Origin of the sequence: Nonomuraea sp. NPDC049750 (assembly GCF_040659625.1) — a bacterium.
Taxonomy (GTDB): domain Bacteria; phylum Actinomycetota; class Actinomycetes; order Streptosporangiales; family Streptosporangiaceae; genus Nonomuraea.
This window is the reverse complement of the sequence record NZ_JBFANB010000051.1, coordinates 1-55,189: the sequence shown is the minus strand read 5'-3', so window position 1 is coordinate 55,189 and position 55,189 is coordinate 1. Positions and strand designations below refer to the sequence as shown.

The 55,189-nt window shown below is 69.2% G+C and carries 53 protein-coding genes (1 of these 53 cut by a window edge); 22 read left to right on the top strand and 31 right to left on the bottom strand.

Features of this window, described 5'->3' with window-relative positions; genetic code table 11:
• Both AB0J16_RS56625 and AB0J16_RS56620 read left to right on the top strand, forming a co-directional pair.
• Window positions 1-10 carry the final stretch of a hypothetical protein gene (locus AB0J16_RS56625; RefSeq protein WP_358556789.1) on the top strand. Its footprint begins 533 nt before the window's first position, so only the last 10 of its 543 coding nucleotides appear in the window; its start codon lies off the left edge, out of view; the stop codon is at window positions 8-10.
• A gap of 818 nt (window positions 11-828) precedes the next feature.
• Complete coding sequence (locus AB0J16_RS56620; RefSeq protein WP_358556786.1) at window positions 829-1,035, top strand: hypothetical protein; 207 nt, start codon at window positions 829-831, stop codon at window positions 1,033-1,035.
• Between the two features lie 398 nt (window positions 1,036-1,433).
• Here AB0J16_RS56620 and AB0J16_RS56615 read toward each other — a convergent pair whose 3' ends face one another.
• On the bottom strand, window positions 1,434-2,045 hold the full coding sequence (locus tag AB0J16_RS56615) for a TetR family transcriptional regulator (RefSeq protein WP_358556783.1): 612 nt from the start codon (window positions 2,043-2,045) through the stop codon (window positions 1,434-1,436).
• 143 nt (window positions 2,046-2,188) lie between these two features.
• Between AB0J16_RS56615 and AB0J16_RS56610 the strand changes: the two genes are divergently transcribed.
• Genes AB0J16_RS56610 through AB0J16_RS56600 form a run of 3 tightly spaced genes read left to right on the top strand, consistent with a single transcriptional unit; the run spans window position 2,189 to window position 4,508 of the window.
• Window positions 2,189-2,923, top strand: a complete 735-nt coding sequence (locus tag AB0J16_RS56610) for an SDR family oxidoreductase (RefSeq protein ID WP_358556780.1) — start codon at window positions 2,189-2,191, stop codon at window positions 2,921-2,923.
• A 33-nt stretch (window positions 2,924-2,956) separates the two neighbouring features.
• Complete coding sequence (locus tag AB0J16_RS56605) at window positions 2,957-3,580, top strand: NAD(P)-binding domain-containing protein (RefSeq protein WP_358556777.1); 624 nt, start codon at window positions 2,957-2,959, stop codon at window positions 3,578-3,580.
• A gap of 37 nt (window positions 3,581-3,617) precedes the next feature.
• Window positions 3,618-4,508, top strand: a complete 891-nt coding sequence (locus tag AB0J16_RS56600; RefSeq protein WP_358556774.1) for a TIGR03619 family F420-dependent LLM class oxidoreductase — start codon at window positions 3,618-3,620, stop codon at window positions 4,506-4,508.
• 225 nt (window positions 4,509-4,733) lie between these two features.
• Here the strand turns inward: AB0J16_RS56600 and AB0J16_RS56595 are convergent, their stop codons facing one another.
• Both AB0J16_RS56595 and AB0J16_RS56590 read right to left on the bottom strand, forming a co-directional pair.
• Window positions 4,734-4,913, bottom strand: coding sequence for a pentapeptide repeat-containing protein (locus AB0J16_RS56595; protein ID WP_358556771.1), 180 nt, complete (start codon window positions 4,911-4,913; stop codon window positions 4,734-4,736).
• 126 nt (window positions 4,914-5,039) lie between these two features.
• Window positions 5,040-5,270, bottom strand: a complete 231-nt coding sequence (locus AB0J16_RS56590; protein WP_358556768.1) for a hypothetical protein — start codon at window positions 5,268-5,270, stop codon at window positions 5,040-5,042.
• 168 nt (window positions 5,271-5,438) lie between these two features.
• Between AB0J16_RS56590 and AB0J16_RS56585 the strand changes: the two genes are divergently transcribed.
• Window positions 5,439-6,272 carry a type II CAAX endopeptidase family protein gene (locus AB0J16_RS56585; RefSeq protein ID WP_358556765.1) on the top strand — a complete coding sequence of 278 codons (834 nt, stop codon included), beginning with the start codon at window positions 5,439-5,441 and terminating at the stop codon, window positions 6,270-6,272.
• 212 nt (window positions 6,273-6,484) lie between these two features.
• On the opposite strand, the gene AB0J16_RS56580 is transcribed toward AB0J16_RS56585, so the two are convergent.
• Both AB0J16_RS56580 and AB0J16_RS56575 read right to left on the bottom strand, forming a co-directional pair.
• Window positions 6,485-7,714 carry an NAD(P)/FAD-dependent oxidoreductase gene (locus AB0J16_RS56580; protein WP_358556762.1) on the bottom strand — a complete coding sequence of 410 codons (1,230 nt, stop codon included), beginning with the start codon at window positions 7,712-7,714 and terminating at the stop codon, window positions 6,485-6,487.
• A gap of 501 nt (window positions 7,715-8,215) precedes the next feature.
• The gene (locus AB0J16_RS56575) at window positions 8,216-9,886 is read right to left on the bottom strand and encodes a hypothetical protein (RefSeq protein ID WP_358556759.1); all 1,671 of its coding nucleotides are present in this window, start codon (window positions 9,884-9,886) and stop codon (window positions 8,216-8,218) included.
• A 343-nt stretch (window positions 9,887-10,229) separates the two neighbouring features.
• Between AB0J16_RS56575 and AB0J16_RS56570 the strand changes: the two genes are divergently transcribed.
• Window positions 10,230-10,382, top strand: a complete 153-nt coding sequence (locus AB0J16_RS56570; RefSeq protein ID WP_358556756.1) for a hypothetical protein — start codon at window positions 10,230-10,232, stop codon at window positions 10,380-10,382.
• 341 nt (window positions 10,383-10,723) lie between these two features.
• On the opposite strand, the gene AB0J16_RS56565 is transcribed toward AB0J16_RS56570, so the two are convergent.
• From AB0J16_RS56565 to AB0J16_RS56555, 3 genes are all read right to left on the bottom strand, one after another.
• Entirely contained in the window at window positions 10,724-11,854 is a 1,131-nt protein-coding gene (locus AB0J16_RS56565; protein WP_358556754.1) for a sodium:calcium antiporter, read from the bottom strand.
• A 44-nt stretch (window positions 11,855-11,898) separates the two neighbouring features.
• Window positions 11,899-12,177: a DUF4342 domain-containing protein gene (locus tag AB0J16_RS56560; RefSeq protein ID WP_358556751.1), complete on the bottom strand. Its 279-nt coding sequence runs from the start codon at window positions 12,175-12,177 to the stop codon at window positions 11,899-11,901.
• Between the two features lie 201 nt (window positions 12,178-12,378).
• On the bottom strand, window positions 12,379-14,970 hold the full coding sequence (locus AB0J16_RS56555) for a GNAT family N-acetyltransferase (protein WP_358556748.1): 2,592 nt from the start codon (window positions 14,968-14,970) through the stop codon (window positions 12,379-12,381).
• Between the two features lie 107 nt (window positions 14,971-15,077).
• Between AB0J16_RS56555 and AB0J16_RS56550 the strand changes: the two genes are divergently transcribed.
• Window positions 15,078-15,782, top strand: a complete 705-nt coding sequence (locus tag AB0J16_RS56550; RefSeq protein WP_358556745.1) for a universal stress protein — start codon at window positions 15,078-15,080, stop codon at window positions 15,780-15,782.
• Between the two features lie 104 nt (window positions 15,783-15,886).
• Here AB0J16_RS56550 and mca read toward each other — a convergent pair whose 3' ends face one another.
• Window positions 15,887-16,783 carry a mycothiol conjugate amidase Mca gene (gene mca / locus AB0J16_RS56545; RefSeq protein WP_358556743.1) on the bottom strand — a complete coding sequence of 299 codons (897 nt, stop codon included), beginning with the start codon at window positions 16,781-16,783 and terminating at the stop codon, window positions 15,887-15,889.
• Window positions 16,780-17,649 (bottom strand): alpha/beta hydrolase fold domain-containing protein, encoded by an 870-nt coding sequence (locus tag AB0J16_RS56540; protein WP_358556740.1) that lies wholly within the window; start codon window positions 17,647-17,649, stop codon window positions 16,780-16,782. Before AB0J16_RS56540 ends, mca begins: the two co-directional genes overlap by 4 nt.
• Before the next feature lie 101 nt (window positions 17,650-17,750).
• On the opposite strand from AB0J16_RS56540, the gene AB0J16_RS56535 reads away from it, so the two are divergent.
• Window positions 17,751-18,377 carry a TetR family transcriptional regulator gene (locus AB0J16_RS56535; protein ID WP_358556737.1) on the top strand — a complete coding sequence of 209 codons (627 nt, stop codon included), beginning with the start codon at window positions 17,751-17,753 and terminating at the stop codon, window positions 18,375-18,377.
• 29 nt (window positions 18,378-18,406) lie between these two features.
• On the opposite strand, the gene AB0J16_RS56530 is transcribed toward AB0J16_RS56535, so the two are convergent.
• Together AB0J16_RS56530 and AB0J16_RS56525 are read right to left on the bottom strand one after the other, a co-directional pair.
• Entirely contained in the window at window positions 18,407-19,381 is a 975-nt protein-coding gene (locus AB0J16_RS56530) for an NlpC/P60 family protein (protein WP_358556734.1), read from the bottom strand.
• Window positions 19,382-19,620: 239 nt separating this feature from the next.
• Complete coding sequence (locus AB0J16_RS56525; protein WP_358556732.1) at window positions 19,621-20,259, bottom strand: MFS transporter; 639 nt, start codon at window positions 20,257-20,259, stop codon at window positions 19,621-19,623.
• Between the two features lie 175 nt (window positions 20,260-20,434).
• Between AB0J16_RS56525 and AB0J16_RS56520 the strand changes: the two genes are divergently transcribed.
• The 3 genes from AB0J16_RS56520 (at window position 20,435) to AB0J16_RS56510 (ending at window position 22,379) form a co-directional block, all read left to right on the top strand.
• Window positions 20,435-20,875, top strand: coding sequence for a hypothetical protein (locus tag AB0J16_RS56520; protein WP_358556729.1), 441 nt, complete (start codon window positions 20,435-20,437; stop codon window positions 20,873-20,875).
• Between the two features lie 83 nt (window positions 20,876-20,958).
• Window positions 20,959-21,609, top strand: coding sequence for a DUF305 domain-containing protein (locus AB0J16_RS56515; protein ID WP_358556726.1), 651 nt, complete (start codon window positions 20,959-20,961; stop codon window positions 21,607-21,609).
• Window positions 21,610-21,791: 182 nt separating this feature from the next.
• Window positions 21,792-22,379 (top strand): DUF305 domain-containing protein, encoded by a 588-nt coding sequence (locus AB0J16_RS56510; protein WP_358556723.1) that lies wholly within the window; start codon window positions 21,792-21,794, stop codon window positions 22,377-22,379.
• A 106-nt stretch (window positions 22,380-22,485) separates the two neighbouring features.
• On the opposite strand, the gene AB0J16_RS56505 is transcribed toward AB0J16_RS56510, so the two are convergent.
• Window positions 22,486-23,067, bottom strand: a complete 582-nt coding sequence (locus AB0J16_RS56505; protein ID WP_358556720.1) for a TetR/AcrR family transcriptional regulator — start codon at window positions 23,065-23,067, stop codon at window positions 22,486-22,488.
• A 78-nt stretch (window positions 23,068-23,145) separates the two neighbouring features.
• Here AB0J16_RS56505 and AB0J16_RS56500 point away from each other — a divergent pair, with 78 nt between their 5' ends.
• On the top strand, window positions 23,146-24,540 hold the full coding sequence (locus AB0J16_RS56500; protein ID WP_358556717.1) for an MFS transporter: 1,395 nt from the start codon (window positions 23,146-23,148) through the stop codon (window positions 24,538-24,540).
• 160 nt (window positions 24,541-24,700) lie between these two features.
• On the opposite strand, the gene AB0J16_RS56495 is transcribed toward AB0J16_RS56500, so the two are convergent.
• The 3 genes from AB0J16_RS56495 to AB0J16_RS56485 are packed head-to-tail and all read right to left on the bottom strand — an operon-like array spanning window position 24,701 to window position 26,740.
• Window positions 24,701-25,651, bottom strand: coding sequence for a M56 family metallopeptidase (locus AB0J16_RS56495; protein ID WP_358556714.1), 951 nt, complete (start codon window positions 25,649-25,651; stop codon window positions 24,701-24,703).
• A complete protein-coding gene (locus AB0J16_RS56490; RefSeq protein ID WP_358556711.1) occupies window positions 25,648-26,022 on the bottom strand; it encodes a BlaI/MecI/CopY family transcriptional regulator in 375 nt (124 codons plus the stop codon). Before AB0J16_RS56490 ends, AB0J16_RS56495 begins: the two co-directional genes overlap by 4 nt.
• Window positions 26,023-26,065: 43 nt before the next feature.
• Window positions 26,066-26,740: a GNAT family N-acetyltransferase gene (locus tag AB0J16_RS56485; RefSeq protein ID WP_358556708.1), complete on the bottom strand. Its 675-nt coding sequence runs from the start codon at window positions 26,738-26,740 to the stop codon at window positions 26,066-26,068.
• 58 nt (window positions 26,741-26,798) lie between these two features.
• Between AB0J16_RS56485 and AB0J16_RS56480 the strand changes: the two genes are divergently transcribed.
• Both AB0J16_RS56480 and AB0J16_RS56475 read left to right on the top strand, forming a co-directional pair.
• A complete protein-coding gene (locus tag AB0J16_RS56480; protein ID WP_358556705.1) occupies window positions 26,799-27,221 on the top strand; it encodes a carboxymuconolactone decarboxylase family protein in 423 nt (140 codons plus the stop codon).
• Window positions 27,222-27,401: 180 nt separating this feature from the next.
• Complete coding sequence (locus AB0J16_RS56475) at window positions 27,402-30,119, top strand: LuxR C-terminal-related transcriptional regulator (protein ID WP_358556702.1); 2,718 nt, start codon at window positions 27,402-27,404, stop codon at window positions 30,117-30,119.
• Window positions 30,120-30,151: 32 nt separating this feature from the next.
• On the opposite strand, the gene AB0J16_RS56470 is transcribed toward AB0J16_RS56475, so the two are convergent.
• The 3 genes from AB0J16_RS56470 to AB0J16_RS56460 form a co-directional block, all read right to left on the bottom strand.
• Window positions 30,152-30,607, bottom strand: coding sequence for a nuclear transport factor 2 family protein (locus tag AB0J16_RS56470; RefSeq protein ID WP_358556699.1), 456 nt, complete (start codon window positions 30,605-30,607; stop codon window positions 30,152-30,154).
• 135 nt (window positions 30,608-30,742) lie between these two features.
• Window positions 30,743-31,627 carry a pyridoxamine 5'-phosphate oxidase family protein gene (locus AB0J16_RS56465; protein ID WP_358556696.1) on the bottom strand — a complete coding sequence of 295 codons (885 nt, stop codon included), beginning with the start codon at window positions 31,625-31,627 and terminating at the stop codon, window positions 30,743-30,745.
• A gap of 31 nt (window positions 31,628-31,658) precedes the next feature.
• Entirely contained in the window at window positions 31,659-32,111 is a 453-nt protein-coding gene (locus AB0J16_RS56460) for a VOC family protein (protein ID WP_358556693.1), read from the bottom strand.
• A 110-nt stretch (window positions 32,112-32,221) separates the two neighbouring features.
• Between AB0J16_RS56460 and AB0J16_RS56455 the strand changes: the two genes are divergently transcribed.
• The gene (locus AB0J16_RS56455) at window positions 32,222-32,824 is read left to right on the top strand and encodes a CGNR zinc finger domain-containing protein (RefSeq protein WP_358556690.1); all 603 of its coding nucleotides are present in this window, start codon (window positions 32,222-32,224) and stop codon (window positions 32,822-32,824) included.
• Between the two features lie 518 nt (window positions 32,825-33,342).
• Entirely contained in the window at window positions 33,343-34,119 is a 777-nt protein-coding gene (locus AB0J16_RS56450) for a hypothetical protein (protein WP_358556687.1), read from the top strand.
• A 67-nt stretch (window positions 34,120-34,186) separates the two neighbouring features.
• On the opposite strand, the gene AB0J16_RS56445 is transcribed toward AB0J16_RS56450, so the two are convergent.
• Window positions 34,187-35,113: a helix-turn-helix transcriptional regulator gene (locus AB0J16_RS56445; RefSeq protein WP_358556684.1), complete on the bottom strand. Its 927-nt coding sequence runs from the start codon at window positions 35,111-35,113 to the stop codon at window positions 34,187-34,189.
• Between the two features lie 239 nt (window positions 35,114-35,352).
• Here AB0J16_RS56445 and AB0J16_RS56440 point away from each other — a divergent pair, with 239 nt between their 5' ends.
• Window positions 35,353-35,586, top strand: coding sequence for a cation transporter (locus AB0J16_RS56440; protein WP_358556681.1), 234 nt, complete (start codon window positions 35,353-35,355; stop codon window positions 35,584-35,586).
• 293 nt (window positions 35,587-35,879) lie between these two features.
• Window positions 35,880-36,677: an alpha/beta fold hydrolase gene (locus tag AB0J16_RS56435; protein WP_358556678.1), complete on the top strand. Its 798-nt coding sequence runs from the start codon at window positions 35,880-35,882 to the stop codon at window positions 36,675-36,677.
• A gap of 61 nt (window positions 36,678-36,738) precedes the next feature.
• On the opposite strand, the gene AB0J16_RS56430 is transcribed toward AB0J16_RS56435, so the two are convergent.
• The 6 genes from AB0J16_RS56430 to AB0J16_RS56405 all read right to left on the bottom strand — a co-directional run bounded on the left by AB0J16_RS56430 (window position 36,739) and on the right by AB0J16_RS56405 (window position 44,882).
• Window positions 36,739-37,761, bottom strand: coding sequence for a zinc-dependent alcohol dehydrogenase family protein (locus AB0J16_RS56430; protein ID WP_358556675.1), 1,023 nt, complete (start codon window positions 37,759-37,761; stop codon window positions 36,739-36,741).
• 190 nt (window positions 37,762-37,951) lie between these two features.
• Window positions 37,952-39,394 carry a GH1 family beta-glucosidase gene (locus AB0J16_RS56425; protein ID WP_358556673.1) on the bottom strand — a complete coding sequence of 481 codons (1,443 nt, stop codon included), beginning with the start codon at window positions 39,392-39,394 and terminating at the stop codon, window positions 37,952-37,954.
• Between the two features lie 25 nt (window positions 39,395-39,419).
• A complete protein-coding gene (gene yicI / locus AB0J16_RS56420; RefSeq protein ID WP_358556670.1) occupies window positions 39,420-41,651 on the bottom strand; it encodes an alpha-xylosidase in 2,232 nt (743 codons plus the stop codon).
• A 7-nt stretch (window positions 41,652-41,658) separates the two neighbouring features.
• Complete coding sequence (locus AB0J16_RS56415) at window positions 41,659-42,552, bottom strand: carbohydrate ABC transporter permease (RefSeq protein ID WP_358556667.1); 894 nt, start codon at window positions 42,550-42,552, stop codon at window positions 41,659-41,661.
• Window positions 42,549-43,481, bottom strand: coding sequence for a sugar ABC transporter permease (locus tag AB0J16_RS56410; protein WP_358556660.1), 933 nt, complete (start codon window positions 43,479-43,481; stop codon window positions 42,549-42,551). Before AB0J16_RS56410 ends, AB0J16_RS56415 begins: the two co-directional genes overlap by 4 nt.
• Before the next feature lie 51 nt (window positions 43,482-43,532).
• Window positions 43,533-44,882, bottom strand: coding sequence for an extracellular solute-binding protein (locus AB0J16_RS56405; protein WP_358556657.1), 1,350 nt, complete (start codon window positions 44,880-44,882; stop codon window positions 43,533-43,535).
• Window positions 44,883-45,018: 136 nt separating this feature from the next.
• Between AB0J16_RS56405 and AB0J16_RS56400 the strand changes: the two genes are divergently transcribed.
• Window positions 45,019-46,662 carry a glycoside hydrolase family 43 protein gene (locus AB0J16_RS56400; RefSeq protein ID WP_358556654.1) on the top strand — a complete coding sequence of 548 codons (1,644 nt, stop codon included), beginning with the start codon at window positions 45,019-45,021 and terminating at the stop codon, window positions 46,660-46,662.
• Here AB0J16_RS56400 and AB0J16_RS56395 read toward each other — a convergent pair whose 3' ends face one another.
• Together AB0J16_RS56395 and AB0J16_RS56390 are read right to left on the bottom strand one after the other, a co-directional pair.
• Window positions 46,663-47,682: a LacI family DNA-binding transcriptional regulator gene (locus AB0J16_RS56395; protein WP_358556651.1), complete on the bottom strand. Its 1,020-nt coding sequence runs from the start codon at window positions 47,680-47,682 to the stop codon at window positions 46,663-46,665.
• A 238-nt stretch (window positions 47,683-47,920) separates the two neighbouring features.
• The gene (locus AB0J16_RS56390; RefSeq protein WP_358556648.1) at window positions 47,921-48,826 is read right to left on the bottom strand and encodes a helix-turn-helix transcriptional regulator; all 906 of its coding nucleotides are present in this window, start codon (window positions 48,824-48,826) and stop codon (window positions 47,921-47,923) included.
• Between the two features lie 287 nt (window positions 48,827-49,113).
• On the opposite strand from AB0J16_RS56390, the gene AB0J16_RS56385 reads away from it, so the two are divergent.
• Window positions 49,114-49,938 (top strand): SAM-dependent methyltransferase, encoded by an 825-nt coding sequence (locus tag AB0J16_RS56385; RefSeq protein ID WP_358556645.1) that lies wholly within the window; start codon window positions 49,114-49,116, stop codon window positions 49,936-49,938.
• 115 nt (window positions 49,939-50,053) lie between these two features.
• Window positions 50,054-51,301: an MFS transporter gene (locus AB0J16_RS56380; RefSeq protein ID WP_358556643.1), complete on the top strand. Its 1,248-nt coding sequence runs from the start codon at window positions 50,054-50,056 to the stop codon at window positions 51,299-51,301.
• A 4-nt stretch (window positions 51,302-51,305) separates the two neighbouring features.
• Here AB0J16_RS56380 and AB0J16_RS56375 read toward each other — a convergent pair whose 3' ends face one another.
• The 3 genes from AB0J16_RS56375 to AB0J16_RS56365 all read right to left on the bottom strand — a co-directional run bounded on the left by AB0J16_RS56375 (window position 51,306) and on the right by AB0J16_RS56365 (window position 55,187).
• Window positions 51,306-52,532 (bottom strand): MFS transporter, encoded by a 1,227-nt coding sequence (locus AB0J16_RS56375; protein ID WP_358556640.1) that lies wholly within the window; start codon window positions 52,530-52,532, stop codon window positions 51,306-51,308.
• A 79-nt stretch (window positions 52,533-52,611) separates the two neighbouring features.
• Complete coding sequence (locus tag AB0J16_RS56370; RefSeq protein WP_358556637.1) at window positions 52,612-53,772, bottom strand: YncE family protein; 1,161 nt, start codon at window positions 53,770-53,772, stop codon at window positions 52,612-52,614.
• A gap of 179 nt (window positions 53,773-53,951) precedes the next feature.
• Window positions 53,952-55,187: a transposase gene (locus tag AB0J16_RS56365; RefSeq protein ID WP_358556634.1), complete on the bottom strand. Its 1,236-nt coding sequence runs from the start codon at window positions 55,185-55,187 to the stop codon at window positions 53,952-53,954.
• Window positions 55,188-55,189 lie beyond the last annotated feature (2 nt).

Here is a 55,189-nt window from a genome sequence, read left to right as displayed (position 1 = left end):
CCGCCCGTGACGCCTCGACGGGAGAACCCACGCGTACAGCAGAAGTGTCCGGGGCCAGTGGGATGCGGACAGCACGCATGAGGTCGCCGCTGATCTGCGGGCTCTGGCCGGCGACCCCGGCGGCAGCCGGCAGATCACGTCCTCTGGGTGAGGTGGCTTCCCCGGCGGCCCTTCGCCCCCGCGCCCACCGGAACCGCTCAGTTCAGGGGCATTATCCGTGACTTTCAGCAGCGCCGCGAGCCGTCGATCGGCAACACCGACGCCGAACTGGAAGCCGGGCACTTCCGCATAGAACGCTATGACGCTAGCGGCAACCGTCTGGCCCCAGTCCCGGTGGAGAGGACCAGCCTCACCTTCCGCGGCGCGGTGACCAACGGCGACGAGGTCAATGTTGCTGCTCGACCTCGTCGACCGTGAGCGTGGTCGTCGGCCAGGCGGTCACGGGCCGACGAGCAGGATATGGGGTGGGGGCGTCACGAGATTAAGGCTTTGAGCTGCGGAAACGCTCGCTAACGTTCAATTCCGGCAGGATGGTCCCAGTACCCCGGCGTAGGCGAGCAGTCCGGCCAGCGGTCCGTACGTCCCGCCCGGAATGATGACGGCTTTCCGGTTCGATTCCTCTTCGCTCATCGCTGGAAGATATCGCCATTGGTCAGAGAACCGTCCTGATCAGGACAAGAACTTATCGGCATCTCCGGCATCAACCGGATGGTCAGACACCACCGCCGAGTCACTCTGAGTTACCGATCATCGAGGGTGAGCCAGAGCGCTCAAAAAGTGATCGGCTCACGGTGACGGAAGCTACCGCCCGCCAAGATCGCCCTCATTGTGCTCGCCGTGCTGCGCCATGACCAGCGCCTGGCCGACATGGCCGGCGGCAACAACGTCTCAGCCTCCACCATCCGCCGCTGGCTGCTGGAGGTCATCGACCTGCTCGCCGCACGCGCCCCACGCCTGGACCGCGCCCTGAAGAAGACCTTTCAGGTCCTCGAACTTGTACGGGGCGACGTTGGCCTTTTCGGTGAGCTCTTTTGAGCGCGTCGGTCTGGGCGTCGAGCGACTGACGGACGGTTGACGCGCGGGCGTACCTGATCCGGACGTGCCCTGCCGTCTCGGTCCTGGCGGCCAGAGACCGGGATAGTTCGGTCCAGGCTGATCCTGGCTTGCGGAGCCGCGGGACCGGGACACTGAGGACTTTCGCCAGCCTCGGCAGAGCGCTGAGGCTGTTCAGCACTACGGCAGCGTGCGGCCCCAGCAGCTGCCAGGCCGACCACGTCGGCGGGTCCTCGGGGGTCGCCGGTCTCCCCGGCGGCTTCTGCCGCGGCCTTCAGCAGGAGGGCGGCCAGTTCCGTGAAAGCCGGCAGGTGCCGGGCGGCTGGTGTCGCGTACCAGTAGGTGCAGCCGCGCGTCCAGCCCGGCCGCGGAGTGCCAGGTCAACTTGACACTTCCTCCCGTCGCCGGTCGTCGCTGGCTGTGGCGGGGATGGCGTTGTCGATGAGGATGGCGGCGATGGCGGCGGCGGCGGGGAAGGCGTCAGCGTTGAGGACCCGGGTGCGGGCCGCGGCGCCGTCGATGAGCAGCGCGAGTTGCTCGCCGAGCTGTTCAGGGTCGGCGGCGCCGGCTTCGCGGGCGGTGTCGGCGAGCCGCGCGGCGACGGCTTTCTTGTAGTCGCGTGCGTACTGGGATGCGGGGTGCTGGGGGTCGTGGAGTTCGACGGCGGCGGCGATGTAGGGGCACAGGGGGGTGGTGGGGGGGATGTCGAAGGCGGCGAGGAGCCGTTGGCGGGGTGTGAGGTCAGTGCGGTCGAACACGCCGGACAGAACGGAGGGGTCGAACCGGCGCAGGTACTCGGCGACGAGTTCGTCCTTGCTGGTGAAGTGTTGGTAGGCCGTGCGCTTGGACACCTCGGCCGCCGCGCAGAGCTGGTCCATGCCGGTGCGGTTGATGCCCTGCTCGCGGAACAGCTGCTGGGACGCGGTGAGGATGCGCTCGCGGGCGCCCCGGCCGCGGCGGCGGCCGGTGGGGCCCTTCTCCAACTCCGACATGGGTTCATGGTACCCCAGCCGGGTAACGACCGGTGTACATAGTTGCGCCCCGGCCGCCCGACCCGTACTGTAAGCAAACAGATCGGTGTACATAACGCCGTCGCCGAGGTGCACACGGCACCACCGACCCCCAGGGGGCGACCATGGGAAAGCTTGACGGCAAGGTAGCGGTCATCACGGGCGGCACCACCGGCATGGCGCTGGCCGGCGCGAAGCTGTTCGTCGACGAAGGAGCGCACGTCTTCATCACGGGCCGCCGCCAGGACGTCCCGGACGAGGCCGTGAAGCAGATCGGCCGCAACGTCACCGGTGTCCAGGGCGATGCCGCCGACCTGGACGACCTGGACCGCCTGTACGACACCGTCAAGCGGGAGAAGGGAAGCCTCGACGTGCTGTGGGCCAGCGCAGGCGGGGGCGAGCCCGCCCCGCTCGGCGAGATCACCGAGGCCCACTTCCACGCCGCGTTCTGCCTCAACGCCCGCGGCACCCTGTTCACCGTTCAGAAAGCCCTTCCGCTCTTCAACGACGGCGGCTCCATCCTCATGACCGGCTCCAACGCCTCCCTCGGCGCCTTCCCCGGCTGGAGCGTCTACGCCGGCAGCAAGGCCGTCCAGCAGGCCTGGGCCCGCGTCTGGCTCAACGAGCTCAAGGACCGCCGCATCCGCGTCAACGTCCTGACCCCCGGCCAGGTCGCCACCGCCAAGCAGGAAGAACTCTTCGACGAGGCCACCAAGCGCCAGTTCGAGTCCCTCATCCCCCGCGGCCAGATGGGCGGCCCTGACGAAATCGCCACGGCCGCCCTCTTCCTCGCCTCCGACGACTCCAGCTACGTCAACGGCATGGAGCTCGTCGCCGACGGCGGCACCACCGCCATCTGAACCGAACAACACACAACCAGGGCAGGACATCTCATGAGCAGCATCAGCATCATCGGCACCGGGAACATGGCCCGCACCATCGGCGCGCGGGCGGTAGCGGGCGGCAACACCGTCGAGGTCATGGGCCGCGATCAGTCCAAGGCCGCTGACCTGGCCAAGGCTCTCGGCGGCGGCGCCACGACGGGAGAATGGGGCACCGCCCCGGCCGGGGACATCGTCATCGTGGCCCTGTTGTACGACGGTGTCGTGCCGGTCGTCGCCCAGTACGGAGACGCTCTCGCGGGCAAGGTTGTCGTCGACATCAGCAATCCCTTTAATTCCACGTTCGACGGGCTGGCCCACCGCGAGGAGACCTCGATCGCGCAGGAAGTCGCCAAGGCGGCTCCGGCGAGCGCCAGCGTGGTCAAGGCGTTCAACACCATCTTCCGTCATGTCCTGGAGAAGGGTCGACCCGACGTCTTCATCGCCGGCGACAGCGCGCAGGCCAAGGCAAGCGTGGAGACCTTCATCCAGAGCCTCGGGCTGCGCCCGTTGGACGTCGGCGGCCTGAAAATGGCGCACTGGCTGGAAGGAGCAGGCGTGATCACCGTGGGCCTCGCCAACCACGGGGTGGGAAACCTGGACTTCGCCCTCAGCATCACCGAACTTCCCGTCTGAGCCGCTCCGGGAGGCGGATCACCGAAAGGACCCCCCAATGAAGCTTGGTTTCACACTTCCCATAATCGGGCCCGCTATCAGCAGCGCCGCCGGCCTGAGCGCGTTCTGCCGCGGGATCGAGGACCTTGGCTACGACACGCTGTGGGTCGGCGATCGCCTGGTCCAGCCGGTCGACATGCATAGCATCTATCCGGGCAAAGAGCAGCCGTACCCGCCGCAGATGAAGCGTTACCTCGACCCGGTGCTGCTGTGGACCGTCGCCGCGACGGCGACCAGCCGGGTGCGGCTGAATGCCAGCACGCTCAGCACCTTCTACTACGAGCCGCCGCACCTGGCCCGGATGCTGACCACGCTCGACGTGCTCAGCGACGGCCGTCTCGAGGTCGGCGTGGGACTCGGGTGGATGAAGGACGAGCACGATATCTCCCGCAGCGCGGACTGGCACCGGCGCGGGCGGATGCTCGATGACTTGCTGGCGTTCCTGCACGAGTGGTGGACGACCAACCCGGTGTCCTGGGACAGCGAGTTCTTCTCGCTGCCGCCAGTACACGCCGACCTGCGCCCGGTGCAAGCGGGCGGGCCGCCCATCTGGATCGGCGGCGCGAGCGAGGCCGCGATGCGCCGGGTCGGCCGCAGCGCCACCGGCTGGCTCGGGATCGAGTTTCTGCCGGACGAGGTCGCCGACCGATTGTGGTCGCTCGCGCGCCAGGCGGCGCAGGAGGCCGGCCGCGATCCCGACGCGCTGAAGAAGGCCATACGTATCAACCTCGAACCGGGCACGTCCGTTGATTCGCTGGCCGACAAGCTCAAGCGCTTGGCCGAATCCGGTGCGGACGAGGCGTTCGTGGACGCCTTCGCACTGTTCCCCAGCCTTGACCAGATGCTTGACTTCGCCAGCCAGGTGATCGCGCGCACCGGCCGGTTGTGACCACCCAAGAGCCGGACAACCTTCAAATAGGGACCATCCCGCGCGGGGATGATCCCAGCTGGTACACCGCAGTGCGGGCCGAGGCGGCTTGGCTAAGGAAAGATTCACCTTTCAGGATCCGTGGTTCCGGGTTCGAGCCCCGGGCGCCCTACAACCTCCACCTGCGGTTTTCCCGATTCTGTAGTCAAGTCGTCTCATCGTGAGTCACGGTGAGACACATGTGAGTCACACGCCGGGGCAGGCGTTGTTGACCTTGCGTGCGGTCTTGCGAGCCGCTTTGAGGACCAGCCGGGCGGTGGCCCGGGCGCTGTCGTGATACAGCTGCGCCCCGCTCAGGTTCGCACCCCGCAAGTCAGCATCCTTCAGCGCCGCCCCGCACCCGTGAGCCGCGCCTTCCAAGGGCATGTCGCTGATCAAGTCAGGCGTTGAGCGGGTCGTAGCTGTGGGTCGTGCATAGCAAACAGTTGTGCTGGCGCCAGCGGGATTCTGACACGCACGCAGTTCGTGAGCGATGAGGTCCGGGATCGGGTATCAGTGCTTGTGTTCCAGCGCCGCCAGCCGTTCGGCTACTTTGTCGCCGATGGTGATGAGCATCGCCGTTTCTGTCGCGGTGAGATGCTCGATGAGCACATCGCGGACGTCGGCCACGTGCTGCGGAGCCGCGATCTTGATCAGGTCGCTGCCCCGGGGAGTGATGGCGACTACCGCCCCCCGTTGGTCGGCGAGGCACCGCTCGCGGGACACCAGGCCGCGATTTTGCATCCGGCCCAGGTGCCCGCTGGCTGGAAGGGGTCGGGCCGCTGTTGATGGGCCTGGCCCGCAACGGCGCGGGGACCTTCGACGTCGCCCTCGGCGTCGACCTCCCCGGCTGAGCGCACCCTGCTAGTAGCCCGCGGCGCTCCCGCCGCGGATTCTCACGAAGGAGTCATCGTGCGTCTGATATGGCAGCTCTTGGCGGTTGTGGCGGTCTGGATCCTCGGCAATCTGGGCACCGCGGCGGTGAAGGACAACCCCTGGCTGGCGCTCGTCGCCGGCCTGCTGACGGCCGTCGTCGCGGTCCTGGTCTACGGCTGGGTGGTGCGGCGCACCGAGCACCGGGCCCCCGTCGAGGTGTCGCTGAAGGGAGCAGGCGCGGGGATCAGCTGGGGCACGCTGCTCGGCATCGCGCTGTTCGGGGCAGTCATCGCGAACATCGCCTTCTTAGGCGACTACACGATCAACGGCCTGGGCACGCCGGCGAGTGCCGTCGGCCTGCTCGGCATCATGGCGGGTGCCGCCGTGACCGAGGAGCTGGTCTTCCGCGGTGTCCTGTTCCGGAACGTCGAGCACTGGACCGGAACCTGGATCGCGCTCGTGCTGACCGGCTCGCTGTTCGGCCTGATCCACCTGCTCAACGCGGACGCCACCCTGTGGGGCGCCATCGCTATCGCCATCGAGGCAGGCGGGATGCTGACCGCCGCGTACATCGCCACCCGCAAGCTGTGGGTGCCGATCGGTCTGCACTTCGGCTGGAACATTGCCGCGAGCGCCATCTTCAGCACCAAGGTGTCCGGCAGCAACACCCCGCAGGGCCTGCTGGACGCGACGATGTCGGGTCCAGCGCTGGTCACGGGCGGCGACTTCGGACCGGAGGGCAGTGTGTACGCCGTGGTGTTCGGCGTGGTGGCCACCGTCGTGTTCATGTGGCTGGCACACCGGCGTGGTCACGTGGTCCCCGTCCGTCGCTCGGCCCGGGCGGACGTGGCCGCTAGGCTCGCCAGGTGATCGAATTCCGGCGGGTCCTGGACCGGTGACGGCAGATCGACGTCACGGTCCGGGAGTGCCGCTCGCGCACCGCCCACCAACGGGCAGGGTCTGGGCTATGCCCTGCGGCCACCGCACGATCTTCAGGAGTCCGCGCAACCCCCGATGATCAGCGATGGCCGTACCCGGCCCCCGCCGGGTCCGCGACAAGATCGCGAAACCGGACTGAGGTATCAGGAGTGATCGAACAGAGTGACTACGCTCTGCGGTGCTTCCGGGCCGAAGAAGATCTCCAGATTCTTCGCCGAGCGGCCGGCGGCGTCGCTACCACGTAGGAACAGCCGCTCTTCGTAGCCGGTGAGCGCGACCTCGATGTCGGGTTGCTCGACCAGCTTGCTCGCCAGGTCAGCGCCGTCGTACATGGCGAGGTTCGCACCCTCGCCGGCGAAGGGCGACATCAGATGCGCGGCGTCGCCGACGAGCGTCACGCCGGGCACCCTGTCCCACCTAAGCCCGACGGGCAGGGCATAGATGGCTCGGAGCCACGGTTCCGCGTCGCTCTGTGTCACGAAGGCGGTGAGCAGCGGCGACCAGCCATCGAACTCGTCGGCAAGTTGACGGAGGCCAGCGGACGGGTCGCCGAAGTCGATCGACCTCATCCACTCCTCGGGCTTGTTCAGCGCCACGTATCCGCGCACGTGCCCGTCGGCGTAGCGATGGGCGATGATGCCTTTGCCCGGCGCGACCGCCATCAGCGTGCCGCTGCCGATCGCGGCCACGCTCGTCCGACAGTCCTGGCCGCCCGAGGCGAGGGCGATCTCGATGAAGCAGGTTCCGCTGTAGAGAGGCTTGGCGGGGGTGAGCAGCGGACGCACCTTCGACCAGGCACCGTCCGCGCCGATGACGATGTCGGCGCGCGTGTCGGAACCTTCCGCGAAAGCGAGGTCGTAGCCACCCTCCACGCGGTGCCGGATCGAGGCGAGCTTGTGACCCCACCTGATCGTCCCGGGAGCCAGCGAGTCGATGAGCAGGCGCCTGAGTTCGCCACGATCCACCTCAGGGCGGGCAGAACCGGGGTCCGCAGGCATGTCGAACAGGATCGTGCCGTGGCAGTCGACCACACACTTGGCGTCCTCACCCGGGCGGACCAGAGTGAGGAACTCGTCGTAGAGACCGGCTGCGCGAAGCGCGACCTGTCCGGTCTCTACCTGAATGTCGAGCAGACCGCCCTGCGCGCGGGTCGTCGCCGAAGCCTCACCCTCGTAGATCGTCGTGGCGACGCCGTGAGCCTGAAGCACCCGGGCGAGCGTCAGCCCGCCCATGCCTGCTCCGACAATGGCGATGGTCTTCTGCATGCTGCGCTCCTCTGTTGCGCCGACACGCGCCGGCGATGTGCAGTGCCGGGAGCGGGCGGGATGCCCGGCATCGGCAAGGAGACGCTCACCGATCAGAACCATCTGCATCGATGTACGAGCGATATCCTGCGGAAGGACCCGCGGAACATCGTTTTTCGCGACCTGGTGACTATAGCTCGGCATCCGCCTCGCGGCAGTCGGAGCCGCTCCCGCTGCGACTCACCACGATGGGCGGCGGCGGCTTCCCTATGGTCGGCCTGATCGTCACCGGCACCTGACCTGCCACCACGAACCGGCGCTGCGAGCACGCCCTGCCGTCGGCGCCAGGCCAGAGCGACGATCAGCGTCAGCACGGGGGGTGAAGGATTCTGGGAAATGTTTGTGAGAACATCTGGGGAAAGGCCGAGGCCCCGCAACCCCGCGCACACCGAATCCGCCCCGGTGTCCGAGCCCCGGGAACTGACCATCCGACCGGAGCGCGCGCCCGGCGACTACTACGAAGTGCACGTCGTGGCAGGAAGACCCAGGCAAGCGGGCTGAGTTCCGTGGTTCGGCGTGCCCAACGACATGGGTGACGGCGATTCGGATCGCCGTCACCTCGCCGGAAGGTTACGCGGGGGGCTGGGAGACGACGACCACGTGGGTGGTCTTCGCCGGCTCGATTGTCGAGTTCCCCACCAGCTGGATGACGTACGTGTGCTTGCCGGCCGTCGTCGGCGTGTCAGCGAAGCTGAACGATCCGTCGGCAGCGGCAGTCATCTTGGCCAGGGCTTTCGAGGTAGTGCCATCGGGGTTGGAGACGTTGCGTACGACCGTGACAATGGTGAGCGGGAAGGTGATGCCGTCGGCGGCGAACGTTCCGTTGAATTCGAGTCGCTCGCCGACGACGCCGGTGGCCGGGCCGGTCACCGTGAGCACCGGCTGGTACAGGCCCACCTCGACGATGGCCGAGGCGCCGCTGCCCCTGAACCATGAGTTGCCCGGCCAGTACAACCGATATTCGTACGACCCCCACTTCGGTGCGGTATCGGTGAACTGGTACGTGCCGTCCGCCTCCGTGGTGACTTCCTGGAAGGGCCGGGAGGTGCCGTCGGGGAGCCAGCGGTACAGCTCAAGCGTCTGCACGCCGGGCAGCGCGCCGGTACTCAGCGTGAGCCGCCCGCTGAAGGTCAGCTGCTTGAGCGCGGTCGCCTCGGAGGGAGCCGTCATGGTCAGGGTGGAGGCGTGGTAAGGCGAATGCGGCAGCCGCCAGAGGTGCATCCGCCCGGTGTCAGGCTCCTTCAGCACCGCATAGGTGAGTACGCCGTAGAAGGCGATGCTGCCCGCCACCAGCGCCTTGCCCTGGTGGTCGGCTGAGTAGATCACCTCCGCCGTGGCCGGGTCGTACACCACGAGCTCCGCCGCGTCGCCTGCGGAGGAGTTCCAGCCGCCCACGACGTAGGCGCCGTTCGGGCTGGCCGCGACGGCGGTGGGGAGGCCGTGCTCGCTCAGCTCGCCGCTGTCGTAGGCGCGTGCCTTGGCGTTGGTCGTCGTGTCCCAGGCGTCGAACCGGTGGGTGTCGGCCAGCGCCGACAGCGCCGCTGACCCGTAGTCGGCGAGGGCGAGGTCCCGCAGGGACGTGTCAGCGCGGATCTCGCCGCGCGGGGTGGCCGGGGTGATGCTGACGTCATACACCCTGATCGAGGCGGGGTCGGCTCCCGGCTCTCCCGCCACCAGAGTGCTTCCGGCGACGGCGACCAGCGGAGGCTGCGTCGTGCCTGGCCCGACCGGGACGAGGGTGGGTGTCGGCCTCCACAGCTCGAGGGCGACGACGCCTCCTTCCCCCGCTTGGCCGCACCCATATCCGACCCACAGCCGCTCGTACGACTGGGCCAGCGTGGACGGGCACGGGTAGGCGGTGAGGTCGATCCGCTTGGTGATGGCGAGCGTTGCGATGTCGATCTCGATCACTTCATGCGAATCGCGCAGAGCCGCGTACACCTTCCTGCCGTTGTCCGCCACGGACAGGGCCACGGCACCGGACAGGCCGCTGATCGTGTCGATGAGCGCGCCGTCGCTTTTGGTGACCACGATCCGATCGTCGGCGGCGACGAAGATTTTGCCGCTCTGCGCCACCACGTCGCCGCCCCTGTCGGCGGCGACGCCGAGGTCGGTGACGGTGTCGGCGGCCGAGGCGGCGGGTGTCTGAGCGACGAGCAGGACCGCTGCCAGGAACAGGGACCCAGCCAGGGCGACTAATCGGTGGGAAAGAGGAGCACGGCCAGAGCTTGAGAGGCGCACATGCACTCCATTCTTAAGGATGCTTGTCGAACGTATGTTCGCATATTGGATCATCGTCGTCCAGAGCGGCCTCGGAGAAGGTGGTCCCATCGCCCGCCGCCTCAGGCGGACCTCGTACGGGGCGTCGCCGACAAGGTCCTGACCGCGATGGGCACGGTGTGGGTGCGCCGTGAGAGGTGCATCCATCGTCTTCTCGGCCACCCATCTAACGAGTTGCCCCTCTCGGCAGGGATCGGGTGCCATCCGAGGTCCATCGTTATCGTCGGCGCGATGTCGCCTCCGGAGCATATGTCTGCAGGCCAGCCAACATTCCTTACGTGCCTACTTTGGCCTGCTGGGCGGCTTGGCGCCGGCGCCGGAGGTCCTGGCGGCGCCGTGCTGCGGTGGCCTGCCCGGGCCACAGCTGATCGGCTGGGACATGGACCCCGGCGACGGCGGCGCCGACCAGGCCGACTACCACACCTGGAATCTTCGCCGCGGGCGGGCTCGCGGATAGTTGCGTATCCTGGGTATGAGACGGCGCGACGACGACGCCGTGGTTCGAGTACTGGCTCGCGACGCCGGACGAACTCGCAGCCGCCGTCGCCGAGTCGGCGTGGACCCTGGAAGCTCTGGAACGCGACCCGGCAGGCCCCGGCTACATCGCCCGCCTGCGCTGCTGATGGCTGCCTTTCTGCGCTTCGCGCGGGAGGATTCGCTGTTCGTGCTGTGGTGGCTGGTGGCCCTGCGCGGGCTGCGGCGTGGGGAGGTGGCTTCCACAAGCTGGTGTGTGCGAGCGGGCTGCCGCCGGTGCGATTGCACGACCTGCCGGCGCACCGAGGCCGACGTACCCCTCCGCTATGAGATCAGCGGGAGCAGCGCGAGATACACGACCAGCAACAGGTACGCCTCCGCTCGATCAAGCCGTTTGCCGCGGGCCAGCAGTGCCCAGGCGATGCCGCTGACGCTCACCATCGCGGCGACAAGGGGCGCTGCCATCGTCAATGCCTGGCCGCCCATGGTAAGGCCGATGATCGCCCCGCCGGCGAGGCTGTTGATCAGATTGCTGCCGAGCAGATTCCCCACCAGCAGGTCGCTGTCGCCCCGGCGCTGGGCTTGGATGGAGGTGACCAACTCCGGCAGCGAGGTGCCGAGCGCGACCAGGGTGAATCCCACGATCTGCGCCGAGAGGCCCATCCGGATGGCCAGCTCCGAGGCGTTGGCCACAAGTAACTGCGCGCCCAGGAGCGTTCCGCCCAGTCCGAGTATCGTCCGGACCGTCTCCGGTAAGAGGCGGGGGCGCACGGTTGCTTCGAGGTAGTTGTCGGTTTCGGCGGCCAGGATGTCGCGGGAGGCGGAGCGGCCGAACCGTACCAGCAAGATTGCCGCGCCGATCAGTGCCACGGTCAAGGCGAGACCTGCCGGCGGGCCCAGCCCGTACAGCAGGGCGATGGCGAACACCGTGACCGCGGCCAGTGACAGTGGCGCCTCGCGCCGCAGCACCGAGGAACGTACGGCAAGACCTGCGGTGAGCGCCCCCGCGCCGAGGATCACCGTAAGGTTGATGATGTTGGAGCCGACCAGGCTCGCCGCCGCCAGCTCGGCGTGCCCTTGTGCGGTCGCCGTACCGGCCACCACCAGTTCAGGCGCGCTGGTGCCGAATCCGATGACGACGACGCCGACGATGACCGGGGGATGCCGAGCCGCTCGGCCAGCCGCCCTGAGCCCAGCACCAGGTGATCGGCGGCGATGGCGAGCATCACGAGCCCGGTCACGCTGAGAATCCCGACGATCAGAACGGCAGGTATGCCGAGCATGGGCGCCTCCATGAAGCCGGTCCGTTATGACGTTGCCGACCAGACTTCCCGGCGCTCCGTCTTCGACGGTAACAGCGTTGTGCGCGCCCCGCCAGAACCATCCCAGCCAGGGTGACGGTGTGCTGTCCCGGTAGTCATGGAGTCCGTGGCCGAGCCGGCCGGACTCGCCCATGCTGGGCGATCTCGTCGCGCTTTCCCGGCCCTCCCTGTCAGCGTTCACACCGGTGGAAGCGGCGGCTCGTCCTGTACGTGGTCGGGATCGCGGTGGATCTGGATGGTCCATTCGGCGGCTAAGGCGGTCAGCGCGGCGACGGCCGAGACGACGGGGGCGACGATGAGCGCCGCGACGCCGACGGTCACGGGGATCTCCATCACGGTGTGGCCGTAAGAGTCCTTGAGGATGATCCGGCGGACGTTGCCTTCGTGGATCACCGTCTTGATCTTGTCGGCGAGCTCCGTGCTGCGGACCTTGACCTCTTCCTTTGTGACGGTCATCTCTGCTGTTCTCCCTTCTGATCGGCTTCGCTTTCAGGATGTGTGCGGGCAGGAGGCGAAGGGCCCGTCATGCCCGCCGGTATGCGCCTCGGCGGGGGTGCCGCCTTCGGCCTTCCGGCCGGCCTTCGGGGTGACGGAAACGGGGGTGGTAGCGGTCGCGGCGGGTAGGGCCGGAAGTCCCGGCTGAGGGCGGTCGTTCGGTCAGCGCAGGCGCCGCAGGAGCAGTGATGGCGGTGGCTCGCAGGGTGCCACCCTGATGCGGGCGTCGACCGTGGTGGCGCCGTCGGAGCCGACGATGAGAGGGTTGAGGTCGAGCTCGGCGATCTGGGGCAGGTCTTCCAGCAGCCTGCCCACTCGTACGAGCTGGTCGGCCAGGGCCTCCACGTCCACCGGAGGCGAGCCACGGTAGCCGTGCAGCAGCGGGGCGCAGCGCAGCTCGGCGATCATACCGAGAGGGTCGGTGACCGGCGGCACCCGGAACGCGCGATCGGCCAGCAGGTCGGCCATGACGCCGCCCATGCCGACCATGGCCAGCGGGCCGAAGGCCGGGTAGTTGACGCCGCCGATGATGATTTCGACACCGCCCGGCAGCATGCGCTGCACGGTCGCGCCGGTCATCTGCGGGCCGATGCGCGCGGACATTTCGTGGTACGCCTGTCGCACCTCCTCCGCGGTTCGGAGGCCGAGGCGGACGCCGCCGATGTCGCTCTTGTGCACCGGGCCGACTGCCTTGAGGACGACGGGCGGCCCGATGCGCTCGCTCGCCGCCGCGGCGGCCTCGGGGCCGTCCACCTCGATCGATTCCACCATCGTGATGCCGTAGCAGTCGAGCAGCCGGGCGGTGGTCGCGGGGGACAGCCACCTGCCGTCCGGGTGGGCTGACAGCTCCTGTTGTACGAGCTGCCGCGCCGTCCGCTCGTGCACGCGGAAGGAAGCGGGTGCCGGCTCGGCGGGACGCTCGCGCCACTCGGCGTAGCGTACGGCGTGCGCGAGCGCTTGCACGGCCTGCTCGGGGAAGGCGTAGCTGGGCAGGTGGCCGTCGATCAGAGCGTCATGGCCGACGACGCAGGCCAGCACGGTCTTGCCCGCCCCCTTCGCGGCGATGGAGAGAGCCTGCCGAGTCTGCTCGAGCCCTGAGCCGAACGGTGGGGTGTACACGGCCAGGACCACGTCCACCTCCGGCGAGGCGGCCAGCGCCGCGACGGCGGCGCCGATCTCCTCGGCGCTCGCGTCCGCGGTCAGGTCCACCGGGTTGCCCAGCGCGGCGGCGGCACGGGCCCGCAGCAGGCCGGGCGGCAGTTCGGGAACGACCAGTCCCTGCTGCTCGCAGGCGTCGGCGGCCATCGCCTGAGGACCGCCCGAGTTGCCGACGATCGCCACCCGGCGGCCTTGGGGGAGGGGCTGGGCGGACAGCAGTTTGGCGGTGTCGATCAGCTCATGGACGCTGTCGAGCCGGATCACCCCCGAGGCGCGGACCAGGGCGTCCACGGCGACGTCGGGGGTGGCCGCGGCGGCGGTGTGCGAGCGCACCGCCCGATCTCCCGCGCCGCCGCGACCGCTCTTGACCAGCAACACCGGCTTGCGCGCGCCTACCCGGCGGGCGATGCGGGCGAACTTGCGCGGGTTGCCGAACGACTCCAGATACAGCGCGATCACGTCGGTGCCGTCGTCGTCCTCCCAGGATTCGAGCAGGTCGTTGCCGCTGACGTCGGCCTTGTTGCCGACCGAGACGAACGAGGAGACGTTCAGCCGTTCCAGCAGCGCGGCTCCGACCGCGCCGGATTGCGAGACCAGCGCGACCCGGCCCGGGGTCGGATGGTGCGGCAGGAAGCTGGCGTTCAGGTGGGCCGCGGTGTTGATCACGCCCAGGCAGTTCGGGCCGATCAGCCGCATCCCGGCTGTACGGCAGACGCGCACCAGCCGCGACTCCAGTTCGCGCTGCCCGGCCTCGGCGAACCCCGACGTGAGCACCACCAGTCCGGCCACACCGGCGTTCGCGCAGTCGCGGGCCACCTGAAGCACGTGCCGGGCGGGCACCGCCACGACCGCCAGGTCCACACCGTCGGGCACCGTGGCGTGGCAGGTCAGCCCGGCCACCTCGGTCGCGTTCGGATTGACCGGGTGGATCGGGCCCTCGAAGCCCCCGTCGATGAGGTTGCGCAGCACCTTGTGACCGACGGCCCGCTCATCTCGGCCGGCGCCGATCACCGCCACGGAGCGGGGGGCCAGCACCCGGGCCAGGGAGGCGCGTTCCGCCTCGTGGTCGCGGGCCTCGATGCCCGCGCGCAGCCGCGCGGTCGGCTCGGCGGCGATGGCCAGGTGCAGCATGCCGCCGTCGAAGCGCTGTGTCAGGTCCAGGCCGAGGTCGCGCAGCACCTTGATCATCGGCTGGTTCTCGGCCAGTACGTCCGCGATCAGCTCGCGCACGCCGTGCGTGGCGGCGTCCAGGGCCACGTGCTCCAGCAGCAGCGTGCCGAGCCCATGGCCGTGCACGGCGTCGTCGATGAGGATGGCCAGGTCGGCGCTGCCGTCGCGGATGGGGATGTACTCGGCGACCGCCACGAGCCGGCCCCGGAAGGCGGCCACCAGGGCGTGGCCCTCGTACTTGTCGCTGGTGAGGCGATCCATGTAGGAGTGCGCGGTGTTCCGGCCGCCGGTGAAGAAGCGCAGGTAGGCCGAGCGTTCGGACGAGCGGTCCACCAGCTTGTGCAGCGCCTGGCGATCGTCGGTCCGCAGCGGTCGCACGTGGGCGATCCCGCCGTCGCGCAGCAAGACGTCATATCCGTCGGTCATACCTTCGAGGCTGTCGGGCGATCGGCGCGGCAGGCAGTGCCGTACGGCCTCCGCCCGCGGGACCAAGGTCCCTACCCGCCGGCCCGCGCACGCGTCAGGCTGGCGGTATGAACGAGATCGTGCTCGGCTACGACGGCTCGGACTTCTCCATGCAGGCCCTGGACTGGGCGCTGGACGAGGCAGAGCTCAGGCGGCTGCCGCTGACCGTCGCCCATGCCTGGCAGTGGCCCTACGGTGAGGCGGACGAGGACGCCAAGGCCCACCTGCGCAAGGCCGCCGAGCACGTTCTGTGGCACGGTGCCGAGTGCGCCCGCTCCACCAGCTCGGGCGTGCGCGTCGACACCGATCTGCACGAAGGGGCCGCCGCGCAGCGCCTCGTCGAGCTCTCCGACGCCGCCGCCCTCATCGTGGTCGGCTCCCGCGGCCTGAGCGCGTTGCCCCGGGCGGTGGTCGGTTCGGTCGCCGGGTACGTCGCCGCCCACGCCGACTGTCCGGTCATCGTCGTACGCGGCCCGGGTCCGCTGCCCGCGTCGGCCCGGCCCGGCCCGGTCGTCGTGACCAGCAAGGATCCGGAGGCGGCCGTGCTGGACTTCGCCTTCGGCGAAGCCGCGCTGCGCCGGCTCCCGATCGCCTCCCCGGGCGACCTCTCCCAGTGGGCGGCGCGCCATCCCGGCGTGCGCGTTCAGCCGTACGACGCCGCCGGCCACGCCACGTTGGTGGTCATCGGACGCACAGGAGCCATGCGTCACGGCGCCGCCGGCTACCTCCTCCAGCACGCGCCTTGCCCGGTGGCGGTGGTGGGCCAAGCCTGAACCGTCCTGTTGAAGCGGGCCTGGCAGACCGGCCAGGCTGGAGGAATTCGTCTCGGGCCTGAAGACGCCGCGGCCCGGAGGGGCCCGCGTTCGGGACGTGGTCGTCACCGCGGGCCGGATCGAATGTGGTCGAGCAGAGTGTCACTCGTGACCGGCCGCAGGCCGGCGAACAGGTCGTCTTCGGGAAGCGTGCCGTCGACGTGGGACCGAGCGAGGTGATAGTCCTCGACAGGCCATACCTCCCGCTCCACATCTCGATCGTGGAGCATGAATCCGCCAGCGGGGTCGATCTGCGTGGCGTGGGCGAGCAACGCCCGGTCCCGGGCCTCGAAGTACTCCGAGCAGGCAATGCGGGTAGTGATCTCCAGGGCGGGGGCGTCGGTCGGGAGCTCTGCCAGCACGGCCTCCATTCCCGAGTCGATCCCGCGCGCTGTCAGGGCATCGTGCATGGCTTGGAACCAGGCTCGCGACAGGGTGCCCAGATAGTAGAGCTTGAGCGGCTGCCAGTGTTCGCCCGTTCCCGAGTGGCGACCAGCGTCGAAGGCCGCCACGGTCACCTGGTGCGTCTTGATGTGGTCGGGGTGTGGGTATCCGCCGGTCTCGTCGTAGGTCACGATCACGTGCGGGCGGAATTCGCGGATCAACGCCACCAGCCGCCCGGCCGCCTCCTCCAGCGGCTGGAGGGCGAAGCAGCCGTCCGGCAGCGGCTCACCGGCCGCGGGCAGGCCCGAATCGATGAAGCCCAGGAAGTGCTGCCGGACGCCCAGGATCTCCCTGGCCGCCGCCATCTCGGCCCGCCGGATCTCGGTCAGGTTCTCCCGTACGCCGGGTCGGTCCATCGCGGGGTTCAGCACGTCGCCGCGCTCCCCGCCCGTACAGGTGACCACCAGGACGTCCACACCCTCCGCGGCGTACTTGGCGAGTGTCGCCGCGCCCTTGCTCGACTCGTCGTCAGGGTGGGCGTGCACGCTCATCAGGCGAAGAGGCTCTTCTGGGCTCATCGCTGCCTTTCTTCGGTCCACTCCGCCAGGCGGCGGAGGAACGTGGTCGTGGTGGGAAGGGGTACGCCCGGCAACATCGCCAGGTGGAAGACATGGGGCATGCCCTCGTAGACATCGAGGGTGACCGCTGTTCCCGCTGCCGAGGCGGCTGCCGCGAAGCGCCGGGCATCGTCGAGCAGCACCTCCGCGGAACCGGCTATCAGCAGAAGGGCCGGCAGGCCACGAAGGTAGCCGTACAGGGGGGATTGAGGCGCCAGATCCGGTCGCGCTCCTGCCAGGTATTGGGTGGTGACGCCCTTCAGTACCGCCCGATTGATCATGTCTCGTTCGTCGTTGGTGTCCAGCGACGGGCTGGACAGGGTCAGATCGGTCAAGGGGGACACCGCGATCACCGCGGCCGGCATCGGGGCTGCGCTCTCCTTGAGTGCCAGCAGCGCCGACAGGGCGAGGGTGCCGCCTGCCGACTCACCGAACAGGACGATCCGGGACTCCGGTACGCCCTGATCGAGCAGCCTGCTGTAGACGGCCGTCACGTCGTCGAGCGCCGCCGGGTAGGGGTGGGCAGGGGCGAGCCGGTAGTCCACCGCGAAGACCGGCCGGCCTGTCGCCTTGGACAGGTGGCCGGCCATGAGCCGTTCCATCAGGGGTTCGGTGTGCGCGAAGCCGCCGCCGTGGATGTACAGCGTGATACCGGCCTCCGCCGCCGAACGCCCAGAGGTGTTCACCCACTGCCCGGCGGCCTCCTGCATGCGCGGAAGCGCCGCAGTGAAATCGGCGTCCATGGGCGGCTCCGGCGTCCCTGCTGCCAGCGCGCGCATCTGCGCCATGACCGCTGCGGTCTCGTCGGAACCTGCGGGGATGTTCAAGGATTCTCTCCCGCGTTGCTTGGGTGAGACATAAACTTAGGATCGACATAAAAATGTGTCAAGCATCGATTTATGATCGGCCTATGAGAGGATGTGGTGTCATGGCCACGGGACTTCGCGAGCTCAAGAAGCAGCAGACGCGGCAGGTGATCTCCAATGCCGCGACGAGACTGTTCATCGAGCGCGGCTTCGAGGCGGTGACCATCACCGAGATCGCGGCCGCCGCCGAGGTGGCCAAGATGACCGTCACCAACTACTTCCCCCGCAAGGAAGACCTGGCCCTCGACTATCACGAGACGTTCGCCGCCGGTCTGGCCCGCACCGTCGCCGACCGGTCGGCGGGCGAGTCCGCGCTGGCCGCCCTGCGTCGCGAGTTCCTTGCCGGGGTGGAGCGGCACGATGCCGTCATCGGCTTCTCCAGTCAGGGCTTCGCCCGCATGATCAGCGACAGCCCCACCCTTACCGCCCGGCTGCGTGACCTGCACGACCAGCGCGAAGACGCCCTTGCCCAAGTCCTCGCCACCGATACCGCGTCCGCCCCCGGCGACCTCACGGCCCGCGCGGCGGCAGCCCTGCTCGGTGCCGCCCACCGGACCCTGTTCGAGCACATCATGGATCTCACGAGGCAGGGGCGGAGCAACCGCCAGGTCGCCTCCACAGTGACCCGCTCAGCCCACCAGGTGTTCGGACTGCTGGAAACCTCCCTGGCCGACTACGCGACGCGCTGAGGCCACGCAAGCCCGTGGGCTGAGCTCCGTCAGGGGCGAACGGCGCCGAGCAGGCGGTTGCGCCAGTAGTCGTCGAGATCGACCACCTTGACGACGTCGCCCGTCTGAGGTGCGTGGACCATCTTCCCGTTACCCGCGTACATGCCCATGTGCCCCAGTCCCTTGCTGAAGAGCAAGTCGCCGGGCTGCAACGCGTCGAGGGGGACGTGGCGGCTGGCGCCCCAGCTCCATTGGGTGTACGTGGTGCGCGGGATCTCGACTCCCGCGCTACGCCAGGCGGCCTGGGTGAGGCTGGAGCAGTCGTAGGAGCCCGGCCCTACGGCGCCGTACTGGTAGGGCTTGCCGATCTGGGCGAAGGCGAACTGGAGCGCCAGGCGGGCGTTGCCGGAGGCTGGTCCGGTGTACGGGATGCCCGTGCTGTTGGGGTCGCCGGTCTTGAAGGCGCCCAGTCGGCGCAGCAGCTTGGTCTGCTCCTTGACGAGCTTTTCCACCTGCTCCTTCTCGCCGCGTACTTTGTCGCGCGCCGTGTCGGCATCCGCCAGGACGCGTTTGGCCGCGGCGCGGCTGTCGCGCAGGTCCTTGGTGGTCGCCTCGAAGGCGAGGACCTTCGCGGCCCTGTCCTGCGCGATCTGGTCCAGAGAGGCCATGCTGCTCAGAGTCGTTTCCGGGCTGTTCTGGAAAGCGAATCGTTGCCAGGTCAACGGGCCGGTCTGGTAGTCGCCGACGGCCGCCGTGACGAGGTCTCTGCGCAGTGTGGCGACTCGATCATCCTTGCGGCCGATCTCGGCGTTGAGAGCGTCGTACTTCTTCTTGGCCGACTTGTACGCCTCCGTGGCCTGGTTGTGCCGCTCGACCAGGTCGTCCGCCCGCTCGTTCAGCTTCACCAGCTTGGCCCTGGCCTTGGCGGGCGACGGAGGCGCGGCGGCGGCACCGCCGGGGTTGGAAAGCAATACGGCCGAGGCCAGTGCCGCCGCCATAGCTGTCTGCCCAAGCCTTGTCGGCACGGCCACTACGATGCCTCCTCGTAAAACTCCAAACCTGGGGCGCAATAGTACAGAAGGTGGAGGGCCGGTTGGCCTGTTCGCAGTGATTGCTCTCGTCGGCGGAACATACTATCTGGCCTAGCGGATGTCATCTCATAGGGAGATAAGCGTGCCGTCCAGGGACAAGAAGGCGCGCCCGGCTCCCAGAGCATAGGAGGCGGGCGCGGTGTTGGGTGTCACTCTCCTTTGCCCGCGGTAGGTCACCGGCGGGTGGTGGCGGGCTCGGCGTGTACGGCGGTAGGGGTGCGGAAGATCGACAGCCGCATGAGCGGTTCGCGGCGGCGGGCCTGGATGGCGACGGAGGCGGCCAGCAGAGCCACGGCGCCGGCCGGCACGAGCCAGGTCTGCGCGGAACCCCAGCCGATCTCGGGCGCCCGGACGATGGCGTAGACCGCGGCGCCGAGACCGGCGGTGACGGTGAGCGCGCCGGTCACGTCGATGGAGCCGCGCTGGGCTTGGGCGGCGGGCATCAGTGGGCCGGTGGCCAGCAGTGCGACGAGCGCGATGGGGATGTTGATGTAGAAGACCCAGGGCCAGCTCGGATATTCGGTGATGAGGCCGCCGAGGAACACTCCCGCGGTGCCGCCCGCCGGGGCCGCGGCGCTGTACAGAGCCAGGGCCTTGGTGAGCTCCTTGGGGTCGTGGCCGAAGAGCATCATGAGCAGGGTGAGCGCGGAGGGGGCGATCAATGCCGCGCCGATTCCCTGGACGGCGCGGCCGGTCAGCTCGACCCACACCTCGGGGGCGATGCCGGCGACGACGTAGGCGTTGAAGACCCAGGACAGGCTCTCCTGGAAGAAGCCGAGGCTTTCCTGGAAAGAGTGCTGCCATAGCCGCATAGCCGCATAGCCGCGGTGGCGACGTGAAGAGCGGTGCGCTGTCGGCCTGAACAACAAGGCATATGCCTTCCGCTGCCCGGGAGCGCAGTACTATGAGTGATAGTTGAAGCGAGTCGGCGTGTGATCGCACGCTCGGGTCTCAAGTACTGAGCAGCGTGCGGGGGAGGAGGGGCGCATGGGCGGATCGGCCCGCTGGTCGTTGCTTCTCTGCCCGCGATGGCTGTTGCCGGTGATGCTCGTACTGGGCGTCTGGGGCATGCACACGATCGGGCATCTGGCCTCGCATCACGGTGAGACCTCCTCGCCCTTCAGCTCGTACGCTCCGGCTCATACGGAGACTTCTGAGAAGGCGATGCCGGAGAGCGGGACCGAGCTCGTCGGTGTGCTCAGCGGGCCCTTGCTGGGCTCCGGGAGCTCGGTCTGGCTGGATCCGACCGATGTGTGCCTGGCCGTGCTGCCCTTGATCGTCGCGTTGTTGATCGCGGCGATCTGGGCCGGCATGCGGCCGTGGTCAGGAGCGATGGCCGCCAGGAAGCCATGGGTGGGCGGAGTGGCCAGGTCGCCGCCACGTCGCCTGGCCCCTACCCTCGCCGGGCTCTCGGTGATGCGTACATAGGCCGATCCATCTGCGGACGATCCCCAGGGTCGTCCGGGAGGTATCAGCCATGTACGTCAATCTTCAGAGAGACCACCATATTCATGAATATCGGGAAATTCTCCGCCGTCGTCGCCACCTCGGGTGCCGCGCTGATCCTGCTGGCCGCGTGCGGTGGTACGGACAGCGCCTCGATGGACGGAAAGGACATGTCCACCATGTCCAGCGCTCCGGCCGCCACGTCGGCGAGCGCTCAAGCGAGTGCTCAGGAGACTGCTCAGGCGGCGGCGACGTTCAACGACGCGGACGTGATGTTCGCGCAGATGATGATCCCGCACCACCAGCAGGCGGTCGAGATGGCCGAGCTGGCCGAGACGCGGGCCTCCGACAAGGAGGTCAAGGAGCTGTCGGCGAAGATCAAGGCGGCTCAGGACCCGGAGATCCAGACCATGAAGGGCTGGCTCACCGACTGGGGCAAGCCGCTGCCGTCCGGCGGCATGGACCAGGGTATGGGGCATGGCATGCCCGGGATGATGTCCGCGGAGGACATGAAGAAGCTGGAAGACGCCAAGGGCTCCGCCTTCGACAAGCGGTTCGCCGAGCTGATGATCGCCCACCACAACGGCGCGATCGACATGGCCCGCACCGAGCAGTCCCAGGGTTCCAACCCTCAGGCGAAGGAGCTGGCCAAGGCCATCGAGACCGGCCAGCAGGCCGAAGTGGAACAGATGAAGAAGATCCTCGACCGGCTCTAGGGCGGCCAGTGCCGGCTGCCCGGTCGCCGGGCAGCCGGCCAGGCTCGTCGCCGGGGCGAAACGCGCTGGTGAGAGCCCCCTCTAGGCAGGGTAGGAGCCCCTCCTCACAGGTTGATGTCCTGCGATCGGGGGGTTCAGCGGGGATGATCACCAAACCAGCGGTCACGAATGGCGTTTCCTTGGTGACGGGAGCGCTCCTGCTCGCTGCCTGCGGCGGCATGACGGCGGGCCGGAGCACGTCCGCCCTTCCCAACGTCGTGCCGGCGGCCGTGACACCGACGACGAGCGCACAGCCGGGAGCCGGATTCAACGACGCGGACGTGATGTTCGCGCAGATGATGATCCCGCACCACCAGCAGGCGGTGGAGATGGCCGAGCTGGCCGAGACGCGGGCCTCCGACAAGGAGGTCAAGGAGCTGTCGGCGAAGATCAAGGCGGCTCAGGACCCGGAGATCCAGACCATGAAGGGCTGGCTCACCGACTGGGGCAAGCCGCTGCCGTCCGGCGGCATGGACCAGGGTATGGGGCATGGCATGCCCGGGATGATGTCCGCGGAGGACATGAAGAAGCTGGAAGACGCCAAGGGCTCCGCCTTCGACAAGGCATTCCTCCAGATGATGATCGCTCACCACAAGGGCGCGATCACCATGGCCCGCACCGAGCGGGAACGCGGGAAGAACCAGGAGGCGAAGCGGCTCGCCGACACGATCGAGACCGGGCAGCAGGCCGAAGTGGAACAGATGCAGAAGATCCTCGCGCGGCTCCAATAGCGCCACGGGCCACTGGGTCGCAGCAGGGCGAGGAGCGTGAGACTCCGATAGCGCGACGGGCCGCTGGGCTTCGTCGGGTGAGGAGTGCGTCTGTCACGCGTGGGCGTCAGCGGGTGAGGAGTGCGTCCGCCACGCGGCGTATGCGCTCGCGTAGGTCCGGCGCGTCCGGGCCGCGCGTCAGCAGGAGTTGATGCGCCGCCCCGACCAGGGCGAGCGCGATTGAGGCGGTGTCGGCGTCGGCGGGGATGCGGCCGAGCCGTTGCTCGGCCTCCAGGTAGTCGGCGATCACGCACTCGTTCGCATCCAGCTCCAGCGCCCCCTCGCCGTGCGTGCCCAGCTTGCTCACCATGGACGGCCTGGCCAGGGCGAGCCCGCCCAGCGCGAGCAGGTTGCCGGCGAGCAGCGGCTCGACGGTCGCCATCACGTTGTCCACCACGGTCCCCGATCCGGCGTGGGCGGCCAGCTCTCGGAGGCGTCCGTTCGCCGCCCGCGCCCGGTCGACGAAGAGCGCGGCCAGGAAGCTGTCCAGGTCGCCGAAGTGGTTGTGGAGCAGTCCGGCGGCGACCCCGGCCTCCAGGGTGATCGCCCGGCTGGTCAGCCCGGAGGGTCCCTCGCGCAGCAGGACCTGCTCAGCGGCGTCGAAGAGCTGCTGCCGTACTTCGGGGATGGTGACGCCGCGCGGTGACATGGCTCCGGAGTTTACCGGCCTTGCCAGAATGAACGCTCGCTCATACTGTATGAGCGAGCGTTCATTCTGAGGAGGGATATGAAGGCACGGGAGTTCGTGTGGACGCGGGGGCATGTGGTGGCCTTGGTCGCGTTGTGCCTGGCGCAAGTGCTGGACGCCGTCGACAGCACGGTGGTGAACGTGGCGTTACCCGCGATCAAGGACGAGCTGGCCTTCTCGGCGGCTGATCTGTCCTGGGTGGTGAACGCGTACATGGTGCCTTTTGGGGGTTTTCTGCTGCTCGGCGGGAGGCTGGGCGATCTGCTCGGCCATCGGCGGGTCCTGATGGGCGGCATCGCGCTGTTCACCGGGGCGTCGCTGGTGGCGGGGCTGGCGCCGAGCGCCGGTGCGCTGGTCGGCGCTCGGGGCGTGCAGGGGCTGGCGGCCGCGCTGGTCGCGCCGATGACCCTGGCCATGATCACCTTGATCTTCCCCGAGGGGCGGCCGCGCAGCCGCGCGCTGGCCGTGTGGGGGACGGCTACGGCGGTGAGCAGCGCGCTGGGACTGGTCGCGGGCGGGCTGCTCGCCGACGGGCCGGGCTGGCGGTGGATCTTCTTCATCAACGTGCCGATCGGCGTGCTGCTGGTGGCCGCCGGCCGTGTTCTGCCCGCGCGTGGCGAGCCCCGATCGGGCCGGGGGTTCGATGTCGTGGGGGCGGCGACCGTCACGCTGGGGGTCGGGCTACTGATCTACGCGGTACTGCGCGCGGAATGGGGGCTCCTGCTCGTCGGGGCGGCGTTGCTGGGCTACTTCGCCGTCCACGAGAACGCCGTCGCGCGGCGGCCGGTCGTCGATTTCAGGCTGTTCCGCATCCGCTCCGTGGCGGGGGCCAACCTGATCCAAGTGGTACGGGCCAGTGCGTTGTTCGGCCTGTTCTACCTGGCCACCTTGTTCATGCAGGAGGTACTCGGCTTTTCGGCGCTGGTGACGGGTCTGGCGTACGTGCCGATGACCGTCGTCATGGTCGGCGCCTCGTGGCTCGGCCCGTTGCTGGTCGGCCGCCTGGGCGCGCGGCCGGTCCTGGCGTTCGGCGCGCTGGTCGCCGCCGCCGGCCTGCTGCCGCTGGCCTGGATCTCGCCGGACGCCGGGCTGCTCGTGAGCCTGATCGTGCCCATGGTGGTCGTGGGTGTCGGACACGGGATCATGGTCGTGCCGCTCACCGATGCCGCGCTGTCCCGCGTGCCGTCGTCCGAGAGCGGTGTGGCCGCCGCGGTGCTCAACGTCAGTGCCCAGCTCGGTGGCGCGCTCGGGCTGGCGGTCCTGGCGACCTCGGCCGCCGCCCGTACCGATGATCGGCTCCAGGCGGGGACGCCGCTGAGCGCGGCGCTCACCGACGGGTACGGCCTCGCCTTCGTCTTGTCCGCCGTCCTGATGGCGCTGTGTGCCGCCCTCGCGATCACCTTCATCCCCGGCAGAAAGGGTCCAGCGGCATGAAAGGGGCCAAGCGTTCAGTGGCCGTGGTGGTACTGGTGCATCACCGCATGGCCCTTGCCCCGGCCGATCAGCCATTTGTTCACCGGCGTCGTCAACACGAAGGCCAACGCCACGGCCAGCACCACTGTGGGGAGGTTGGTCTACTAGGGCAGACGGTAGATCAAAGCATGAAGAGCGAATGGCAGTGATGGGCGAGGAAGGAGCTGACGCCGGGCACCAGCGCGACCATCGCGGGCCCGCCCAGTAGTACGGCGACCGCCGCCAGCCCGGCCAGGCGTTCTCGGCGGCGGAGCGGCGCCTCAGGGTTGAGCATGCGGCGTACCCGGGTGAGCGCCGTCTCGCCGCCCGCGCCGAGGGTGAAGGCGGGCGCTCGGCCGGTGGCCAGGCGGACCAGCGCGGCGGCGATCTGCGCGCGGGGGTGGCGGCGGGCGGCGACGTCGTCGGCCAACAGTTCGATCAGCCGGGTGATCTCCGTCCTGGCCCGCTCGAACAGCGGGACGCCGGGAAACGCCCTGGCCAGGGCTTCGGCGGCGGCCAGCGCGAGGTGATGGCGGCCGCGGAGGTGCGCACGCTCGTGCTCCAGGACCGCGGTGACCTGCTCGGGCGCCAGGGTGTGCAGCGCACCCGTGGTGATGACCATCTTGGCGCGCCTGCCGGGCACGCAGTAGGCCAGTCGTTCGGCGTAGTCGATCACCACCGCGCCCAGGTCGTTGTCATGCTGGCCCAGGAGGTCGAGCATGGCCGCGTGCTCGCGACGTTCGACATGGGCTCTGAGCAGCACCGCCGCGCCACAGTAGGCGGCCCTGGCCAGGAGCAGGGCAGCCGCCGACAGTGCCACGGCACTCGTCCACGTCAGGCCGGAACCGTCGCTCAGCATGTCGGCGCAGATCGCGAACAGTTCGGCCAAGCCGTGCCCAACGACGTCCGCGGGCACGGCGAAGGCCAGCGCGGCCAGCACCGCCGAGGCGACCACCGACACGCCGGCCGCCTGCCACAACACGATCGCCAGCCGCGGCGCCCGCTCGGCCCAGCGCGCCGCCCGCCGGCCCAGCTCGGGCAGCCAGATGGCGGCGACGATCGTGTAGAGCATCAGGACGATGGCGGCGATCATGCCGGCCTTCCGCGGGGCGGGAACACCTGCAACGCCGCCTCCAGCGCCGCGGCCTCTTCTGGAGTGAGCTGCTCCAGGAAGTGCACGAGCGTGGCGGCCTGGTTGCCGCTGCCCGCCAGCGCGCTGCGCATCAGGCCGGCGGTATAGGCCTCCTTCGACGCGACCGTCTCGTAGACGTAGGCCCGGCCGATGGGCCGGCGCTTGAGCAGGCCCTTGGTGTGCAGGTTGTCCATCACGGTCATCACCGTGGTGTACGCGATCACCCGCTCCTGACGCAGACCCTCCAGCACGTCGCGTACGGAAGCCGGTCGGCGCCGCGCCCACAACCAATCCATGATCGTGGATTCGAGCTCACCCAGGCCTCGTATCATGCACTGATCCTACCGGCGATCGTAGTCATACCGCTCGCTGGCGCTAGCGAGCCTCGGTCGCGCCGAAGGCGAGCCACCCCAGGTCGCTGAAGCCCGCCGCTTCGGCGACCGCGGCGGAGGCGAGGTTCGCGGGATCGTGCATGTAGATGGGGATCGCGCCCTCGTCCAGCACCCGCCGGGCCGCCTGGGCGACGAGCCTCCGTGCCAGGCCACGGCCGCGTGCTTGGGGGGCGGTCACGACGGCGAGTTCGTGCCCGTGGGCGTCGTGTCGTTTGATCCCCACTCCCGCCAGGTGTTCGCCGGTCGCCGGATCCGTGGCGACCAGGACGTCCCCGCCGAAAGGTCGCAGCCACTCGGGGGTCTCCGGGGAATCGGCGGGTACCCAGACGCCTGCGTCAGGGAAAGGCGGTGGGTGTGTGGTCCACCGATAGACGGCGGTGAACCAGCCGCGCTCGGGAAAGCCGACCAGGCCGGGAATCCGTGGTCCCAACGCGGTGAGGTCCTTGCCGTCCTTGGCGTACTGCTCCGCCACGGTCGCGGCGTGCTCGGCAGGGACCGACAACACGCCGCCCTCCGGGCTTGCGACTCCCAGGGCCGGGTGGATCTTGCCGTCCCATCCTGGGCTGGTGCGCTTGGGGGTGCCGATGATGTCCAGCCCGCTCGTGGCAGGCCGGCCGCCAAGCCAGCAGGACAGGTGCTCCATGAGCCGTCGCTCCATCGCCTTCCTCCTTCATACATTAGGGGGGTAGGGTATCCGAGAAACCTTAGGAGGACATATGCGACGGTTGGCCCCCCTCGATCCCGCTGCGGCGCCGGAGAAATCCAGAGAGCTGCTGAACGACATCATCGGCAGGAGGGGTGGCGTGGGCGACATGGTCGCCACCATGGCCCACTCACCCGCGCTGCTCCAGGGATACCTGGACCTCTCGCGCGCCATGAAGCGCGTCAAGCTGCCCCGCGCGCTCAGCGAGAAGATCTCGCTCGCCGTGCAGGAATGGATCGGCTGCGGCCACTGCCTTCAGGCGCATGCCGAGGGCGGGCGCGCGGCGGGGCTCAGCGAGAGCGACATCGCGCTGGCCCGGCAGGGCACGTCCACCGACGCCAGGGAGGCGGCGCTCATCGCCCTGGCCGTACGCGTGCTGGCCGAGCCGTCGGCGATCACGGATGAGGACGTCGCGGAGGTGCGGGCGCATGGCTAGAGCGACCGGATCGTGGCGGAGATCGTGGGCGTCGTCGCCCTCAATCTCCTGACCGGCGCTTTCAACCTACTGGTGGGCTTGGAGCCGGCAGAAGAGACCGTGTAGGTCGCAGATACCGGCCTAACGGGTGAGGCCGGGCCTGCGGTCGGCGGGGCGATCATCCGAGGCCTCCTACAGTGGGTGTTTGTGCTTTATGGAAGATCTGTGGAGATCAGCGCACTCGACGAGGTGATCACGCGGGCCCGTGATGGCCTCGGGAGTGCGGTGGTGTTGCGGGGCAAGGCGGGGACGGGCAAGACCGCCCTGCTTGACGCGGCGGCCGCGCGCGGTGGCGGGATGCGGGTGTTGCGGACCACTGGCGTCGAGTCGGAGTCCGACCTCGCGTTCGCGGCGCTGCACCAGGTGCTGTGGCCGGTGACCGGCTCGCTCGACGCGCTGCCCGAGCCGCAGCGCGTGGCTGTGAGCGCGGCCTTGGGGCTTGCCGCGGGCAGTGTGGGCGATCGGTTCCTGGTGGGGGCCGGCGTGCTCTCGCTGCTGGCCGAGGCCGCCGCGCCGGACGGGCTGATCTGCGTGGTCGACGACTTCCAGTGGGTGGACCGGGCTTCGGCCGACGCGCTGCTGTTCGCCGCCAGGCGGTTGGGGACGGAACGGATCGCGATGTTGTTCGCCGTGCGCGGGGACGCCCCTGTCAAGGGTGTGCCGCTGACGATGGACGTGCGCGGCCTGTCCGAGTCCGCCGCGGCCGAGTTGCTGGAGTCCCGCTGCGGTGTGCTGCCCGCCCAGGTGGCACGCGAGCTTGTCACGTTGACCCGCGCGAACCCGCTCGCCCTGGGCGAGGTCGCCGCTCGCCTGACGCGCGCGCAGCTCGCCGGGCGCGAACCGCTGCCCGACCCGCTGCCCGGTGGTGCCCGGCTCTTCGGTGATCAGGTGGCCGCGCTGTCCGCCCCTGCTCGGCTGGTCGCCCTGGCCGCCGCCGTCGAGGCCGACCTCGACCTGATCCTGCGCGCCACCGACCGGCTGTTCGCCGAGCAAACGGTTCAGCCCGGTACGAGCACGCGGACGGCCTTGGCCGAGCAAGCGGTTCGGCCCGGTACGAGCACGCGGGTGGCGCTGGCTGAGCTGGAGGAGTCCGGGTTGGCCGGGGTGTCGGGCACGAGCGTGCGTTTCCGTCATCCGCTCATCCGATCCGCGGTGCACGAGGCGGCCGCCCCCGCCGACGTCCGCCGCGTGCACGCCGTCCTCGCGGAGCTGGCCTCGGATGACCGCCGCGCCTGGCACCTGGCCGAAGCGGCCCTGGGCCAGGACGAGCAGGTCGCCGCCGCGCTGGTGGCCGCCGCCGAGCGGGCGCGAGACCGTGGCGGGTACGGCGCCGCCGCCACCGCCCTGGCCAGGGCCGCCGAGTTGACCCCCGAGCCGCGCGCCCGTGCCGTCCGCCTGAAGGACGCCGCCGTCGCGGCCTGGCTCGGCGGCCGCCCGGGACAGGCGGAGTCGCTGCTGGCCGAGGCGCGCGAACGGGCCGGCGGGGACGCCATGCTGGCCATGGAGATCGCCCAGCTCCGGGGCCGATTCGAGCTGAACTCGGGCAACGCCGCCGAAGCCGTACGGATCCTGGCGGCGGGTGAGAGCCTGGACATGCTGGCCGATGCCGTGGAGGCGGCCTCGTACGTCGGCGACACGGCGGCCATCGCCGAGCTCGGCCGGCGGGCCGCAGCGCATCCTGAGGGCTTCCTGCGGGACACGGTGGCCGGGATCGGGCTGACGCTGGACGGCGACGCCGCCGGGCCGGGCCTGCTGCGGCGGGCGCTGGCCCGGGTCGGTGAGCTGGAGGACGCGGCGGAGTACCTGTGGGCGGCGGCCGCGGCCAGCTACTTGGGCGAGGGAGACCTGGCCGCCGAGATGGCCGATCGGGCCGGGCAGGTGGCCAGGGTGTCGGGGATGAGCGGCCAGTTGCCGGTCGTGCTGGAGTTCGTGGCGACGGCCGAGCGCATCGCGGGGCGGCTGGCGCGCAGCCAGGCCGTCTCCGAGGAGGGCCTGGAGCTGGCTCGTGAGGCCGGGTATGAGAACACGGTGGCCGCGCACCTGGCCAACCTGGCGGTGGTGGCGGCGCTGCGGGGCGAGGAGGAGCCCTGCGAGCGGCAGGCCCGCGAGGCGCTGGCCATCGCTGTCCCGCACCGGGTCGGGTTGCGCGCGGGCGTCGCGTCGTACGCGCTGGCGCTGCTCGACCTGTGCCTGGGCCGGTTCGCGGCGGCGCACGACCGTTTCACGGCCATCACCGCGGCAGGGCCGGGCGCCGGGCATCCGACCGTGGTGTGGCGTACGGCCCCGGACCGCGTCGAGGCCGCCGTGGGCGCGGGCGACGAGGCGGGCGCCCGGGCGGTGCTGGCCGCGTACGAGCAGTGGTCGACGCACGCCGCTACGGCCGAGTCGCACGCCCTGTTGGCCCGTTGCCGGGGCCTGGTCGAGTCGTCCGAGGACGCCTTCGGCGAGGCGCTGCGGCTGCACACCAACCCGTTCGAGGCGGCCAGGACGGCCCTGCTGCTGGGTGAGCGCCTGCGCAGGGCACAGCGGCCGGGTGAGGCACGGACGCGTCTGCGGACGGCGTGGGAGACCTTCGAACGGGCGGGCGCCCGGCCGTGGGCGCGGCGCGCGCAGGAGGAGTTGCGGGCGGCGGGGGAGAGCGGGCAGGCCCCGCCCGCGGCCGTGCTCGACGCGCTGACCCCGCAGGAGCTGCGTATCGCGGGCCTGGTCGCCGACGGGTTGTCGAGCAAGCAGATCGCCGCCCAGCTCTTCCTGAGCCCGCGCACGGTCGAATATCACCTGTACAAGATCTATCCGAAGCTGGGCATCGGCTCCCGTACGGATCTGGCGCGACTGGTAGTTCTGCACACGGCCGAGTGACGCCGGGTCGGCTCGTTGTGGCAGTTCTGGGCCTATGCCAGCGGAATGGACATGCCTTGATCGCCGGCCTGGCGTGGGCCGAAGATGCGGCGCTCCTCGGCGGTGATCTGGAGGTCGTTGATGCTCGCCTCGCGCCGTCGCATCAGCCCATCGGCGTCGAACTCCCAGAGCTCGTTGCCGTAGCTGCGCCACCATCGTCCGTCGGCGTCGTGGCATTCGTACTGGAAACGGACGGCGATCCGGTCGCCGGTGAACGCCCAGAGGTCCTTGCGGAGCGCGTAATCGAGTTCCTTGGCCCACTTGCGGGTCAGGAACGCGATGATCTCCGCTCGGCCGGTGACGAACTCGTCGCGATTGCGCCAGATCGAGTCCGGCGTGTAGGCGAGTGCCACGCGCTCCGGATCGCGGGTGTTCCAGGCGTCCTCAGCGGCCTGCACCTTGGCGTGCGCGGTCTCGGCGGTGAAGGGCGGGACAGGTGGACGGGTCATTTGTGCTCCTTGGTCAGCAGGTGACGGTAGGTGGGTGTACCAGTGCTCTACCCGGATCAGCCACCTGGGTCAGTCCCCGTCCAGGTAGATGGCCTGTACGGGGCAGGCGCGGGCCGCCTCCCAGCTGCGGGGTGTTCAGGCGGGGTTGAACCTGGAGTACTTGTCGAAGGACCATCGCTGGGGGAGGCCACCGGCGATCTGGATGACTCTTTCGACGTCGAAGTCGATCAGCCGTTGCGCGCCGGGCACCGCGGCCGCCCGGTCCTGGTCCCAGTCGACGCGGGCGCGGCCGGTCAGGTGCAGGGTGTGACCGTTCTCCCAGTCCAGGAACAGCAGCCCGCAGCGCGGCTCGAGCTCAAGGTTGCCCAGCGTCATGTACATCGAGTTGCCCACGTAGTCGGGCCAGGTCAGCCGGCGGCTGCCGGGCACTGTGACGAAGCCGGGGTTGCCGCCGCGGTGTGAGGCGTCGGCCCCGAGCCCAGCCGCATAGGTGCCGATGAAGAACGTGTCGGCCGCGGCGATCCACTGCTGTTGACCGGTGGTGAGTTCGCCGGTGACGAGTGCGGTCCTGCGCGCAGCGGGCGAGTCGTCGATGTAGGCGCGAGTTTGAAGGTATTTCGGGCAGTTGGAGTACACCTGTTCGGTGCGTACCAGGAGCTGATCTCCGTGACGGCGGGCGCGGCCGTTGACCCGCATCCGTCTCCGGGTGGCCGGCTCGATCATGAGCATGCCCACCGGCCGCTCGGTGTCGAAGAGGTCCGCGAGCGGATCACCGGTGCCGGGAAGCCGGTCGGCGATGACGGTACGGTCGTCGGGGGCGGTGGCGAAGCCGGGCGGGCCGGTGAGCACGCCGGCCCAGGCCGCGCCGGTGTCGTCGGCGGCCGCGAGCACCATCAGGCGCTGCCGGCTGAGGAACTCCGCCGCCACTGGCGGGATGGTCGCCCGCACGCCGGCTGATCCCAAGCCGTCGGTGCTCAGACCGGCGCGGCGCTGTACTGCGTGTTCGCCTTGGTGAAGCATGAGGGATCCCTTTCCGGCGCGGGCGCCTCTGTTAGAAGAAGCCGCAGGTCGGTGCGCCCGGCGTGGGCGCGGGCGCGGTGTCGGCGCCGCTCAGCGCATAGATCTCCAGGCGGATGCCGTCCGGGTCGGCGAAGAAGACACCTCCGGACGACGAGCCCTCGCCGTGCGGGACGATCCCGTCATAGGCCGGCTGTACGCCGAGCTCCCGCAAGGTGGCCTCGGCGCGACGAACCGCCTCGATGTCGGGCGCCTGGAACGACAGGTGGTGCAGGCCGGGCTGGTCGGTGGCGAACGTACCGCCGCTCTGCTGCCACAACGTGACCAGCAGGGTGCCGTCGCGGCCGAGCAAGGCGTATCTGCGGTCGCCGTCGGTCCGCTCGCTCATGACCTCGAAGTCGAAGACCTGGCGGTAGAAGGCAATGGAACGCGGCAAATCGGTCACGTTCAGGCCGACGTGCCCGGTCTGCAGGGCCGGTGTGCTCATACGGGATCTCCAGTGTGAAGGCGTCATTTCTCACGGTTCACCGCTCGGTGGACCATTAGAATATGTCGTGTGGTTTGTAACGGTGTCAAGCTGGAGATAGCGTTAGAAGAGTGGAAGTGGCACACCTCGCGGATGGCGGCGCTCCGTTCCTCGGTGGACCGCCGTCCATCGAACTCGGCAACACCACGTACGCGGTAAGGGGCCGCCGCAGGGATGGCTTGCGGAGCGTCGAGTACCTGGCGGCCTGGCTGCGCGACATGCGCCCACGCCTCGCGGTCGCACTCACCGATGCCGACATCGAGGGCGTGACCGACGGTGACCTGCGCCTGGCCAGGGAGCTCCGAGACGCTGTCCGAGCCCTCGCCGCCGCGGCCGTCAACGACCGCGAACCCGATGCGGACGTGGTCGCGACCCTCAATCGTCACGCGGGGCAGACCCCGCGCTGGCGCGAGTTGCGCACCACCCCTGAGCCGCACACGACGGTGCGCGCCGCGGGCCGCCCGGTAGCCGCCGCCCTCGCCGCACTGGCCGAAGACGCCATCGACCTGTTCGCCGGGCCACTACGTGAGCAGTTGTCCGCCTGCCATGGCCCGGGCTGCGTGCTGTACTTCGTCCGCGACACCGCACGGCGCGAGTGGTGCTCACCCGGTTGCGGCAACCGGGCGCGAGCTGCCCGTCACTACGCCAAGGTGCGGCAGGGGGCCGAGGGTTGATGGTCATGGCCCTGGGGGCGGACGGAGTGGTGGGCCTCATCGGGGACTACTCGTCCGATTCCTGGCGGGTACGGTCGCGGACGCCGCTGGGCCGCGCCGTTGAGGCGCTCGTGACGTAGAGGGTGTTCGACGTAGAGGGTGTTCGACGTAGAGAGTGTTCGACGTAGAGAGTGTTCGACGTAGAGAGTGTTCACAGTGCTCGTTCTACGGCGTCCTGCTGTCTCAACTGCTCGGCGAGCTGGGCGATGTCATCGGCGTCGACCGTCTGGCAGAGACCGTGATCCACCTCGTGCGGCGATAGGTGTCGGCCGTTTCGAGTTGCCCACAGGCGTCCTGCGGAACTGCGCCAAATGCGCCAACCAGGAAAAGTCTCCTGGAGGTCTTCGAGAATTACCGGCGTGAACATGTGGTCAGCCTGCTTACTGAAGAGCGACGAACCAACCGCGTTATTTAGACGTCCAGGACGTTATGGCGTTACGCTCAAAACGTCCCTGGCGTCCTCCACCCCAAGGTGTCCCGTGGCTAACGTCGCCCTACGCAGTGCCATGCTGAACGCCCAGGTCACGAACCAGGATTTGGCCGACCGGTGTGGCGTGGACGTCAAGACGGTGGAACGCTGGCTGCAGGACGAGACTCGTGTCCCGCACCTGCGGCACCAGTGGGCCGCCGCAGAGGCACTAGGAGTTGAGACAGCCGTGCTATGGCCAGACGCAATTCGCAATGCGGTGAAAATGGGGCCGGACAAGGAAGTCTTGACCACTTATCCGTATCGTTCGGCATGCCCGACATCAATTTGGCGCAACCTCATCAACTCCGCGCGAAATGAGATCGTGTTCGCCGGTTACACGAACTACTTCCTATGGCTGGAACACCCGAACCTGGCAAAGGTCCTCAAACGGAAGGCTCAGCAGGGCTGCAAGATCCGGTTTCTCGTCGGCGACCCGGAGAGCGATGTCACGCGCAGCCGTGAGGCAGTGGAGAACGTCCCGTTGACCGTCTCCACGCGTATCCGGATCACGCTGTCGGAGATCAAGCAGCTGCGCGACGTTCCCGGGATCGAGGCGCGGTACGGGGACGCGCACATCGCCATGAGTGTGTTCCAGTTCGACTCGGACATGCTTGTCACGCCTCATCTGGCCAAGCTGGTCGGGCACGACTCGCCCATGTTGCACCTGAGGCGGTGCCAGGACGACGGCCTGTTCGACCGGTTCGCCTACCATGCCACCGAGCTGTGGAGCAACGGCCGTGACATGTGGCAGCAGCCCCAGCCCACGGCCCAGATTCTGGGCGACTGACGGAGTGAGGAGCGGCCAGGACGGTGCCTCGCCGCTCCCGTACGTGGCGCAGGTCGTCGGCGCGCGGTCAGTCGGTGTCGAGCCAGCCGAGCCGGGCCGCCCGGACGCCTGCTTGGAAGCGGCTGCCCGCTCCCAGCAGCACCGTCAGCTCGCCCACCACGCGGGTGACGGTACGGGTGGAGACGCCCATGCCGCGGGCGATGGCGGAGTCCTTCATGCCGGCGGCCAGCATGCGCAGCACCGCGCGCTGCTGTTCGGTGAGTGAGGAGCCGTCGGCGGAGCGGGGCACGTCCTCGGGCTCGGAGGCGGTCGTCCAGCAGTAGTCGTAGATCGCCGCGAGGGATTTCACCACGCCGGCGCCTCGGATCAGGACAGTGCCGGCCTCCAGGTTGTCAGGGTCGGTCTGGACGACGGCGGTCGTACGGTCGTAGATGACCATGCGTGCGGGGATCACCGGGGTGACCCGTACCTCCATGCCCAGCTCCCGCCACCGCACCATGTACTCGCGGATCAGCGGGTTCGACATGGCGATCTGGGCGTGCAGACTCCGCAACCGTACGCCGTTGCGGATGTTCGCCTCGCTGCGCGCCAAGCCCGCGTCGAGAGATTCACGCGTCCAGACCGCGATCGGGTGCATGCCGAGCACCTCGTGTTCGGCCAGTTCGGACAGCTCGCTGAGCCGATCGTGGAGTTGCCGGCGGTGGCCGGGCCAGGGGAAATACTCAATATCGGCGTGGTTGTCCGTCCGCTCGGGCAGGCCGAGGTAGTGCTTGGCCAGTTTGGCGATCTTGACGTGCTGCTCGACGAGGTCGTCGAGCATGCGATGGCTGCCTTGCAGGCTGCGATTGAGCGCGGCGGTCAGGTCGGCGGCGGCCTGTGTCTCCGGGTTCAGCAGGTGGAGCCGGGTGAGCTCGTCGCGGGCCCGGTCGATGTCCGCCGCTGTCAGGCTCAGCTTCGCCGCGGCTTCGGAAAGCGACTCGCCTCCCTGGCGCATGCGGACGTACAGAGAGCGCGCAACACCGTCGTCCCCGGAAAATGCCCCGCTGTCCACCCGACTCCCTTCATGTTGGATCAACCCTGCACATTGGCATATAAGCCCCTTTGTCGGCAAAGAGTTCTGATTTCCGCCATGTCCTACTTCGGAATCTCTCGCACCCTCCACAAGCACCCTGGCCTGCAGCACGATCGGGGAGTGAGGCGAAACATCATCGCCGCGAACGAGGAGGAATCCCAGTGATCACCGTTGCGTACAGCCTTGTCGCCTATCGTGTCGCCGCCCTGTCGCCGGAGACGTGCGCCCACTGCCTTGGCGCCGTGAAGGCGGAGCTCATCCAGGTGCCGGGAGTTGTGGGGGTGGACGTCGATCCGGCGCAATCTCGGGTGAGCATCCTGACCGACGGCCCCGTGAACGAGCTGGAGGTGCGGGCCGCCATGGAAGCGGCCGGTTGCGACGTCGTGGAGACGTGATGTGCCGCGTGGATCGTCACCACGCAGACGTGTGGCGGATCGCCGCCCTACGACGGTGTGTCTCTTGCCCGACGGTACGAACACGCCGGCCGCCAGGCTCGCGTGCGGCGCCACGGCCAGGACGGCGGCCAGGGTGAGGCCGAGCGTGAGGTGAGCTTCGGCGCTTTGGATGGCCGTCCTTTCGAGATCGGATCCTGGTGGGCGACTGCTCTGTCTCTCCAAGTGGACAAGGTGAATCTGGTATATACACTTTGTATCGCAAAACCGCAGAGCCCACGAGGAGTCCACATCGCATGAGCACTCTCGAAGTCCCAGGGGCCCGCCTCTACTACGAGACCCATGGCAGCGGCTCCGTGATGGTCCTGATCACGGGAGCGCCCGGAGTGGCCGACGTCTACCGGGCGCTCATCCCGCAGCTGGCCGCGCGGCACACCGTCGTCGTCTACGACCGCCGCGGCTTCTCCCGGAGTCATCTCGACGGTCCGCAGGACTACGACCGCCGCCTGGAAACCGACGCCGACGACGTACGGCGCCTGATCGAGCATCTGAGTGCCGACCCGGCGATCGTCTTCGGCGCCAGCTCCGGGGCGACCGTCGCCCTGGAACTCCTGGCCCGCCGCCCGTCCGTGGTGCGCGCGCTCATCCCGTACGAGCCGCCCGCCCTGCGGCTGCTCCCTGACGGCGACAAGTGGGCGGAGGTCTTCTCCGAGGTGTACGCCCTGTACCTGCGAGAAGGGATCGAGCCCGCGATGCGGGCGTTCAGAGAACGGACGTTCGCGCCATCGGATCAGCAGCACATGGCCCGAGCTCCCAGGAACGACGCCAACGCCGCCTACTGGTTCGAGCACGAGCTGCGCCAGTACCCGCCCGCCCCCGTGAATCTCGCCGCGCTCGCCCCGCACGCCGACCGCGTCATCCCCGCGGCCGGCCGCCGATCACAGGGACGCCCGTGCTACGAGGCGACCGTGGAGCTGGGCCGGCACCTGGGCAGAGACGTGGTCGAGCTACCCGGTGGGCACATCGGATTCGTCACCGACGTCCCCGCCTTCGCCACGGAGCTCATGCGTACCCTCGCCCACGTCGCGCAGTAAAGCAAGCGGCGGCTCAAAAGGTCCCCATGTCATCGGGGGCCGCCGCCGCGTGGGCGGGATTCTATGGGCGCAGGAGGACCTTGATGGCGCGGCGTTCGTCCATGGCCCGGTAGCCCTCGGCGGCCTGCTCCAGCGGTAGTTCGAGGTCGAAGACCTTGCCGGGGTCGATCTGGCGATCCAAGATCAGGTCGACGAACTGGGGCAGATACTGACGGACCGGGGCCGGCCCGCCGTGCAGGTGCACATGGGAGAAGAACAGCTCCTCTCCGGGCAGCGCGACGTCGTGGGCGACGCCCACGTAGCCGACGTAGCCGCCGGGGCGGGTGGAGCGGATGGCCTGCATCATCGACTCCTGGGTGCCGACGGCCTCGATGACCGAGTGGGCGCCGAGGCCGCCGGTGAGTTCCTTGATCATCGCTACCCCCTCGTCGCCGCGTTCGGTGACGATGTCCGTCGCGCCGAAGTCGCGGGCGAGCCGCTGCCGGGACTCGTGGCGGCTCATCGCGATGATCCGCTCCGCGCCGAGCTGCTTGGCGGCCAGCACCGCGAGCAGGCCGACCGCGCCGTCCCCGACGACCACGACCGTCTTGCCGGGGGCGGCCTGCGCGGCGATCGCGCCGAACCAGCCGGTGCCCAGCACGTCGGACGCGGCCAGGAAGCTGGGAATGAGATCCGGTGAGGGGATCTCCGGGGTGGCGACGAGCGTGCCGTCGGCGAGCGGTACACGCAGCAGCTCCGCCTGGGCGCCGAGCGCGCCCATCAGCTCCCGGTGAACGCAGGAGCTCTGATAGCCGGCCCGGCAGATCTCGCAGGTGTTGTCGGAGGCGAAGAAGGACCCGATCACGAACTGGCCCGGCCGGATCGTCGTGACCTGGCTGCCGACCTCCTCGACGATGCCGACGTACTCGTGACCCATCGGGGACGGTTCCTGGACGGCGTCGATCCCGCGATACGGCCACAGGTCCGACCCGCAGACACAGGTCGCGGGCAGGCGGATGATCGCGTCGGTGGGGGTGAGGATCTTCGGGTCCTCGCGCTCTTCCACCCGGACGTCACGGGGAGCGTGCAGTACGGCGCCACGCATCGGGTCTCCTTGCTGATGATCTGGAGACCAGTGTCGATGCGGTCCAGGCGGATCAAGCCGGGTCACGGGGCCGTTTGACCGTCATCGGCATAGAAGATGGCGATGTCGTTGCGGGGAGGCAGCGTACGGATTCCCGCCCACGAGCCCTCTCGACCGATTGAACCGGTCGAGAGGGGGGACGGCCGCGATGTCAGGGCAGCGCCGGGATGGTGCGGTCGGTGATGAGAGCGCGGTACCAGTGCGCGCTGTCCTTCGGGGTACGCCGCAGCGTGTCGTAGTCGACGTGCACGATGCCGAACCGCTTGGAGTAGCCGTACCCCCACTCGAAGTTGTCCATGAGGGACCACACGAAGTACCCGCGCAGGTCGACGCCGCCCTGGAGCGCGCGGTGGGCGGCCACGAAGTGGCGCCGGAGGTAGTCGGTACGCAGAGCGTCGTGCACGGCCCGCGTCCCGTCGGCCTCGACGGTGAGCTCGTCCGGGAAGGCGGCGCCGTTCTCCGTGATGATGAGGGGCTGGCCGGGGAATTCGGCGTGCAGGTGGAGAAGAAGCTCCTCCAGGCCGCCCGGATCGATGTTCCAGCCCATGTCGGTGTACGGTCCGGCTTGCGCGACGAACTCCACCTGGTCGGCCCCCGGCCAGGGCGAGCCGCCCATGTCCTTGTGGCCGTCGTTGCTCTGCCGCGGGCTCGCGCCGTCCCAGAGACGTACGGTCGTGGTCGAGTAGTAGTTGACGCCGAGCAGGTCGAGCGGCTGGTGGATGACCGCGAGGTCACCCTCGTGGACGAAGGACCAGTCGGTGACGCCGGCGGTGTCCTTGAGCAGGTCGGCCGGGTATTCACCGCGCAGCAGCGGCCCGGTGAAGGCGCGGTTTGCCAGGGCGTCGATGCGGCGCACGGCCTCCTCGCCGCCGTCACCCTCGCCCCGCAGGACGTGGAAATTGAGGGTGATCGCGTATTGGGGCGCGTTGGTGACCACCTGCCGCAGCTCCTGGACGGCCAGGCCGTGCGCCAGGTTGAGGTGGTGCACGGCCGCGAGAGCCGCGGCGCCGTCGGTACGGCCGGGGGCGTGCGCGCCCGAGCCGTAGCCGAGGTAGGCCGAGCACCAGGGCTCGTTGAGGGTCGTCCACACGGCGACGCGGTCGCCCAGCGCCTCGCCGACGATGCGGGCGTAGTCGGCGAAGGCGTACGCCGTCCGGCGGTCGGTCCAGCCGCCCTCGTCCTCGAGCGCCTGGGGCAGGTCCCAGTGGTAGAGGGTGGCGACAGGGGTGATCCCGCGGGCGAGGAGGCCGTCGACGAGGCGGCTGTAGAAGTCCAGCCCCTTCGGGTTGGCCGGGCCGCGACCGGTGGGCTGGATGCGCGGCCAGGCGATCGAGAAGCGGTAGGCCTCCAGCCCGAGCTCGCTCATGAGGTCGAGATCCTCTTCGAGGCGGTGGTAGTGGTCGTCGGCCACGTCTCCCGTGTCGCCGTTCCACACCTTGCCGGGTGTGTGCGAGAAGGTGTCCCAGATGGACGGCCCGCGCCCGTCCTCGGTGGCCGCGCCTTCGATCTGGTACGCGGCGGTGGCGGAGCCGAAGAGGAAACCGGCGGGGAAGGTCAGGCCGGATTCGCGGTAGTCGTCGCCGTTGGGCGTCATGAAGGGTCCTCGTTTCGTGGCGCCGTCAGGCGAGTTCGTAGGTCCAGCCGGAGGCGAGGGAAGAAGAGATGGAAGCCTGGCCACCGGAGCGGGTGATGGTGAACACCTGGTCGGTGACCGTGAGAGTGGTCTCGCCGTCCGGGCCCGGGTAGACGCGGAGGGTCAGGCCGTCGAGGTAGTCGTAGTCCGGCCGGTCGGCCCTGGCCCCGATGGGCAGGACGGCGCCCTCGCGTACGTAGATCGGCATCGAGGTGAAGCCGTGCGTCTCGGTGCGCCAGCGTCCGCCCTCGACGCGCTCGCCTGTCAGATGGTTCGTCCACGTGCCGTCCGGTAGGTAGACCTCGACCGTACCGTCTGGGCTGAAGACCGGCGCGATGAGCAGGTCGGGGCCCAGCATGTACTGGGTGTCGAGGTGGGCGACGTTGCGATCCTCGGGAAACTCCATCGCCATCGGCCGCATGACGGGCGTCCCGCTCTCGTGGGCCTGGAGGCCCACCTGGAACAGGTACGGCATCAGGCGGAGCTTGAGTTTCGTGAACAGCCGGGTCACCTCGACCGCCTCCTCGTCGAAGGCCCAGGGCACACGGTAGGACGAGGAGCCGTGGAGCCGCGAGTGGGAGGACATGAGTCCGAAGGCTACCCAGCGCTTGAAGACGCCGGGATCCGGGGTGCCCTCGAAGCCGCCGATGTCGTGGCTCCAGAAGGAGAAGCCGGAGAAGGCGAGCGACAGGCCGCCGCGCAGGGTCTCCGCCATGGACTCATAACTCGACCCCGTGTCGCCGCCCCAGTGAACCGGCAGCCGCTGGCCGCCCGCGGTCGCCGACCGCGCGAACAGCACCGCCTCGCCCCGGCCGCGCTGTTCCTCCAGCACCTCGAACACGGCCGTGTTGTAGAGGTGGGTGTAGAGGTTGTGCATCCGCTCGGGCGTGGACCCGTCGAAATAGGCGACGTCGAGCGGGATGCGCTCCCCGAAGTCGGTTTTGAAAGCGTCGACTCCCTGATTCTGAAGCGCGCGCAGCTTGGACTGGAACCACCGGGTCGCCTCGGGGTTGGTGAAGTCGACCAGCCCCATGCCGGGCTGCCACAGATCCCACTGCCAGACCGATCCGTCGGGACGCTTCAGCAGGAAGCCCCGCTCGGCCGCCTCGGCGAACAGCGGCGAGCGCTGGGCGATGTAGGGGTTGATCCACACGCAGACGCGCAGGTCCTTCGCGCGCAGGCGGGCGAGCATGCCCTCGGGGTCGGGGAAGACGCGCGGGTCCCACGCGAAGTCGCACCAGTTGAACTCGCGCATCCAGAAGCAGTCGAAGTGGAAGACCGACAGCGGCAGGTCGCGCTCGGCCATGCCGTCGATGAAGGACGTCACCGTCCGCTCGTCGTAGTCGGTGGTGAACGAGGTCGACAGCCACAGGCCGTAGGACCACGCGGGCAGGCGGGCGGGACGGCCGGTGAGCGCGGTGTAGCGTTCGAGGATCCGCTTGGGCGTCGGCCCGTAGATCACGAAGTACTCGAGGCTCTCTCCCGCGACCGAGAACTGCGCGCGCTGCACCGCCTCCGACCCGATCTCGTACGAGACATGCCCCGGATGGTTGACGAAGACGCCGTATCCGCGGCTGGTCAGGTAGAACGGCACGTTCTTGTACGCCTGCTCGGAGGAGGTCCCGCCGTCGGCGTTCCAGATCTCCACGGTCTGGCCGTTCTTGACCAGCGGCCCGAAGCGTTCGCCAAGCCCGTAGACCACCTCGCCCACGCCGAGCGAGAGCTGCTGGGCGAGGTGGACGGACGAGCGGGCGGCGCCGACCGGCGCCGAATCGACGTGCGCGTCCTCGGTGAGCCGGAAGTAGCCGATGGACTTGTGCCCGCTGGCGGTCAGCGGGCGTCCGTCGCCGTGGAAGGACAGGTTCCACGGGGCTCCGGGCGCGATGGTCGCGCTCAGCGCGCCGCTGGTGAGCGTCGTCCCGTTCGTGTCGTCCGCTTTGACGACGCCGTGGCCGTCCTCGGCGCCGGGCAGGTCGAAGCCGCGTTCCTCGCCGCCTCCCACGTGGTGGTCGACGCGTACGCGGATCACGTCCGGCAGCGGTGACGACAGGGTCAGCGAGAGCACCGGCCGGTTGAGCGTGTCGCCCCGGCGGTGGATGACGGTGGTGGGCGCGGTCACGGTGACCGTCCCGTCCTCCGCCCAGATGTCGTGGGCCTCGGCGGCGTACAGCGCGGTGACGCCGGGACGCAACTGCCAGAGACCGTCGGTGAACTTCATTGGTGGATCATCCCTTCAATCCGCCGGCCAGCAGGTCGGCGCGCCAGAAGCGCTGCAGGACCAGGACCAGAATGATCAGCGGGATGACGGACACGGCCGAGCCCATGATGACCAGCGAGTACAGGTCGCCGTCGCCCGCGCCCTTGCCCATGAACGTGTACAGGCCGAGGGTGATGGGGTATTTGTCCTGGTCGGAGAGCATGATGAAGGGCAGCAGGAAGTTGTTCCAGATGCCGACGAACTGCAGCAGGAACACCGTCACCAGCCCCTGCGTCATCATGGGCAGCACGATGCCGCCGAAGATGCGGAATTCACCGGCGCCGTCCAGGCGGGCCGCTTCCAGGGTGCTCTGGGGGACCGCGGCGTTGGCGAAGACCCGGCACAGGAAGATGCCGAACGGGTTGATGATCACCGGCAGGAGTACGGACCAGTAGGTCCCGGCCAGGCCGACGGCGGCCATGAGCAGATACTGCGGGACAGCCAGCACGATGCCGGGCACCAGCACACCGGCGAGGATCACCGAGAACAGGACCTGGCTGCCCCGGAAGCGGAACTTGGCCAGGGCATAACCGGCCATGGCCGACACCAGCGTGGACAGGACCGCGCCGAGCCCGGCGTACAGCAGGGAGTTGAGCCCCCACTGCCAGAACTGGCCGTCGCCGTACGCGCTCAGGTTGGCGAGGTTGTCGAAGAACCCGCTGCCGGGCACGAAGGAGAAGGTGGTGAACAACTCGCGCGAGGTCTTCGAGGCGGCGGCGACCACCCAGACCACGGGGGCCAGACAGTAGAGCGCGCCGAGCAGCAGCACGATCAGCGCCAGCCGCGGCCGCCGCGCCGCGCCCGCGCGGCGACGGCTGCGGAACTGGCGATCGCCGGTGCGGCTCTGGAGGGCGGCGGTCATGCGTTGTCCCCGAAGGTACGGCGCTGGAAGAAGCGCAGCAGCAACATGGACAGGACCAGGATGCCCAGGGCCAGGACGACGGAGGCGGCGGCAGCCCCGCCGAGATTGTCGTTCATGAACGCCTCTTGATAGATCTTCATCAGCGGCACCCAGGTGAAGCTGATGGTGGTCGACATCGGCCGCAGCGTGGCCGGCTCGCTGTACAGCTGCAGGGTGCCGATCACGGAGAACAGGCCGGTGAGCACGAGCGCGGGCGCCACCAAGGGGATCTTGATGCGCCAGGCGATCTGCAGCTCGCCGGCCCCGTCGATGCGGGCCGCCTCGTAGATGGAGGTGGGGATGGCGCGCAGCGACGTGAAGATGATGATCATGTTGAAGCCGACGCCGGACCACAGCGCGATGTTGGCCAGCGAGAAGTACAGGGTGGGAAAGCTGAAGAAGTCCAGCGGCCCGGCGTGCAACTGCTTGGCGAGGTAGTTGAGCGGGCTGGTGCTGGGCAGGTAGAGGAACCCCCACAGGAGACTGGCGATGACGCCGGGCACCGCGTACGGCAGGAAGATCGCAGTACGCGTGAAGCCGCGCGCCCGCACCCTGGGAGTGTCCAGCAGCAACGCGAACAGCAGCGCCAGGCCCAGCACGCTGGGAATCGAGATGAGGCCGTAGAGCAGCACCCGGCCGAGCCCGGCGACGTATTCGGGATCGGTGAGCGCGGCGAGATAGTTGTCGAAGCCGACGAAAGTCTGCACCCGCCGCCCGAACGCGCCGCCGCCGTCGATGCGGAAGCCGCGGAAGCTCAGGTAGATCGCGTAACCGATCGGGATGATCAGAAACAGGGTGAACAACACGATCGCGGGCGTGGCGAACAGCCACGGGGTGGCGGCGCCGCGGAAGCGGAGGCGCGAGCGCCGGCCAGCGGGGTTGGCGGGCATGAGACATCCAGGATGGGGTCGGACCGAGGGCCCCGACGGGCCCTCGGCGTCTTACTTGGTGACGGTGTAGCCGGACTTCTCCAGGTCAGCGACGACTGCCTGCTGCGTGGCCTTGTATACCTCGCGGAAGGAGCTCTTGTTGAGCGCGGCCTTGTTGAGCGCGTCTCCGAAGGCGGTCTGCGACACGTTCACGTTGGGTCCCCAGGTCACCGGGATGGTGGTGTTCTTGATCACCTGGTCGGCGACCTGGTAGAAGTCCTTCTGCTGCGGCATCAGCTTGGGCGGCTCGTGGCTCAGGGTCGCCTGGCGGCCGGCGTTGCCGCCGGGGTAGATGTCGAGGGAGAGCTGCAGCTTGGAGCCCTCGTCGGAGGCGCCGAGCCAGGCGGCGAAGGCCGCGGCCTCCTTGGCGTGCTTGGACTTGGCCGGCACCAGGAAGGCGGAGCCGCCCAGGAACGGGACGGCGGGGTCGCCGGCCGTCCACTGCGGCAGCGGCGCCGACTCCCACTTGCCGGCGGTGTCGGGCGCCACCGAGTGGATCACGTTGGGGGCCCAGGCGGCGGCGGCCCAGCTCAGGAGCTTGCCGTCGTTGACCTGAGCGTTCCATTCCGGCGTGAGCAGCGGCTCGACCTTGACCAGGTCCCGCTTCACGAGGTCCTCCCAGAAGTCGGCGGTCTTCAGCGACGGCTCGCTGTCGATGCCGACCTTCCAGGCCTTGCCGTCGTTGCTCCACCATTGGGCGCCGGCCTGGGCGGCCTGCGCGGCGAAGAACTCGAGCTGGGCGGCGGAGAAGCTGGCGATGTAGGCCTCGGGGTTCTTCTTGTGGATCTGCTCGGCAGCCTTGGCGTACTCGGCCCAGGTGGTGGGGACCTTGGCGCCGTACTTGTCGAACAGGTCCTTGCGGTAGGTGAACATCATCGGCCCGATGTCCTGGGGCACGCCGTAGACCTGGTTGTTGAAGGTGGTCAGGGCCCAGATGTTGGGCTCGATGCCGGACTTGACGCCGGCCACGTCGGCGGTGACGTCCTTGACGGCTCCGGCCACCACCAGGGCGGGCAGGCCGCGATACTCCACCTGCACCACGTCGGGGGTGTCGCCGGCCTGGTCGGCGGCCAGCAGCTTGGAGGCGGTGTCGGCGGTTCCGCCGACCTCCGACAGCTTGACGGTGACGTTCGGGTTCTCCTGGTGGTACTTGTCGATGATCGCCTTGGCCCGCGGATCGTTGCCCTTGAGGTTCCACGTCCAGACCTGGAGCGTGACCGGGCCCTTGGCGGCCTCGGTGCCCGAGGCGCCCGAGGAGGGCGTGTCGGCGGACGAGCAGGCGGCCACGGTCGCGGTCAGGGCGACCGCGAGCGCGGCGGCCATCGTCCAGCGACGGCGCGGTCGGGGGGTCGGTGGGGTCATCACGGGCTCCTCGGACGGGTGGTGCACCACGGCGGAATGCCGGGTCGTGCGTTGGGAACTAACCTGATGTTAACGTTGTCATCCTGTCAAGCCCCCTGCTCGTAACAGAGCCGACACAGCTTCGGAGTCCACCCCCGTGCCCACCTTCCGCAACCCGGTTCTGCCCGGCTGCTATCCGGACCCGTCGATCTGCCGGGCCGGTGAGGACTTCTATCTGGTCACCTCATCGTTCGCCTACTTCCCGGGCATCCCCCTGTTTCACAGCCGGGACCTGGTGAGCTGGCGGCAGCTCACGCACGTACTCGACCGGCCGAGCCCGCTGTCGCTGGAGGGACTGGACGTCTCCGACGGGATCTGGGCGCCGACCATCCGCCACCACGACGGCAGGTTCTACGTGGTCTCCACCCTGGCCAGAAACCGGCAGGGCAGCGTCACCTTCGTCGTCACCGCCGACGACCCGGCCGGGCCGTGGTCGGACCCGGTGCCGCTGGAGGCCGAGGGCATCGATCCGTCGCTGTTCTTCGACGACGACGGCCGATGCTGGTTCACCGCCTGCCGGGACGCCCGTCAGCCGACCGGCGGCGGCCCCGGCGAGCTGTGGATGCGCGAGCTCGACCTCGACCGGCTCAAGCTCGTCGGCCCGACCCACGTGCTGTGGCACGGCGCCGTACGCGGGGCGTGGGTGGAGGCGCCCCATCTGTACAAGCGTGACGGCGTGTACTACCTGATCGCCGCCGAAGGCGGGACCGAGAGCAACCACAGCGTCACCGCGGCCCGTTCAAGTGCCGTCGCCGGCCCGTACGTCACCGATCCGCGCAGCCCGCTGCTGACCCACCGGCACCGCGGCTCGGCCGAGCCCGTCCAGAACGTCGGCCACGTCGACCTGGTGGACACCCCCGACGGCGAGACCTGGGCCGTGGCGCTCGGGGTCCGGCCGATCGAGGGGACGCACACGCTGGGTCGCGAGGTGTTCCTGGTGCCCGTCGCCTGGGGTGCTCATGGGCCGGTCTTCGCCCCGGAGGCGGGCGGCGTGCGGTTGTCGGAACGGCTGCCGTCGATCGCCACCGCAGGGCGGGGGGATGGCACGTTCGCGGGGTCGGGCGATGATGCCTCTGTCGGGCTGGGCGATGGGGCCGCCGGGCTGGCGGGTCGGGTGCGTTTCGATGCGCCGGTGCCGGGCCTGGAGTGGAACAGCCTCCGAGGCCCCGTCGACGACCGCGTCAGCCCCTCGGCCGACGGGGGCGGCCTCGGCCTCGTTCTTGCCGCCGAGTCGCTCGGCTCCACCGGCGTGCCCACCTTCCTCGGGCGGCGCCAGCAGCATGTCCGCTTCGACGCGCGGACGCACATCAGCTTCTCCGCGGCGCATCCGGCGGAAGAGGCCGGGCTCGCCGTCTTCCAGAACCAGGACCACCACGCCACCCTCGCCCTCACCGTGGACGACGACGGGCGGTCTCAGGTGGTGCTGACCGTACGCCAGGCCGGTACGAGCACCCGCCTGGCCTCCGTACCGGTGGCGACGGGCGAGGTGGTGCTGGCGGTCGAGGGAGACGAGGCCCGCTACGCCTTTCGCCTCAAGGAGCCTGACAGCGGCCAATGGGTCAGCCTGGGTGACGTCGAGCGGTCCTGCTTGAGCACCGAGCGGGCGGGCGGGTTCGTGGGGGTCTACCTCGGCCTGTACGCGACCAGCAACGGCCGCTCCACCGACGGGCGGGCGTACGCCCACTGGTTCGACTACCGGCCCCACGCCGAGCAGACCAGCATGCCCCGGACGGCTGGTTAGTCAGCGCGGCGGTCGGGGCGCCGCCGTGCTGCGCCGGACCACCAGCTCGGGGGCGATCCGCTCGGAGGAGGCCGGCTCGCCCTTCATCATGCGCAGGACCTGCTGGATGGACCGCTCGCCGAGACCCACGAAGTCCTGACGGACCGTGGTGAGCGCGGGCACCAGGTAGGCCGCTCCGGCGATGTCGTCGAACCCGACGAGCGAGATGTCGTCGGGCACCTTGACGCCGAGTTCGGCGAAGGCGGCCAGCACCCCCATGGCCACCTGGTCGTTGCCGGCGAAGATCGCCGTCGGTAGCTCGCCCGTCCGGCGGGTGACGAGGTAGTGGGCCAGCCGGTAGCCGCTGTTGCCGGTGAAGTCGCCCTCGAACAGCTCGCCGTGGGCGTCCGGCGTCTCGGCCAGCGCGGCCCGCCAGCCCTCGACGCGTTCGCGGGCGTCGAAGGTGCGCAGCGCGCCGGTCAGGTGAACGATGTGGCGATGCCCGAGCTCCAGCAGGTGCCGCACGGCGAGCCGCGCGCCGAGCTCCTGGTCGAGCTCGACGAAGCCGACATCCGGATTGGGCACGTTGCCGGACATGATCACCGACATGGGCACGCCGGTGACGATGTCGGCCAGGGCGTCCATCACCATGGGCCGGTCGGCGATGACCGCGATGGCCTCCACCGCCTGGTCGGTGAGCCGCTGCAGCGTCTCGGTCAGGTCCTTGGTGGTGCCGCCCTGCCAGGCTGCCAGGTTGAGCCAGTATCCGGCCCGCTGCGCCGCGCTCTGTACGCCGCGCAGGACGCGGGGCAGCTCGTACAGCTCGGCCCCGGCGAGGACCACGCCGATCGTCGAGGACCGGCGACTCTTGAGCGCGCGGGCCACGCTGTTACGGCGATAGCCGAGCTTCTCGATGGCGGCCTCGACCCGGGCCCGGGTCTCCGGCCGGACCGAGGGGTGATCGTTCAGGACGCGGGACACGGTGACGTGCGACACGCCGGCTTCGCGTGCCACATCCACCATGCCTGGTGCCCGGTTCATGTCCCTCACTGACAGCTTCTACCGCGATAACTTCCACCACGACGCCCTGGCCTGCCCGGTGTCAGGTCGATCGTGTCACACCCGCCGCGTGCTCCGGCCGGAGAAGGAACGGCGGCCACGCGAAGCCGGGCTCTACGCTTCGTCCCCGGCCCGCCGTATCAAGGCGCGTAGACCGCGTCAGTCCTGACCGCCGCGCGCGGCTGCGGCGCCGACCACAGCCTGCTGAAGCTCCCCGGGGCTACGGCGCCGACCACAGCGTGCCGATGATCTGCTGGAGGATCTCCTGAGTCGCCCCGGCCGGCTGCGCGTAGACGCTCAGCTGGTTCAGCAGATGGCGGTACGGCCGGACGTCGGCGTCCCTGGTGAGGTACTGGGCGTCGGCGGTCTGTTCCAGATGGACCACGTCAGGCAGGTCCGCCTCGGCGAAGCGCAGGACGGTGAAGGGGTCCACGCCCTTGCCGTGCACGAAGGGCAGCACCTGGAGGGTGACGTGCGGTAGCTTGACCATCTCGTGGAGATGCTCCATCTGGGCGCGCATCGTCGCGCTGTCGCCCACCTGACGGCGCAGCACCGACTCATCCATGACCACCCATAACGTACGGGGCGTGGGTGGCAGCAGAAGTCGCTGGCGGTGCATCCGCAGGGCGACCCGGCGTTCGATCAGCTCGGCGTCGCCGCCTTCGTGGCTCTGCGCGATGACGGCTCGGGCATAGTCCTTGGTCTGGAGCAGGGCCGGGACGTGCTGATCCTCGTAGGTGCGGATGACCGTGGCGTCCTGCTCCAGCCCGAGAAACGCCTCGAACTCGTCGGGGATCACGTCTCGGTAGTCCTGCCACCGGCCAGGAGCATTGGCCTGGACGGCCAGCGCCAGCACGATCTGGCGTTCGTCCTCGTCGACGCCGTACAGGCTGAGCAGGTCGGCCACATCGCCGAGCGGGAGGCCGATCCGGCCGCCTTCCAAGTTGGTGATCTTGGACGCTGAGCAGCCGATGGCGGCCGCCGCCTCACCGCGGGTGATTCCGTGGGACTCGCGCAGCCGACGCAGACGTACGCCGACCAGCATCCGCAAGGCCGTCGGCCCGGAACGATGCCCTGCGGCGCCGGAGATTTCCGTCGAGTCGCCACTGCCCCGAGGAGTCGGCATTTATGCTCCCAATTCGGCAAATCGCCACGCCGCGATCGTCACCATCTTGTCACATGAGGCAGCTGAGACACCATATTTCCTGTCAGTCCCATCCGGCCGCTCCTTCTTCACCGTGCACTTGTTCGGTTTCATCATCGCTGAGGGCGGCCGATCTCGCCCGGACTTGGGGAACTGCCCCGCCACTTCATGCGGAAATATCCAACTTTATCGTCCTTCGCGGTATGGCGCGGGTAAAGCGCGGCCACTAGGTTTCAGTAACCACGGAGGCGACATTAGAGGAGGGTTTCGTGGCGGACGAATCGCCTGTAGAGGGCTCGCCGATTCACCGGCATATCGACACATCTGTCCCGCACGCTGCGCGGATGTGGAACTATTGGCTCGGTGGCAAGGACCACTATCCGGTCGACCGCCAGGCCGGTGACGAGTTCAGCAGAGAGTTCCCGGAAATCGTGAGGATCGCTCAACTGTCTCGGCATCTGCTGGCCCGCATCGTCCGCTATCTGGTCCGGGAGCAGGGGATACGTCAGTTTCTCGATATCGGCACCGGGCTGCCCACCGTGGATAACACCCACGAACTCGCGCAGCAGGCCGACCCGACCAGCCGAGTGGTTTATGTGGACAACGATCCGCTCGTGCTGGTGCACGCCCAGGCCCTGCTCGTGGGCACCCGCGAAGGCGCCACCGACTACATCGAAGCGGACTTACGCGACCCGGACGCGATCTTGGCTGGTGCCTCCAAGACCCTGGACTTCAGCCGGCCGGTAGCGCTCATGTTGATGGGCATCATGGGTTATGTGCGTGACGACGAAGGACCGACGGAGATCGTGACGAGGCTGATGGAGCGCCTGGCCCCCGGCAGCTACCTGGCGTTGTGGGACGGCGTCAATCTCGTCACCGGCCAGGCGTTGGACCAGGCCCAGGAGAACTACAACGAGGGCGGCGGCGTGCCCTACAACCTGCGCGACGAGGGACAGATCACCGCCTTCTTCGACGGTATGGACCTCGTGGCGCCCGGCGTGGTGTCGTTGCCGCAGTGGCGTCCCGACCCCGACCCGTTCCAGGACTCCACGGAGCGGGTGGACGCGTTGTGCGGGGTGGCGCGCAAGCGATAGGCCCGCCGATGACGCCCGCACGAGACCCTCGCCTGAGCCCGCTGATGACGCCCGCACGAGACCCTCGCCTGAGCCCGCCGATGACGCCCGCACCAGACCCTCGTCAAGCCCACCTATGACGCCCGCTCAAGCCCCCCGTCGGCCGAACATCAACCTGGCGGTCCTTCGGAATCCCGCCTTCCGGCTGCTCGCCTCGGCGCAGCTCGGCTTCGTGCTGGGCGAGCAGGTTCTGGCGATCGCCGTCACCGTCTCGGTGCTCAATGCCGGGGGCGACGCGTCCGCGGTCGGTTCCGTGCTCGCCGCCAAGGGCATCGCGTCATTGTGCCTGCTCCTGGTGGGCGGCGTCTGGTCCGATCGCCTTCCCCGGCGGCGGATCCTGATGATCATGCTCGCCGTGGACGCCGTCGCGGCGCTCGTCCCGGTCTTCGTCCTCGGACAGCGTCCTTCCGCCTGGCTATTGGCCGCCGTTCTCTTCGCCGTCGGCGCGGCGGAGTCGTTCATCCGGCCCGCCTTCAACGCGATGCTCGCGGGCACGCTGACGGAAGACCAGCGCGTGTCCGGCCGGGCCCTCGTCAACATCTGTACGCGCCTGGGCGTCATCGCCGGGCCCGTGGTCGGCACCCAACTGGCGAGCGGTGGCGAGGTGCTCCCGTTCGTGCTGGCCGGGATCGTCTTCGCGGGCGGCGCGGCCGTGTTCCGCCGGGTGCCGGAACCACCGTGGTCGCCGGTGCCACGCCGCTCGCTGCTGGGTGAGGCGCTGCTGGGGTTCGCCGAGGCGGGGCGCCGGCCGTGGTTGTCGGCCCTGCTGCTGTTCTCGCCCGTCAGCCTGATGTTCGTGATCGCCCCGAGCCAGGTGCTTCTGCCGCTGATGAGCCGGGAGACGTTCGGGTCGTACGCGGCGTACGGCACGGCGCTCGCGTTCTACGGCGCCGGCGGTCTGATTAGCAGCATCACGATGATGGCCTGGCAGCCGCGGCGGCCGGGCGTGGTGGCCATGTGGTCGATGTCCCTGTACGCGCTGGTCCCGCTGGCGCTCCTGTTCGCCCCCTCTGTCTGGGTGCTCTTCTGCTGCTACCTCGTGGCCGGCTTCGGTGTCGAGACGTACGCCCTCGCCTGGGACGTCGCGATGTACCGGGAGGTGCCCGACCATCTGATCGGGCGGATCACCTCGCTGGCCTGGCTCAGCACGTTCGGCCTCATGCCCTTCGGCCAGGCGCTGACCGGGCCACTGACGAACCTCATGGGCGAGCACGTCGTCCTCTTGGGCGCCGCGGCGCTGGTGCTGGTGATACCGCCCTGCCTGCTCCTCGTCCGGGGGATGCCCGAACTGCGCGGCACCCGTACGCCGACGAAGGACGGATGAGCGCTCAGAGGGCCTCCGTCGCGGGATCGGTCCGGTACGCGCACCAGAGCGTGATGTCATAGCCGATGCCCAGCACGGCGCCGACGATGAGGGGCGCGCCCAGCGCCACCAGGGTGCCCGTGAGCAGGGCCGTGGCGGCGAGCGGGCTGACGGACACGGCGATGCTCCGTGCCAGGCTGGTCATGCTGGCCGCGGTCGTCCGGTAGGCAGGGGGTACGACGGCGGCGGTGAATGCCTGCCTGGCCGGTACGTCGATCTTGGAGACCGTCTGCCGGAGCAGCAGCAGCGCGACCGCGCCACCCAGGGTCGGGGCGAACGGGATGCCGGCCAGCAGCAGGTTGGCGGCCAGGTGGGGGAGCAGCATGGCGGCCAGCAGCCCGCGCCGGGCGGCCAGCAGGGGCGCGGTGAGCTGGGCGAGTGCCGGGAGCAGGTTGGCGGCGAAGCACACCAGGCCGAGCTGGGCGGTGGTGGCCCCGTAGCGGTGGGCGAACCACCAGGCCAGGACGGCCTGGACGGCCATCCCGCCGGAGAAGGCGTCGAGGGCGAACAGCGCGGCCAGGCGGCGAACCGGTCCGGGCACCCGTACCCGGGGCCCGGTCTGGCACTTCTCGATGGACGCGGCCTCGGCGTCCGGTGTGAGGTGCCAGAACAGCAGTACGGTGCCGGCCGCGAGCAGCGCGTACACCGCGAAGGCGGCGTCGGCGGCCGACACCCACGGCTGGAACGACAGCGCGGCGGCGGCCAGCCCGCCCAGGGCGCCGGCCGCCATGGCGGTGACGTTGTAGCAGGTGAAGACGAGCGTGTGCCGGACCGGGGCGCAGGTCTGGGCGAGGATGGACTGCTCCACCCCGGAGAACGGGGTGTTGTCGTTGGTGGACGGCGAGATCGTGCCGATGAAGGCGGCGGCGAGCAGGACGGGATACGACTCACTCACCGCGAACGCCAGGCCGGCGACGGCCATCAGGCAGCCGCAGGCGATCAGCGTGCGCCGGCGCCCCCAGCGGTCGGCGAACAGGCCGAGCACCAGGCTGGCGAGCACCGAGCCGGCGGCGGCCACGGCCAGGAGCAGGCCGGTCTGCCAGGGTTCGGCGCCGTCCTGGGCGAGCAGTTCGGCCAGGAGCACACTGGTGCATCCGTACCCGAAGGTCCGCAGCGCTCGGGCGGCCATGACGAGCCGCCCGTTGCGTCCTACTTCGACCAGAAAAGAGGTCCTGACCTGCTTGTTCGTCATGCGGCATCATCGCGCGGGCGGCTGTGCGGACGCGCGGCAACCCCTATAGATCTTCCTGCGCCGTGTCTCTGGGGGCCGATCATCGGAACACGCCGGTGTGGCCGAGGGAGTGGCGTCCGGGCTGGGGGTAGACGCACAGCCCGTGCGGGCCCCGGCCGACCTTGATCTTGTGGAGCAGCTTTCCGGTCCTGGTGGACAGGACGTAGACGACGCCGTCGTACCTTCCAGACAGCCAGAGCTGCTTGCCGTCCGCCGACACCCCGCCCATGTCGGGCGAGCCGCCGCCTGGGATCCGCCACCGTTCGACCACCTCGCGGGTGGCGAACGAGATGACGGAGACCGTTCCCTCGCCCCTGTTGGAGACGTAGAGCCGCCGCGAGTCCCTGCTGACGTACAGGCCGTGCGCCCCCGCGCCGGTGCGCAGGAAGCCCACCCGCCGGAACGTGGTGGCGTTGATGATCCACACGCCGCCCGCCATCATGTCGGCGACGTAGAAGAGCCGGCCGTCGGAGGAGAGCTTGACGTCCTGCGGCATGTTCCCCGACCCCACACCGATCACCTTCTTCACGCGGGGACGCTCCCAGTCGATGGCCACGATCTGGCCGGAGAACTCGCAGCTGGCCAGGAAGACCGATCCGTCGGCGGTGAAGTCGCCGTGGTTGATCCCCCTGCAGGGCATGTCGAGGGAACGGATCAGGCGCATCGTGTGCGGGTCGCGGAAGTCGAGGCGGTTGTTGCGTTCGGCCATGACCAGCGCGTACGAGCCGTCGGGGGTGAAGTACAGGTTGTACGGATCGTCCACGGGCACCGGCTTACCGGGGCGGCCCGTGACCGGGTTGATGGGGACGAGCCGGTTGCCCTGGTTCTCGTTGATCCACAACGTCTTCAGGTCCCAGGAGGGCACGACGTGCTGTGGCAGGGCGCCGACCCGGAAGCGGCGCACGACCCGGTAGGTCCGCGGATCGATGACGTCCACCGTGTCCGACTCGCTGTTGGGGACATACACGCGCGGGGTCATCTTCTCCACCCGCGGGCTCAGCATCCCCGGCCGGTCGTGGGCGTAGACGTCGGTCACGCGTGCGGCTACCGGCGTGTGCCGGTGCGGCCGCCGCTTCAGCGATGGCGGCTTCGGCGGTGGCGCGGCGGCGTGGTCCGCAACCATGGGAGCGGGGGGCGAACCGCAGGAAGCGGCGGCGACGGCGACCGCTCCCAGCATGATCGTCATCCTCGGCAGTCGCATGCGCCACAGCCTAGGAACGCGTTCGGCAGCGCCTGTCGACGTCCGGGTCAGGGTTGCGTCAGGAAATTACGGTGACCATTAACCGCCTGCGGGGACGGATAGTAGTAGTAGTCGGAACATGCTGGAATTGACGCGCTCCTCGGGATGCGTCCCAGGGATTCCGTCTGTGCCGCATGACGTCATGCGGCATTTCGGTGGCTTCCTGCTTCTTCGGCCGTGCCCCGTGCCCGGCGCTCGCGCGCTGAGTGTGGGGTCTTACCTGCCTCCACAGGCGTTTGGGGTCTCCGCTTCCCGCCCATCTCAGGTTCGGGTTTCCGTCCAGCGGCGACCTGCCGCCTCCCGGCGGCCAGAATGTTGATCGCGGCATTCACATCCCGGTCATGCATCACGCCACAGGCGCACACCCACTCCCGCACGCTCAGCGGCATCACCTGCGCCAGGGTTCCGCACGCCGAGCAGAGCTTGGAGGAAGGATGGAACCGGTCAATCCGGGCGAAGGTACGACCGTAGAGTTTCGCCTTGTACTCCAGCATGCCCACGAACGCCGACCAGCCCGCATCGTGCACGCTCTTGGCCAGCCGCGTGCGAGCCAGCCCGTTGACCGCCAGGTCCTCCACATAGATCGCTTGGTTCTCGCGAACTATCCGCATAGAGGTCTGATGGTGGAACTCCCGGCGCGCATCGGCGACCTTCGCATGCTGCTTGGCGACCTTGATCCGGGCCTTGACCCGGTTCGCCGACCCGTTCTCCTTACGCGACAGCACCTTTTGAAGGCGCTTGAGTTTCTTCTCCGCCCGGCGCAGAAACCGGGGCGAGTCGATCTTCCGGCCATCGGCCAGCACCGCGAAATGCGACAACCCCAGATCGATACCGGTCTCAGCCTCGATGCGGGGCAACGGCCGTTCGGCGACGACGACCACGAACGAGGCGAAGTACCGGCCCGCCGCATCCTTGATCACCGTCACGCTGGACGGATCGGACGGCAGACGGCGGGACCAGCGCACCGTGAGGTCGCCGATTTTCGGCAGGGACAGTTTCCCGCCTGCCGTGATCGTGAACCGGGCGTTCCTGGTGAACCGGATCGCCTGCCGGCTGTCCCGTCGAGACCGCAACCGAGGCGGCGCCATCTTCGGCCCCTTGCGCGTGTCGCTCACACTGGCGAAGAAGTTGCGGTAGGCCACGCAGGCGTCGGCCAGGGCCTGCTGGAGCACCACCGCCGACACCTCGCCCAGCCAGGCCCGATCGGGATGTTGTTTGGCCTGGGTGATGACCTGCTTGGACAGCTCGCCATCGGTGATGAACGGCAGCCCCTCGGCGTGGGTGTGGCGGCGCAGCGCAACCGCGTCGTTGTACACCACCCGCGCACACCCGAACGCCCGCGCCAGCGCGATGCACTGGCCGGGGGTGGGGTCCAGGC

What these genes read in the sequence shown, in the direction of transcription:
- AB0J16_RS56615 (WP_358556783.1), bottom strand. Translation starts at nt 2,045, where the DNA reads ATGTCGGAGTTGGAGAAGGGCCCCACCGGCCGCCGCCGCGGCCGGGGC.
- AB0J16_RS56610 (WP_358556780.1), top strand. Translation starts at nt 2,189, where the DNA reads ATGGGAAAGCTTGACGGCAAGGTAGCGGTCATCACGGGCGGCACCACC.
- AB0J16_RS56605 (WP_358556777.1), top strand. Translation starts at nt 2,957, where the DNA reads ATGAGCAGCATCAGCATCATCGGCACCGGGAACATGGCCCGCACCATC.
- AB0J16_RS56600 (WP_358556774.1), top strand. Translation starts at nt 3,618, where the DNA reads ATGAAGCTTGGTTTCACACTTCCCATAATCGGGCCCGCTATCAGCAGC.
- AB0J16_RS56595 (WP_358556771.1), bottom strand. Translation starts at nt 4,913, where the DNA reads ATGCCCTTGGAAGGCGCGGCTCACGGGTGCGGGGCGGCGCTGAAGGAT.
- AB0J16_RS56590 (WP_358556768.1), bottom strand. Translation starts at nt 5,270, where the DNA reads ATGCAAAATCGCGGCCTGGTGTCCCGCGAGCGGTGCCTCGCCGACCAA.
- AB0J16_RS56580 (WP_358556762.1), bottom strand. Translation starts at nt 7,714, where the DNA reads ATGCAGATGGTTCTGATCGGTGAGCGTCTCCTTGCCGATGCCGGGCAT.
- AB0J16_RS56565 (WP_358556754.1), bottom strand. Translation starts at nt 11,854, where the DNA reads ATGGGCGAGTCCGGCCGGCTCGGCCACGGACTCCATGACTACCGGGAC.
- AB0J16_RS56560 (WP_358556751.1), bottom strand. Translation starts at nt 12,177, where the DNA reads ATGACCGTCACAAAGGAAGAGGTCAAGGTCCGCAGCACGGAGCTCGCC.
- AB0J16_RS56555 (WP_358556748.1), bottom strand. Translation starts at nt 14,970, where the DNA reads ATGACCGACGGATATGACGTCTTGCTGCGCGACGGCGGGATCGCCCAC.
- AB0J16_RS56550 (WP_358556745.1), top strand. Translation starts at nt 15,078, where the DNA reads ATGAACGAGATCGTGCTCGGCTACGACGGCTCGGACTTCTCCATGCAG.
- mca (WP_358556743.1), bottom strand. Translation starts at nt 16,783, where the DNA reads ATGAGCCCAGAAGAGCCTCTTCGCCTGATGAGCGTGCACGCCCACCCT.
- AB0J16_RS56535 (WP_358556737.1), top strand. Translation starts at nt 17,751, where the DNA reads ATGGCCACGGGACTTCGCGAGCTCAAGAAGCAGCAGACGCGGCAGGTG.
- AB0J16_RS56525 (WP_358556732.1), bottom strand. Translation starts at nt 20,259, where the DNA reads ATGCGGCTATGGCAGCACTCTTTCCAGGAAAGCCTCGGCTTCTTCCAG.
- AB0J16_RS56520 (WP_358556729.1), top strand. Translation starts at nt 20,435, where the DNA reads ATGGGCGGATCGGCCCGCTGGTCGTTGCTTCTCTGCCCGCGATGGCTG.
- AB0J16_RS56515 (WP_358556726.1), top strand. Translation starts at nt 20,959, where the DNA reads ATGAATATCGGGAAATTCTCCGCCGTCGTCGCCACCTCGGGTGCCGCG.
- AB0J16_RS56505 (WP_358556720.1), bottom strand. Translation starts at nt 23,067, where the DNA reads ATGTCACCGCGCGGCGTCACCATCCCCGAAGTACGGCAGCAGCTCTTC.
- AB0J16_RS56500 (WP_358556717.1), top strand. Translation starts at nt 23,146, where the DNA reads ATGAAGGCACGGGAGTTCGTGTGGACGCGGGGGCATGTGGTGGCCTTG.
- AB0J16_RS56495 (WP_358556714.1), bottom strand. Translation starts at nt 25,651, where the DNA reads ATGATCGCCGCCATCGTCCTGATGCTCTACACGATCGTCGCCGCCATC.
- AB0J16_RS56490 (WP_358556711.1), bottom strand. Translation starts at nt 26,022, where the DNA reads ATGATACGAGGCCTGGGTGAGCTCGAATCCACGATCATGGATTGGTTG.
- AB0J16_RS56485 (WP_358556708.1), bottom strand. Translation starts at nt 26,740, where the DNA reads ATGGAGCGACGGCTCATGGAGCACCTGTCCTGCTGGCTTGGCGGCCGG.
- AB0J16_RS56480 (WP_358556705.1), top strand. Translation starts at nt 26,799, where the DNA reads ATGCGACGGTTGGCCCCCCTCGATCCCGCTGCGGCGCCGGAGAAATCC.
- AB0J16_RS56470 (WP_358556699.1), bottom strand. Translation starts at nt 30,607, where the DNA reads ATGACCCGTCCACCTGTCCCGCCCTTCACCGCCGAGACCGCGCACGCC.
- AB0J16_RS56465 (WP_358556696.1), bottom strand. Translation starts at nt 31,627, where the DNA reads ATGCTTCACCAAGGCGAACACGCAGTACAGCGCCGCGCCGGTCTGAGC.
- AB0J16_RS56460 (WP_358556693.1), bottom strand. Translation starts at nt 32,111, where the DNA reads ATGAGCACACCGGCCCTGCAGACCGGGCACGTCGGCCTGAACGTGACC.
- AB0J16_RS56445 (WP_358556684.1), bottom strand. Translation starts at nt 35,113, where the DNA reads ATGCGCCAGGGAGGCGAGTCGCTTTCCGAAGCCGCGGCGAAGCTGAGC.
- AB0J16_RS56435 (WP_358556678.1), top strand. Translation starts at nt 35,880, where the DNA reads ATGAGCACTCTCGAAGTCCCAGGGGCCCGCCTCTACTACGAGACCCAT.
- AB0J16_RS56430 (WP_358556675.1), bottom strand. Translation starts at nt 37,761, where the DNA reads ATGCGTGGCGCCGTACTGCACGCTCCCCGTGACGTCCGGGTGGAAGAG.
- AB0J16_RS56425 (WP_358556673.1), bottom strand. Translation starts at nt 39,394, where the DNA reads ATGACGCCCAACGGCGACGACTACCGCGAATCCGGCCTGACCTTCCCC.
- yicI (WP_358556670.1), bottom strand. Translation starts at nt 41,651, where the DNA reads ATGAAGTTCACCGACGGTCTCTGGCAGTTGCGTCCCGGCGTCACCGCG.
- AB0J16_RS56415 (WP_358556667.1), bottom strand. Translation starts at nt 42,552, where the DNA reads ATGACCGCCGCCCTCCAGAGCCGCACCGGCGATCGCCAGTTCCGCAGC.
- AB0J16_RS56410 (WP_358556660.1), bottom strand. Translation starts at nt 43,481, where the DNA reads ATGCCCGCCAACCCCGCTGGCCGGCGCTCGCGCCTCCGCTTCCGCGGC.
- AB0J16_RS56405 (WP_358556657.1), bottom strand. Translation starts at nt 44,882, where the DNA reads ATGACCCCACCGACCCCCCGACCGCGCCGTCGCTGGACGATGGCCGCC.
- AB0J16_RS56395 (WP_358556651.1), bottom strand. Translation starts at nt 47,682, where the DNA reads ATGAACCGGGCACCAGGCATGGTGGATGTGGCACGCGAAGCCGGCGTG.
- AB0J16_RS56390 (WP_358556648.1), bottom strand. Translation starts at nt 48,826, where the DNA reads ATGCCGACTCCTCGGGGCAGTGGCGACTCGACGGAAATCTCCGGCGCC.
- AB0J16_RS56380 (WP_358556643.1), top strand. Translation starts at nt 50,054, where the DNA reads ATGACGCCCGCTCAAGCCCCCCGTCGGCCGAACATCAACCTGGCGGTC.
- AB0J16_RS56375 (WP_358556640.1), bottom strand. Translation starts at nt 52,532, where the DNA reads ATGACGAACAAGCAGGTCAGGACCTCTTTTCTGGTCGAAGTAGGACGC.
- AB0J16_RS56370 (WP_358556637.1), bottom strand. Translation starts at nt 53,772, where the DNA reads ATGCGACTGCCGAGGATGACGATCATGCTGGGAGCGGTCGCCGTCGCC.